The 57671-nt window shown below is 43.4% G+C and carries 56 protein-coding genes (2 of these 56 cut by a window edge); 22 read left to right on the top strand and 34 right to left on the bottom strand.

Annotation, left to right across the window (positions count from 1 at the left end):
- The 9 genes from lpxC to KVY11_RS08240 form a co-directional block, all read right to left on the bottom strand.
- Nucleotides 1-432, bottom strand: the beginning of a protein-coding gene (gene lpxC / locus KVY11_RS08200; RefSeq protein ID WP_062031958.1) for a UDP-3-O-acyl-N-acetylglucosamine deacetylase. 471 nt of this gene lie to the left of the window's left edge; 432 of the gene's 903 nt are visible here — the first part of the coding sequence; the start codon lies at nucleotides 430-432; its stop codon lies beyond the left edge, outside the window.
- Nucleotides 433-555: 123 nt separating this feature from the next.
- Nucleotides 556-1752 (bottom strand): cell division protein FtsZ, encoded by a 1197-nt coding sequence (ftsZ, locus tag KVY11_RS08205; RefSeq protein ID WP_004691726.1) that lies wholly within the window; start codon nucleotides 1750-1752, stop codon nucleotides 556-558.
- Between the two features lie 163 nt (nucleotides 1753-1915).
- On the bottom strand, nucleotides 1916-3178 hold the full coding sequence (ftsA, locus tag KVY11_RS08210; protein ID WP_004691727.1) for a cell division protein FtsA: 1263 nt from the start codon (nucleotides 3176-3178) through the stop codon (nucleotides 1916-1918).
- 66 nt (nucleotides 3179-3244) lie between these two features.
- Nucleotides 3245-4099 carry a cell division protein FtsQ/DivIB gene (locus KVY11_RS08215; RefSeq protein ID WP_218288631.1) on the bottom strand — a complete coding sequence of 285 codons (855 nt, stop codon included), beginning with the start codon at nucleotides 4097-4099 and terminating at the stop codon, nucleotides 3245-3247.
- On the bottom strand, nucleotides 4100-5029 hold the full coding sequence (locus KVY11_RS08220; RefSeq protein ID WP_218288632.1) for a D-alanine--D-alanine ligase: 930 nt from the start codon (nucleotides 5027-5029) through the stop codon (nucleotides 4100-4102).
- A 56-nt stretch (nucleotides 5030-5085) separates the two neighbouring features.
- Nucleotides 5086-6534, bottom strand: coding sequence for a UDP-N-acetylmuramate--L-alanine ligase (gene murC / locus KVY11_RS08225; RefSeq protein WP_005401502.1), 1449 nt, complete (start codon nucleotides 6532-6534; stop codon nucleotides 5086-5088).
- Nucleotides 6535-6546: 12 nt separating this feature from the next.
- Complete coding sequence (gene murG / locus KVY11_RS08230) at nucleotides 6547-7644, bottom strand: undecaprenyldiphospho-muramoylpentapeptide beta-N-acetylglucosaminyltransferase (RefSeq protein WP_218288633.1); 1098 nt, start codon at nucleotides 7642-7644, stop codon at nucleotides 6547-6549.
- A 480-nt stretch (nucleotides 7645-8124) separates the two neighbouring features.
- The gene (gshB, locus tag KVY11_RS08235) at nucleotides 8125-9069 is read right to left on the bottom strand and encodes a glutathione synthase (RefSeq protein ID WP_218288689.1); all 945 of its coding nucleotides are present in this window, start codon (nucleotides 9067-9069) and stop codon (nucleotides 8125-8127) included.
- A 215-nt stretch (nucleotides 9070-9284) separates the two neighbouring features.
- Nucleotides 9285-9767: a glutathione peroxidase gene (locus tag KVY11_RS08240; RefSeq protein ID WP_062031943.1), complete on the bottom strand. Its 483-nt coding sequence runs from the start codon at nucleotides 9765-9767 to the stop codon at nucleotides 9285-9287.
- Nucleotides 9768-9948: 181 nt separating this feature from the next.
- On the opposite strand from KVY11_RS08240, the gene KVY11_RS08245 reads away from it, so the two are divergent.
- From KVY11_RS08245 to KVY11_RS08260, 4 genes are all read left to right on the top strand, one after another.
- On the top strand, nucleotides 9949-10401 hold the full coding sequence (locus KVY11_RS08245) for a MarR family winged helix-turn-helix transcriptional regulator (RefSeq protein ID WP_218288634.1): 453 nt from the start codon (nucleotides 9949-9951) through the stop codon (nucleotides 10399-10401).
- Nucleotides 10402-10599 carry a DUF3565 domain-containing protein gene (locus KVY11_RS08250; RefSeq protein ID WP_218288635.1) on the top strand — a complete coding sequence of 66 codons (198 nt, stop codon included), beginning with the start codon at nucleotides 10402-10404 and terminating at the stop codon, nucleotides 10597-10599. It begins immediately after the preceding gene.
- A gap of 196 nt (nucleotides 10600-10795) precedes the next feature.
- Entirely contained in the window at nucleotides 10796-13042 is a 2247-nt protein-coding gene (locus tag KVY11_RS08255) for a TonB-dependent siderophore receptor (protein ID WP_218288636.1), read from the top strand.
- 188 nt (nucleotides 13043-13230) lie between these two features.
- Nucleotides 13231-14079, top strand: a complete 849-nt coding sequence (locus KVY11_RS08260) for a methylated-DNA--[protein]-cysteine S-methyltransferase (RefSeq protein WP_218288637.1) — start codon at nucleotides 13231-13233, stop codon at nucleotides 14077-14079.
- Nucleotides 14080-14128: 49 nt separating this feature from the next.
- Here KVY11_RS08260 and pyrE read toward each other — a convergent pair whose 3' ends face one another.
- Nucleotides 14129-14779, bottom strand: a complete 651-nt coding sequence (gene pyrE / locus KVY11_RS08265; RefSeq protein WP_004691742.1) for an orotate phosphoribosyltransferase — start codon at nucleotides 14777-14779, stop codon at nucleotides 14129-14131.
- A 39-nt stretch (nucleotides 14780-14818) separates the two neighbouring features.
- Here pyrE and KVY11_RS08270 point away from each other — a divergent pair, with 39 nt between their 5' ends.
- Both KVY11_RS08270 and KVY11_RS08275 read left to right on the top strand, forming a co-directional pair.
- Complete coding sequence (locus KVY11_RS08270) at nucleotides 14819-15637, top strand: exodeoxyribonuclease III (protein ID WP_062031929.1); 819 nt, start codon at nucleotides 14819-14821, stop codon at nucleotides 15635-15637.
- A 453-nt stretch (nucleotides 15638-16090) separates the two neighbouring features.
- Nucleotides 16091-16441 carry a Spx/MgsR family RNA polymerase-binding regulatory protein gene (locus KVY11_RS08275; RefSeq protein ID WP_078388305.1) on the top strand — a complete coding sequence of 117 codons (351 nt, stop codon included), beginning with the start codon at nucleotides 16091-16093 and terminating at the stop codon, nucleotides 16439-16441.
- Between the two features lie 48 nt (nucleotides 16442-16489).
- Here KVY11_RS08275 and KVY11_RS08280 read toward each other — a convergent pair whose 3' ends face one another.
- Complete coding sequence (locus KVY11_RS08280; RefSeq protein WP_005401494.1) at nucleotides 16490-16927, bottom strand: DUF2147 domain-containing protein; 438 nt, start codon at nucleotides 16925-16927, stop codon at nucleotides 16490-16492.
- A 155-nt stretch (nucleotides 16928-17082) separates the two neighbouring features.
- Between KVY11_RS08280 and KVY11_RS08285 the strand changes: the two genes are divergently transcribed.
- Nucleotides 17083-17994 (top strand): alpha/beta hydrolase, encoded by a 912-nt coding sequence (locus KVY11_RS08285; protein WP_218288638.1) that lies wholly within the window; start codon nucleotides 17083-17085, stop codon nucleotides 17992-17994.
- 72 nt (nucleotides 17995-18066) lie between these two features.
- Here the strand turns inward: KVY11_RS08285 and KVY11_RS08290 are convergent, their stop codons facing one another.
- On the bottom strand, nucleotides 18067-18633 hold the full coding sequence (locus KVY11_RS08290) for an FMN-dependent NADH-azoreductase (RefSeq protein ID WP_039890677.1): 567 nt from the start codon (nucleotides 18631-18633) through the stop codon (nucleotides 18067-18069).
- A gap of 246 nt (nucleotides 18634-18879) precedes the next feature.
- On the opposite strand from KVY11_RS08290, the gene KVY11_RS08295 reads away from it, so the two are divergent.
- Nucleotides 18880-20115 (top strand): GGDEF domain-containing protein, encoded by a 1236-nt coding sequence (locus KVY11_RS08295; protein WP_218288639.1) that lies wholly within the window; start codon nucleotides 18880-18882, stop codon nucleotides 20113-20115.
- Here KVY11_RS08295 and KVY11_RS08300 read toward each other — a convergent pair.
- The 5 genes from KVY11_RS08300 to KVY11_RS08320 form a co-directional block, all read right to left on the bottom strand.
- Nucleotides 20112-20750 (bottom strand): glutathione S-transferase family protein, encoded by a 639-nt coding sequence (locus KVY11_RS08300; RefSeq protein ID WP_218288640.1) that lies wholly within the window; start codon nucleotides 20748-20750, stop codon nucleotides 20112-20114. The two genes, KVY11_RS08295 and KVY11_RS08300, sit on opposite strands and share 4 nt — an antisense overlap.
- Nucleotides 20751-20768: 18 nt before the next feature.
- Nucleotides 20769-22595 (bottom strand): protein-disulfide reductase DsbD, encoded by a 1827-nt coding sequence (dsbD, locus tag KVY11_RS08305; RefSeq protein ID WP_218288641.1) that lies wholly within the window; start codon nucleotides 22593-22595, stop codon nucleotides 20769-20771.
- A 19-nt stretch (nucleotides 22596-22614) separates the two neighbouring features.
- Nucleotides 22615-23385, bottom strand: coding sequence for a transporter (locus tag KVY11_RS08310; RefSeq protein ID WP_218288642.1), 771 nt, complete (start codon nucleotides 23383-23385; stop codon nucleotides 22615-22617).
- Between the two features lie 14 nt (nucleotides 23386-23399).
- Nucleotides 23400-23942: a hypothetical protein gene (locus tag KVY11_RS08315; RefSeq protein WP_004978318.1), complete on the bottom strand. Its 543-nt coding sequence runs from the start codon at nucleotides 23940-23942 to the stop codon at nucleotides 23400-23402.
- 139 nt (nucleotides 23943-24081) lie between these two features.
- Nucleotides 24082-24456: an HPF/RaiA family ribosome-associated protein gene (locus KVY11_RS08320; protein WP_004691760.1), complete on the bottom strand. Its 375-nt coding sequence runs from the start codon at nucleotides 24454-24456 to the stop codon at nucleotides 24082-24084.
- A gap of 689 nt (nucleotides 24457-25145) precedes the next feature.
- Here KVY11_RS08320 and KVY11_RS08325 point away from each other — a divergent pair.
- Together KVY11_RS08325 and KVY11_RS08330 are read left to right on the top strand one after the other, a co-directional pair.
- A complete protein-coding gene (locus KVY11_RS08325; protein WP_148825311.1) occupies nucleotides 25146-25877 on the top strand; it encodes an outer membrane protein OmpK in 732 nt (243 codons plus the stop codon).
- A 96-nt stretch (nucleotides 25878-25973) separates the two neighbouring features.
- The gene (locus KVY11_RS08330) at nucleotides 25974-26480 is read left to right on the top strand and encodes a GNAT family N-acetyltransferase (protein ID WP_078425110.1); all 507 of its coding nucleotides are present in this window, start codon (nucleotides 25974-25976) and stop codon (nucleotides 26478-26480) included.
- Here KVY11_RS08330 and KVY11_RS08335 read toward each other — a convergent pair.
- Complete coding sequence (locus KVY11_RS08335; RefSeq protein WP_218288643.1) at nucleotides 26469-26975, bottom strand: DUF1877 family protein; 507 nt, start codon at nucleotides 26973-26975, stop codon at nucleotides 26469-26471. The genes KVY11_RS08330 and KVY11_RS08335 overlap by 12 nt on opposite strands.
- Before the next feature lie 196 nt (nucleotides 26976-27171).
- On the opposite strand from KVY11_RS08335, the gene KVY11_RS08340 reads away from it, so the two are divergent.
- Nucleotides 27172-27894 (top strand): hypothetical protein, encoded by a 723-nt coding sequence (locus KVY11_RS08340; protein ID WP_218288644.1) that lies wholly within the window; start codon nucleotides 27172-27174, stop codon nucleotides 27892-27894.
- 73 nt (nucleotides 27895-27967) lie between these two features.
- Here KVY11_RS08340 and urtE read toward each other — a convergent pair whose 3' ends face one another.
- From urtE to KVY11_RS08375, 7 genes are all read right to left on the bottom strand, one after another.
- Nucleotides 27968-28666: an urea ABC transporter ATP-binding subunit UrtE gene (gene urtE / locus KVY11_RS08345; protein WP_004691766.1), complete on the bottom strand. Its 699-nt coding sequence runs from the start codon at nucleotides 28664-28666 to the stop codon at nucleotides 27968-27970.
- A 10-nt stretch (nucleotides 28667-28676) separates the two neighbouring features.
- A complete protein-coding gene (gene urtD / locus KVY11_RS08350) occupies nucleotides 28677-29495 on the bottom strand; it encodes an urea ABC transporter ATP-binding protein UrtD (protein ID WP_218288645.1) in 819 nt (272 codons plus the stop codon).
- Entirely contained in the window at nucleotides 29492-30565 is a 1074-nt protein-coding gene (urtC, locus tag KVY11_RS08355; RefSeq protein ID WP_218288646.1) for an urea ABC transporter permease subunit UrtC, read from the bottom strand. The genes urtD and urtC overlap by 4 nt, the downstream gene beginning before the upstream one ends.
- A gap of 4 nt (nucleotides 30566-30569) precedes the next feature.
- Nucleotides 30570-32201 (bottom strand): urea ABC transporter permease subunit UrtB, encoded by a 1632-nt coding sequence (gene urtB / locus KVY11_RS08360; RefSeq protein ID WP_218288647.1) that lies wholly within the window; start codon nucleotides 32199-32201, stop codon nucleotides 30570-30572.
- A 96-nt stretch (nucleotides 32202-32297) separates the two neighbouring features.
- Nucleotides 32298-33581, bottom strand: a complete 1284-nt coding sequence (gene urtA, locus KVY11_RS08365; RefSeq protein WP_218288648.1) for an urea ABC transporter substrate-binding protein — start codon at nucleotides 33579-33581, stop codon at nucleotides 32298-32300.
- Nucleotides 33582-33958: 377 nt separating this feature from the next.
- Nucleotides 33959-35839, bottom strand: coding sequence for a DNA topoisomerase IV subunit B (gene parE / locus KVY11_RS08370; RefSeq protein ID WP_130235480.1), 1881 nt, complete (start codon nucleotides 35837-35839; stop codon nucleotides 33959-33961).
- Between the two features lie 14 nt (nucleotides 35840-35853).
- On the bottom strand, nucleotides 35854-36429 hold the full coding sequence (locus KVY11_RS08375) for a YqiA/YcfP family alpha/beta fold hydrolase (RefSeq protein ID WP_218288649.1): 576 nt from the start codon (nucleotides 36427-36429) through the stop codon (nucleotides 35854-35856).
- Between the two features lie 240 nt (nucleotides 36430-36669).
- Here KVY11_RS08375 and KVY11_RS08380 point away from each other — a divergent pair, with 240 nt between their 5' ends.
- On the top strand, nucleotides 36670-38001 hold the full coding sequence (locus tag KVY11_RS08380) for a hypothetical protein (RefSeq protein WP_062031880.1): 1332 nt from the start codon (nucleotides 36670-36672) through the stop codon (nucleotides 37999-38001).
- Between the two features lie 55 nt (nucleotides 38002-38056).
- Here KVY11_RS08380 and KVY11_RS08385 read toward each other — a convergent pair whose 3' ends face one another.
- On the bottom strand, nucleotides 38057-38572 hold the full coding sequence (locus KVY11_RS08385) for a disulfide bond formation protein B (protein ID WP_168158748.1): 516 nt from the start codon (nucleotides 38570-38572) through the stop codon (nucleotides 38057-38059).
- A 19-nt stretch (nucleotides 38573-38591) separates the two neighbouring features.
- Nucleotides 38592-40169: a glutamate--cysteine ligase gene (gene gshA / locus KVY11_RS08390; RefSeq protein WP_218288650.1), complete on the bottom strand. Its 1578-nt coding sequence runs from the start codon at nucleotides 40167-40169 to the stop codon at nucleotides 38592-38594.
- Between the two features lie 225 nt (nucleotides 40170-40394).
- Here gshA and KVY11_RS08395 point away from each other — a divergent pair, with 225 nt between their 5' ends.
- From KVY11_RS08395 to KVY11_RS08415, 5 genes are all read left to right on the top strand, one after another.
- Nucleotides 40395-40934, top strand: a complete 540-nt coding sequence (locus tag KVY11_RS08395; protein ID WP_159128658.1) for a DUF924 family protein — start codon at nucleotides 40395-40397, stop codon at nucleotides 40932-40934.
- A gap of 38 nt (nucleotides 40935-40972) precedes the next feature.
- Nucleotides 40973-41542 (top strand): hypothetical protein, encoded by a 570-nt coding sequence (locus KVY11_RS08400; protein WP_058951504.1) that lies wholly within the window; start codon nucleotides 40973-40975, stop codon nucleotides 41540-41542.
- Nucleotides 41543-41558: 16 nt separating this feature from the next.
- Nucleotides 41559-42866, top strand: coding sequence for a DUF445 domain-containing protein (locus KVY11_RS08405; RefSeq protein ID WP_126034794.1), 1308 nt, complete (start codon nucleotides 41559-41561; stop codon nucleotides 42864-42866).
- Between the two features lie 112 nt (nucleotides 42867-42978).
- Complete coding sequence (locus KVY11_RS08410; protein WP_168158752.1) at nucleotides 42979-44136, top strand: methionine aminotransferase; 1158 nt, start codon at nucleotides 42979-42981, stop codon at nucleotides 44134-44136.
- A 124-nt stretch (nucleotides 44137-44260) separates the two neighbouring features.
- Entirely contained in the window at nucleotides 44261-45628 is a 1368-nt protein-coding gene (locus KVY11_RS08415; protein WP_168158753.1) for an MATE family efflux transporter, read from the top strand.
- A 98-nt stretch (nucleotides 45629-45726) separates the two neighbouring features.
- Here the strand turns inward: KVY11_RS08415 and KVY11_RS08420 are convergent, their stop codons facing one another.
- Entirely contained in the window at nucleotides 45727-46566 is an 840-nt protein-coding gene (locus tag KVY11_RS08420) for an SDR family oxidoreductase (RefSeq protein WP_087011941.1), read from the bottom strand.
- A gap of 203 nt (nucleotides 46567-46769) precedes the next feature.
- On the opposite strand from KVY11_RS08420, the gene KVY11_RS08425 reads away from it, so the two are divergent.
- The 3 genes from KVY11_RS08425 to phoR all read left to right on the top strand — a co-directional run bounded on the left by KVY11_RS08425 (nucleotide 46770) and on the right by phoR (nucleotide 49761).
- Nucleotides 46770-47468 carry a TetR/AcrR family transcriptional regulator gene (locus KVY11_RS08425; protein ID WP_151835583.1) on the top strand — a complete coding sequence of 233 codons (699 nt, stop codon included), beginning with the start codon at nucleotides 46770-46772 and terminating at the stop codon, nucleotides 47466-47468.
- A 214-nt stretch (nucleotides 47469-47682) separates the two neighbouring features.
- The gene (gene phoB / locus KVY11_RS08430) at nucleotides 47683-48393 is read left to right on the top strand and encodes a phosphate regulon transcriptional regulator PhoB (RefSeq protein WP_004691794.1); all 711 of its coding nucleotides are present in this window, start codon (nucleotides 47683-47685) and stop codon (nucleotides 48391-48393) included.
- A gap of 9 nt (nucleotides 48394-48402) precedes the next feature.
- Nucleotides 48403-49761 carry a phosphate regulon sensor histidine kinase PhoR gene (phoR, locus tag KVY11_RS08435; RefSeq protein WP_004691795.1) on the top strand — a complete coding sequence of 453 codons (1359 nt, stop codon included), beginning with the start codon at nucleotides 48403-48405 and terminating at the stop codon, nucleotides 49759-49761.
- Nucleotides 49762-49857: 96 nt separating this feature from the next.
- Here phoR and asd read toward each other — a convergent pair whose 3' ends face one another.
- The 3 genes from asd to pncB form a co-directional block, all read right to left on the bottom strand.
- Complete coding sequence (asd, locus tag KVY11_RS08440) at nucleotides 49858-50709, bottom strand: archaetidylserine decarboxylase (RefSeq protein WP_058870546.1); 852 nt, start codon at nucleotides 50707-50709, stop codon at nucleotides 49858-49860.
- The gene (locus KVY11_RS08445; protein ID WP_218288651.1) at nucleotides 50706-51554 is read right to left on the bottom strand and encodes a sulfurtransferase; all 849 of its coding nucleotides are present in this window, start codon (nucleotides 51552-51554) and stop codon (nucleotides 50706-50708) included. The genes asd and KVY11_RS08445 overlap by 4 nt, the downstream gene beginning before the upstream one ends.
- Before the next feature lie 162 nt (nucleotides 51555-51716).
- Nucleotides 51717-52928, bottom strand: coding sequence for a nicotinate phosphoribosyltransferase (pncB, locus tag KVY11_RS08450; RefSeq protein ID WP_104221785.1), 1212 nt, complete (start codon nucleotides 52926-52928; stop codon nucleotides 51717-51719).
- A gap of 301 nt (nucleotides 52929-53229) precedes the next feature.
- On the opposite strand from pncB, the gene dtd reads away from it, so the two are divergent.
- The gene (gene dtd / locus KVY11_RS08455) at nucleotides 53230-53670 is read left to right on the top strand and encodes a D-aminoacyl-tRNA deacylase (protein WP_168158756.1); all 441 of its coding nucleotides are present in this window, start codon (nucleotides 53230-53232) and stop codon (nucleotides 53668-53670) included.
- 105 nt (nucleotides 53671-53775) lie between these two features.
- Here dtd and KVY11_RS08460 read toward each other — a convergent pair whose 3' ends face one another.
- From KVY11_RS08460 to serB, 3 genes are all read right to left on the bottom strand, one after another.
- Entirely contained in the window at nucleotides 53776-54255 is a 480-nt protein-coding gene (locus KVY11_RS08460; RefSeq protein ID WP_004691804.1) for an SCP2 sterol-binding domain-containing protein, read from the bottom strand.
- Nucleotides 54256-54405: 150 nt separating this feature from the next.
- Complete coding sequence (gene aciT, locus KVY11_RS08465) at nucleotides 54406-54741, bottom strand: ciprofloxacin tolerance protein AciT (RefSeq protein ID WP_004691806.1); 336 nt, start codon at nucleotides 54739-54741, stop codon at nucleotides 54406-54408.
- Between the two features lie 410 nt (nucleotides 54742-55151).
- Nucleotides 55152-56372 carry a phosphoserine phosphatase SerB gene (gene serB / locus KVY11_RS08470; RefSeq protein WP_218288652.1) on the bottom strand — a complete coding sequence of 407 codons (1221 nt, stop codon included), beginning with the start codon at nucleotides 56370-56372 and terminating at the stop codon, nucleotides 55152-55154.
- A 77-nt stretch (nucleotides 56373-56449) separates the two neighbouring features.
- Here serB and KVY11_RS08475 point away from each other — a divergent pair, with 77 nt between their 5' ends.
- Nucleotides 56450-57671, top strand: the 5' portion of a protein-coding gene (locus tag KVY11_RS08475) for a hypothetical protein (RefSeq protein WP_183173446.1). It continues 32 nt past the right edge of the window; 1222 of the gene's 1254 nt are visible here — the first part of the coding sequence; it begins with the start codon at nucleotides 56450-56452; its stop codon lies beyond the right edge, outside the window.

Raw genomic sequence — 57671 nt, forward strand, 5'->3', positions numbered from 1 at the left:
GGCGCGTTTGTCGTCGATAAGTGCTTCTACAGGTTTGAGGATTTTTATAAATTTTTTAGGGGCATCCAGTTCTTTGAGACCACCTTGCATGAGCAAGTAAATAAACGGACCTGCACTGCCATCCATAATTGGGACTTCAGAGGCAGACACTTCAATGATCAAGTTATCAATACCCAAACCTGCAATTGCACTCATAACATGTTCAATCGTACCGACTTTGGCATCTTCTTGAACTAAGTTTGAACACATGAAGGCTTCTTGGATCAACATCGCATTTGCACGAATGTCGACCGGTGGATTGAGATCGATACGACGAAACACAATTCCTCCGTCCGCATGATGTGGCACAAAGTTAATTAAGACTTTTTGACCACTATGCAAACCAATGCCGCTTGCTTTAACGACACGTTGTAGAGTTCTTTGTTTCAACATGTTTCATATCATCTCACCACTAAACCGCTATACGTTAGCATATTTAGCCATTGATAAAAAACAAAAAGGTAGTCAGAGACTACCTTTTCTTCATCACATGTGGCTTAACCACATAGATAAATATTACTTACGCTGTTGATTTTTCAAGTAATCTTGAATACTCATTGGTGTTGGGCGTGCAGCACTCACTGTCGATGCAGAACTCGCTGCAGCAGCCACGTCTTGGTTCTGACGCTGGATTGCAGGCACATCATCATCTTCAACAACCGCTTGCGTTGCATGCCCATGTTGTGCTACCTGCACATGTGCATTTGGACGCTTCACTGGCTCAGCAGAATCTGCTGAGTTTCGAGTTAAACCTGTTGCAATGACAGTGACACTGATTTCATCACGCGCGTCTGGATCAAATACGGTACCGTAGAAGACTTGGCCTTCGTCTAGATCGACAATTTGGTTCACAACGTCGGTAATTTCTTCAATTTCGCCAAACGTAACATCATCACCACCCGTTACATTAATCAGAATCCCTTTGGCATTCATAATGGTGACATTATCCAGCAATGGGCTACGGATCGCTTGTTCAGCTGCTTGACGTGCACGGTTTTCACCACGACCTAAACCCGCACCCATCATGGCATAACCACGTGTGCTCATCGCAGTTTTCAAGTCAGCAAAGTCAAGGTTAATATGACCTGGGCGCACCACCAAATCAAAGATACTACGGACCGCATTTAATAAGACATCATCCGCTTTTTTGTAAGCATCTTTCATTGAGATGTCACGGAAAACTTTTAACAAACGTTGGTTTGGAATGATGATTAAAGAATCTACATGCGCTTCTAATGCTTCAATACCTTGCTCAGCAGACTGAAGACGACGTTTACCTTCAAAGTTAAACGGTGTCGTTACTACGCCTACGGTTAAAATGCCCATTTCTTTGGCAATTTCAGCAACCACTGGCGCAGCACCTGTACCTGTACCACCGCCCATACCAGCAGTGACAAACACCATGTCAGTACCTTCAAGGTGCTGGCGAATCAAGTCACGACTTTCTTCAGCCGCTGCTTGACCTACATTTGGATTGGCGCCCGCACCCAAGCCACGGGTACTTTGCTCACCCAACTGGATTTTGAATTGTGCATTCATACGGTCTAGCGCTTGCTTGTCCGTATTGGCACATACAAATTTTACACCTTGAATATCTGACTCAAGCATGTGTTGTACGGCGTTACCACCTGCACCACCAACACCAAACACAGTAAAACGGGCTTGACCGTTGCTATCGGTTTGATCATCTTCTAAAAATTCAAATGAGGCCATGACCTATAGATTTCCTAATTCGTTATTGGCAGTCACTTAAGCCCGTATACTGCCTTGATCTTAATAAACAAAATTGCTTTTAAGCATGCTGTGCAAGCCATAGCTTGTCAAGTTTAAGCGATGCGTTGTACAACTTCTTAACAATATTCCAAAAAAATTCAACTTAAAAAACAGATTTCAGCTTTTCATTGAGTCCAGACCAAGCACGTCCAACGCGTTTAATCAGAGACAGTTTTTCTGTATCTTCTGGTTCCACTATGGTTTCTTGTGTTTCGCTCTGACTAAACATCAACAAACCTGCAGCAGTGGCATACTGAGAGCGACGCAGTGCGGCAATATTTTGCTCATCTGCTGTCACTTGCACAGGTGGATTACCCAAATGTGCAGACACACCCAACATACGACGAGTCAGCGTCACCATACCTTCGATTTGACTGGCATCACCAGTTAACACCACACCATGATACAAACCATGAATCGCACCATTACGCTCTAGCTCTTGGCGAACTTGGCCTAAGATTTCTTCATAACGCGCAATCACGATTTCAGTCAGCTCAATACGACTAATCGTTTGCGGACCATCAATCCCTTGGATCTGAATCATATGGTCCGGTTTAACCGACTTAATGTCGACACACCCATAGAGTAATTTAATTCGCTCAGCTTCTTCAGTGGTGGTTTGTAACACAGCAGCAATATCACGGGTGACATGTTCGCCACCACGCTGCAAAGTATGTGTCAACGCCAAACGACCATCCAAATACACCGCAATGTTGGTGGTACCTGCACCAATATCGACTAAACAGACGCCATACTCTTTTTCATCTTTGAGTAGGCTCGCTTCTGCCGTTGCCAGACAAGACACCACCAGTTTCTCCACCCCGATGTTCGCGCCTTTTAAGGCCCGATCAAGGTTTTGCATGGTACTAATTGGTAACATCATCAACTGATAATGACCAATCATGCTGTGTGCAGACATCCGTATTGGGTTTTGTACCCACTCAGTGGAGTCATCCAACTCAAAGCCCAGTGGAACAGCACTAACCAAATAATGATCCGAGGTCATGTGGCTGGCTTTGGCCAACTCTAATGCACGAACCACTTCACTTGTTGTAATTGTATGGTCAGTATTTTCAACTGGCGTTCGTCCAGATGCATAAAAGCTTTTTAACTCGGCACTTGGGATTGAGACCCACGCGGAATGGACACGGCATTCAGCCATATCTTCTGCTTCTTGCACGGCATTTTTTATCGCTGTAATGACTTTATCAAGACTTACAATTTTTCCTTTATTCATGCCTCGGTTACGAGCAGTTGCCATTCCTATCACTTGGATATTGTCTGGCGCATGTACCTTACCAATCAAAACTGAAACTTTGTGCGTCCCAATGTCAATCGCAACAACTGAGGGAACCGCTTCATTCATTATTTACTACTACCATCACATGTTTGTTTAATTTATGGCTTTATGCCTCTGTTTTAAAGCCAAGTATTATGGCTTTGCTGCTGCTCCACCTGCAATGCTTGTGTCATCAATCGTTACAACAAAATGACCATTTGCTATCTTTGGTGCGGCAGCATTCTTCCATTGGATGGCCAAGCCATTTCGATAACGCAAATCAATGGCAGATACTTTGGCCCAAACTGGCTTCAAATCACTTTGAGCCAAATAACTCAAACGTTGCAGCTTACTCATGGTTTGATCCTGATCTACGATAACACGTAAACCTGAATCGAACTGCATAAACCAAGTCATACGCTCCGTTAAATATAATTCTTTTAAACGGAGATTGACTGGCTGGAATAATTGATTAATTTCATTATAACGGCGCATCATCATTTTAGACTGACTGATTGGGCCGTGTAATAAAGGCAAATTCTGATTATTTTTCGGTGTCACTTCGCTAAATACGTCACCACTGTCACTTAAGAGACGCCCTGTCCCCCAACGTGCAATTGCATGCCGAGGCATGACGCGAACGCGAATCGCATTCGGCCATGCCCGCGAAACCACCACACGATCGACCCAAGCCAGCTCTAAAGTACGATCACGAATTTCTTCTAAATCTGAGGTGAAATAATTATGAGTAATGGCTGGTGAAACATGTTCCATCACCTGATTTTTTTCCGCCTCAGAACGTACACCTACCACATCAAGTTCGGCCACACGTGCATCTGTCATGACTTGATATAAGCCATAAATACCAACCAACAGCACCGCCACAGCAACGACCAACATCACCCAACCACCGAAGTTGGCAAGCTTTTCCTTACGCGTCGGTGGTTTATCATGTATCGAAGTAATCGCTGCGCGTTTACGGCGCATAGAAGCGGGTAATTGCGCCATTTAGTGAGCCGCACCTGTCAGTGTTTGCTCTAAAATTTGGACACAAAGCGCATCAAAGCTATAACCCACTGCATTTGCTGCTTTTGGTACCAAAGAGTGACTGGTCATCCCAGGTACGGTGTTCACCTCTAGCAACCAGAAATTGCCTTGCTCATCTTGCATCGCATCTATACGGCCCCAACCACTTGCACCCACCGCTTGGAATGCACGGAGGCAAAGCGCTTGCAACTTTTGCTCTTCTTCAGCGCTTAAGCCACACGGAATTCCGTATTCCACATCATTACGTTGATATTTCGCTTCATAATCATAAAAAGCCACATCTGCAGGCGGTTGTAGGCGAATCACAGGTAGCGGTTGACCATTTAAAAATGAAATCGTGAATTCACGTCCCGTAATCCATTTTTCAGCCATCACCACAGCATCGTGTTGGGTCGCTTTGGCAATTGCCGCTGCCAAATCTTCTGCTTTTTCGACTTTACTCATGCCGACACTTGAACCTTCGTGTACTGGCTTGATAATCAGTGGGAGGCCCAAATTCGCTACCACTTCAGCCAAATCTGACTCTTGGCTAATGATGCGATAAGGCGCTGTTGGTAAGTCTGAACCCTGCCAAATTTGCTTGGTTTTAACTTTATCCATACCAATGGCAGAACCCTGTACGCCTGTTCCGGTATAGGGGATGTTGAGCCACTCTAAAACCCCTTGGATTTGCCCGTCTTCTCCACCACGACCATGCAACACAATAAATGCACGGTCATAACCGACCAATTCGGTCACACTACGCTCTTTCGGGTCAAAAGCTTCTGCATTTACACCTGAACGAACCAATGCTTCAAGTACAGCTGCACCACTATCTAGAGAAACCTCACGCTCAGCAGACTTACCACCAAGCAACACCGCTACTTTGCCGAATTTTGAAGCATTTGACACGTTGATATCCTTAAACTTTATAACTGTTTTATTCATTGAGTAATCACAAAACGTGATTATTTTAAATATAAATGATTGCTTGCAAGCTCAACCGAGATAGCCCCCACATTACCTGCGCCTTGCGTCAATAACAAGTCATCCGCTTGTAACACTTTTTTCAACGCATGCTGCAAATTACCTTCGACTGGATCGATCAAAATCGGCTCTACATCGCCACGTAAACGAATACTACGTGCCAATGAACGACTATCCGCCCCCACAATCGGTTTTTCGCCCGCAGGATAGACTTCAAGTAGTAATAGCTGATCGACATGTGACAATACATCCACAAAGTCATCGAAACAGTCACGGGTACGGCTAAAACGGTGTGGCTGGAACATCATCACTAAACGGCGATCTGGATGGCTTGCACGTGCCGCTTTAATGGTCGCTTCGACTTCTTTAGGATGGTGACCATAGTCATCCACCAATTTCACGTTGCCGCCGTCGATGTCAAATTCACCTTGGACTTGGAAACGACGACCTACACCGCTGAAACTTTCTAACGCACGTGCAATCGCAGCATCAGACACACCTTCATCGGTTGCAATACCAATCGCTGCAAGCGCATTTAAAATATTATGCAAACCCGGCAAATTGATGGTTAAACGCAAAGGCTCACGATCTTTACGTAATACGGTAAAGTGCGACTGCATGCCTTCTTGTTCAATATCCACTGCACGAATGTCATTGTCTTCGTTAAAACCATACGTGATCAATGGACGACCAATGCGCGGCATGATTTCACGAATGTTGGCATCATCGCCACATACTACAGCCAAGCCGTAAAACGGTAGTTTTTGTAAGAACTGCACAAAGGTATCTTTTAAGACATCGAAACTACCACCATAGGTGTCCATGTGGTCTGCATCAATATTGGTCACGATGGTAGCCATCGGTTGCAAATGCAGGAATGATGCATCTGACTCATCTGCCTCTGCCACGATAAAACGACTCGCACCCAGCGCAGCATTCACACCGGTACGGTTCAGCAACCCACCAATCACATAAGTTGGATCGAGATTTTCTTCTGCCAACATGCACGTGACTAGACTTGTGGTCGTGGTTTTACCATGTGTTCCCGCAACTGCAATCCCATGACGGTAGCGCATCAGCTCACCCAGCATTTCTGCACGGCGCACCACAGGTGTACGCGTTTCAATAGCCGCTTTAATTTCTGGGTTTTCTGCATCAATTGCAGTCGACACCACAATCACGTTTGCCCCTTGAATATTTTCAGCCGTATGCCCGATATAGACTTTGATGCCGTTTTCTTCAAGCTGAGCCGTGGTTTTTGATGCTTTGATATCTGAACCTGAGACTTTGTAGCCTTGGTTCTTGAGCACTTCAGCAATACCACACATACCCGCACCACCAATCCCAATAAAATGGATGTGCTTAATACGGCGCATTTCTGGCACTTTAATTAACTTTTTTGCTTGATCAGCAGGCGTAGATGGCGACATAAAATACTCGGTTTACAATGCTTGAATTAAACGAACCACATGTTGGGTTGCATCGGGTTGTGCTTGCTGACGTGCTTTCACTGCCATTTCAGACAATAACTGACGGTTCATCAAGGGTAATAATAATTCTTTTAAACTCTCGGGCGTCATGCTTGCTTGCGGGCAAATTTTGGCTGCACCAATATTGGCTAAGAACTTTGCATTAGCCGTTTGGTGATCATCCACTGCGCTTGGCAGTGGAACAAACACCGCAGCCACACCCGCAGTGGCAATTTCGGTCACGGTTAACGCCCCAGCACGGCAAATAATTAAATCGGCATCGCTATAGGCTTGGGCCATATCTTCAATAAAAGGGTGGACTTCAACCTGAAGCTGTTCAGGAGCATCGGTATAACGCGCTTGGGTCGCATCTGCATGGTTTTGACCACACTGATGATAAACGCTTAACGGCACATTCAATTGCTTCAATGCTTCAGGAACACGCTCATTTAACGCTTGTGCACCCAACGAGCCACCCACAATTAAAACTCGAAGCATGGCCCCTGCTTTTTCACGTTCTTGATAACGCCAAGACGGATTTAAAATTTCCGTAATTTCTTTGCGGACGGGATTGCCCGTGGTCACAATTTTATCTTGTGCAGCAAAGGTGTTTGGAAAAGCCTGACACACTGTTTTGGCAATACGTGATAACTGCGTATTGGTAAATCCAGCAATCGCATTCTGCTCATGAATAATCACAGGAATACCCAGTGCGCGCGCAGCCAATCCACCAGGCCCAGCGACATAACCCCCAAAGCCCGCGACGGCATCGACTTTGAGCTGCTTCATGTAACGCATTGCACTTAAAGTGGCTTTTAAAATTTTAAAGGGTGCCAATACTTTGCGGACTAAGCCATTGCCGCGCACACCTTGAATATCAATTTGATAAATTGGGATATCGTGATTTTTAAGCAGGCGATTTTCCATACCTGTAGGCGTAGCAAGCCACGAGACTTGACAGCCTTGTTGCTGTAATTCCTTAGCCACAGCAAGTGCTGGAAAAACATGCCCGCCCGTTCCGGCAGCCATCATCATTACATGTTTCGGCTTTGTTGGTGTTGCTTCGGTCACAGTCTAATTCTTCAATTCTAAAAATATGGAAACAAAATTCAATTTTAAGCGATCAATTGTAATCACAAACGCATAGCCGCGAAAGATTATTTACTTTTTTTCAACAGGTATTTGATTGTTTTTTTCTACTGATTTTCAAGTTTAAACTAGATTTGTTATCAGATGTGCATTTTTACTCAAACTACAGCACACAATCAGGCTCAACAGTGCAATTGGAGATATTTAAAAATAAAACAATGAAGCTGATTTGAATCAAATATTTAACATCATTCTAAAGTGTAATTCACTTCATTTTAGCGGCTAGAAATACAATCTGAGTGCATACATTTGAACAGAATGAAAATTAGTGGTGTCTAGCAACATAATCCGCTTTATTTTCAACCAAATTTATACACTTTGCAGCAAAGTACAGCTCTATTCCAAAACCGACCACCTCCATGAAAGAAAAAAGGAACCATTTCAGGTTCCTTTTCTGTCATTTTAGCTGGCTTTGCCTGCTTCTAAAATATCAAATAAAATATCGGCAATCGAGGTACCAAATTGTGCATCAATCTCACGAATACAGGTTGGACTGGTGACATTAATCTCGGTCACATAGTTGCCAATTACATCAAGTCCGACAAAAACCAAACCTTTTTCACGTAAGAAGGGCCCCACTTTTGCAGCAATCGCCTTGTCGTTTTCAGTCAAAGGACGTGCTTGACCCAAACCACCTGCGGCCAAATTCCCACGCACTTCACCGTTTTGTGGAATACGCGCCAAGCAATACGGAATCGGTTCACCATTGACCAGCAAAATACGCTTATCCCCTTCCACAATTTCAGGAATATAACGCTGCGCCATAATCGGACGTGTGCCCATCTCCGTCAACATTTCCAAAGTTGAGCCAATGTTCACACCATCTTGATATAAACGGAAAATTCCCATCCCCCCCATACCATCAAGCGGCTTCACAATCACATCACCATGTTCTTTGATAAATTCACGAATGAGGCTTTGTTGTGAAGTCACCAATGTAGGCACTTGGAGTTCGGGGAACTGCGTGGCAAACAGTTTTTCATTACAATCACGTAAGGACTGTGGTTTGTTGATAATCCACGCACCTTCACGTTCCGCTTGTTCCAAAATATAGGTGGTGTAGACAAAGTTCATGTCGAACGGTGGATCTTTACGCATCAAGATCACATCGTAATCGGCCAAGGACTCTTTTTGCTGTTCACCCAACTCAAAATAATGATCGTAATCTTCAAACACCTTTAAGGGAGAAATCAGACCAAAGGCTTTGCCTTGATCGATATATAAATCGTGTTGTAATGCATAACCCAGTTCATGTCCGCGACGGCTTGCTGCCCATAACATAGCCATGGTGGAATCTTTTTTCAGATTCACCGTTTCAATCGGGTCCATCACTACCAGTACACGCATAATTCTCACGCTCATATTTTTTAAACTTGGCAAAAAGTATAGCGAAGTTTTCAGGTTTGGGTGCAACAAGTTGTGTAATAATTAAAGATTAAAAAATCTATTTTATTCAAATAACTACAACACACTGCAGTAACAAATCAGATACTAACTGCTCGATACAACAAAGGAAGTATGCGCCTATTACCACACGGCAGCTCCTTTCCACACTTTCTCCATTAAGTCAAAAGGCGTTGAATATCCTTGGCAATTTTTTCAGGTTTAACAATCGGCGCATAGCGTTTCACCACCTGCCCTTTTTGGTTAATGAGAAATTTGGTGAAATTCCATTTGATGCTTTGACTACCTAAAATGCCTTTAGCTTCAGTGGTTAAATACTGATACAGCGGATGCGCTGTAGGACCATTCACGTCAACTTTGGCAAACATCGGGAAAGAGACCCCATAATTACGCTGACAAAAACTGCCGATCTCTTCATTACTCGCAGGGTCTTGCTGCGCAAATTGGTTGCAGGGAAAACCTAAAATCAGCAGACCTTGCTGTTGATAGTCCTGATATAACTGTTCCAAGCCTTCAAATTGCGGGGTTAAACCACATTGGCTGGCGGTATTCACCACCAATAAAACCTTGCCCTGATAATCGGCCAGATTTTTTTGCTCGCCTTCCAACAGTTCGGCCTGAAAATCATAAATTGTGCTCATTACATCTCTTCCATTCATCAAAATGTCATTACTGAAAGTCGCTTCAAAAGCTGAACCGACTTCATCCGCAAAATAATATCGCACACAATTAACTTGCGCACAATATTATTATGCGCAATATACTTTCATCCCTATTTCATTTATACTGCTTTACAGACATTAACACCCAAGGACATGCAATATGGCGGACACCCCACTTTTAGAAAACCGCGTGTGTTTTGCCATGTATTCCGCAACCAATGCCATGGTTCGTCAATACCGTCCACGCTTACAGGTTTACGATCTGACCTATCCGCAATTTATTGTTTTGTTGGCTTTATACGAGCAGGACAATGTGACGCTGACCGAGATTGGACAAAAAACCTTTTTTGACTCAGGTACCTTGACCCCCATTATTAAAAAACTAGAAGAAAAACAGTTTTTAAAGCGTGTTGCCGTCAAAGAAGATGAACGTATGAAAAAAGTCGTTCTGCTGGAAAAAGCACTCTTAGCCAAAAATAAAATTATGGCCATTCCATTTGAGCTGGCGTGTTCTTTAGGTCTAGATCCCGATGATTTGGTAGCCATCCATCAATTGTGTCAACGTTTTTTGAATGGCTTAGAACAGCCTCAACACGATAGTCGAGATACTTAAGTGCAACAAGCGATTGTCGGTTTTCATCTCGATGAAGAACATCATTGGGTGGCGGAGCTTGCCTGTGGCCACACACAACATGTCCGCCATACTCCACCGTGGCAAAACCGTCCTTGGGTACAAACTGAGCAAGGACGCCAAGAAAAAATAGGCATTCTTTTAAGCTGTAAAAAATGCATGGAAAATGCACAAAAATAATTCTTTTACATTTTCTTCAAATTTTAATGCTTATTTATCAATTTTTTAGAAAAATTAAAAAGCCTGTACATCTGTACTTTTCAACCCAGTAAAACTATGTAGAAAAAATGAATATTACCGTAAGTCTTGTTCATTTTTGGTAAATGATTATACTTCTCATTTTTATTGGCAATTCACTCTCTCCGAGCCTTAAATCATGATGAAATTTTCACCACAGCCGCTTTGTGGTTCTAACCTATTCAAATATAGCCTTCTCAGCTTTATGATTTTAAATGCGCATGCAGCCTATGCGGATGAAGCGACACTACAAAATAATGAGAACCCCTCCTCTCAAGCGATGACAAACAAATCGGGCACAGCAGCAGTTTTGCCCACCTTAAAAATTGAGGCAATGAGTGAACTTGATCCAATCAAAAGCTATGTCGATTATGATCAGGCCAATGTCACACGGAATGGTTTAAAGAAAAAAGACATTCCTCAAACCATCGACACCATCGATGTACAGAAATATAAAATCTATGGCTCTAACGACCTCAGTGTGATGCTACAAGGCACACCAGGGGTATCCACCAGCTACGATATGCGCGGTGATGGCATCACCCTCCGTGGTTTCTCTGCCGACTCGGGTGATATTTACCGTGATGGTATCCGTGAAAGTGGTCAAGTCCGTCGTAGTACAGCCAACATTGAACGGATCGAAATTTTAAAAGGCCCTGCCTCTGTGTTATACGGGCGTAGTGCAGGCGGTGGTGTGGTCAATATGGTGAGTAAATACGCCAACTTTGACTCGAAAAGTTCCGTCGTCACTTACGTAGGCTCATATGATAACTACGGTGCAACAGCAGATATTAACCAAGTGTTGAATGACAACTGGGCTGTCCGTTTGACGGGTGAATACGGTGAAGCGGATAGTTTTCGTTCAGGCATCGACAGTAAAATTGAAATGATCTCGCCAAGTTTCACTTATAAAAATGATGATGAAACCCTTACGTGGACCACGCAATATACCTATGACAAATTAGGTCGAGTGCCAGACCGCGGACCAAGTTATAGTGTTTTACCTGCTGGAACATCGATTAAAACGGGTTTTGCTCAAGAGGGTGATTATGTCAATGACGTGCTACAGGTCATTCGCTCAGATGTAAGTTATGAATTTGCGCCAAATTGGACTTTCCATTGGGCTGCGAGCTACAGACAAGCCGAACAAAACTTTGATCATTTTTATTTAGGTGGCTACTGCGCAACTGCGACTACTGTAATCCGTAACGCAGGCACATGCCAAGGTCATGTAGGCGACATCTCTCAAATCTATTATTGGCAACAAACAGACAATAAAACCACAAGTAATACTTTTGATATTAAAGGCGAATTCAACACGGGATCAATTAAACACAACCTTGTTTTCGGCAGTGACTGGAGCTACGAACAGCGCGAACCGCGTCTAGCCAATACCAATCAAAATGGTTCTGCAATTTATGGTTATGTAGACCCAATTACAGGTGAACGCCAAGCCAGTCGAGGTACAGGTCCACTTAAAATTAGTCAGCACAATTATAATCAGGGTACAAGTTTAGGTTTCTTTGCCCAAGACTTAATCAGCCTAAATGAACAATTCAAAATCATGCTCGGTATGCGCTACGACAGCTATGATTTTTCTACCACCAACAAACTACCAAATGTTGATGCAGATAAACGTAAACGATCTGTCGATGATGATTCATTTAGCCCAAATGTCGGCGTGGTCTGGCAGCCGAATGAACATCAAAGTCTGTATGCATCATACAGTAAAAGTTTTGCTCCCTTTGGTGGCTCTATGGGTGTAAACCCAATTTCATCAGCAAACCAAGATATGAGTATCTTTAATGCTGAACCCCAATATAATGAACAGTACGAAATTGGCGTGAAAAGTGATTGGTTCGATGAACGCCTAAATACACAGTTCTCTGTTTATGACATTCGTAAAAAGAATATTCGCTACCGCCCAGACCCAGATGTTCCAGACGTATGGGCCGTAGGTGGTGAACATCAATCCAAAGGCTTAGAATTTAGTTTCATTGGTCGTGTATTAGATAATTTATTTGTCCGCGGTGGTTATGGCTATACTGATGCTGAAGTTAAAAAAGACAAAGAAAAGCCTGAAAATGTAGGAAATACCCTTTCTAATACCTCTAAAAATACAGGCAACCTGTTTGTGCGCTACTTACCTACAGAAAAACTCTATGGTGAAGTTGGCGTGACTTATGTCGGCTCTTACTATCCAAACATCAATAACTTGACCAAAATGGATGGTTTCAATCGTGTCGATGCTGCCATTGGTTATAGTGCTGATCCATGGAACGTGACTTTAGCTGTCAGTAACTTGACCAATAAAGAATACTGGCGTTCAGACTCTATGCCAGGTACACCACGTAGCTTCCTCATGCGTTTGAACTACCAGTTCTAAACCCTTTCAGTTAAAACGCCATCTCCAGCGGAACAGGTCACTGTTCCGCTTTTTTATGCTTAGCAATGGATGACTAAGCCAATCAATAAACGCTTCGAACCTTTTGTTATAAAGCGCAAGAAACGGATTTTCAGGCCTCGCTGGATTTGTTACTGTTTTCTTAAGTTAAATGATTTCCGCGAGTAATCATGACAAAACATAGCAACTATGCACGGGTAGCAAAGGCGATTGAATACATTGAACAAAACTTCAAACAGCAACCCAGTTTGGCTGAGATTGCAGAACACGTTCATTTAAGTCCTACTCATTTTCAGCGTATCTTTAGCGAATGGGCAGGTATTAGCCCGAAGAAATTTCTGCAATATATTAGTGTGGAATATGCAAAGTCGGTTTTGAAAAATCACACAGAAAATAATATTTTTGCAGCAACTTTTGACACTGGCCTTTCTAGTACCAGCCGATTGCATGATTTATTTGTCCAAATCGAAGGGATGACGCCCGCAGAATATAAACAGGGCGGTGAAGCACTCAACATTCACTATAGTTTTGCCGAAACCATTTTTGGCTCCGTCATTATTGCCTCGACCCCTAAAGGGATTTGTCATATGGCCTTTACCGAAGTAGATCGGGATGCATTGGCCTATCTGAAAAAACAGTTCCCACGTGCGACATTTATTGAAGATCAGGATGAATTACAACGCAAAGCGCTCGCAATTTTTCAGCAAGATCAAAACAGCTTATCAGAGATTAAACTGCATCTGAAAGGCACCGACTTTCAGCTCAAGGTCTGGCAAAGTCTGCTCAAAATTCCCATGGGACAGCTCAGCAGTTATGCACATATTGCTCAAGAGATTGGGCAAAAGCGTGCCTCACGAGCGGTCGGAACAGCCATTGGCAGTAATCCCGTTGCCTTTTTAATTCCCTGCCATCGGGTCATTCAGTCTTCAGGGCAACGTGGCGGCTATATGTGGGGGACGACACGTAAAACCGCGATGATTGGCTGGGAAGGTGCGCATAGCCAAACACCAACCGAGTGAGAGAGCGAATAAAAAAGGAAGCCGAAGCTTCCTTTTTTTGTTTCAACCTTTAGACGCCATATTTCACGCGGTAGGCTTCCATTTTTGCTAAAGCTTCAGTCTCACCTTTAGCCTCTAAATAATTCATCAAATCTTTCATGGTCACCAGTGCATGCACAGGAATTTCCAATTCTTTTTGGACTTCTTGAATCGCAGACAGTTCACCTTGACCTTTTTCTTGGCGGTCTAATGCCACCAACACACCTGCAATCTGCGCACCTGCATTTTTCAAAATGGTGACCACTTCACGGATCGCTGTCCCCGCAGTAATCACATCATCAATAATCCAGACTTTTTTGCCTGCAACAGATGCACCAACCAAGACCCCACCTTCACCATGATCTTTGGCTTCTTTACGGTTAAAACCCCAAGGCACACTTACCCCATGATTTTGTGACAAAGCCACTGCTGTTGCAGCAACAAAAGGAATCCCTTTGTACGCAGGACCAAACACCACTTCAACATTGTTGCATTCTGTCAGTTTGGCTGCATAGCCAGACGCCAGTAATGACAAGGCTTCACCGTCATTAAGTAGACCTGCATTAAAAAAATAAGGACTCACACGACCCGATTTTAAAGTAAACTCACCAAATTTAAGCACGCCACGTGATAATGCGAGTTCGATAAAAGCTTGAGGGTTAAATGTCGCTTGCGTTGTCATGCGGTGCTCCGTATTTTCAAATTGAGGTAAGACTTGCGCATGATACCAAAGAGTAGCTATCCAAGTGATCAAAAAATTTTACGTGTGGTTTCAATTAACGTAAATGGTCTACGTTCTGCAGAAAAAAAAGGGATTTTTGATTGGATTGCCACATCAGATGCTGATGTGATTTGCATGCAAGAATCTCGCATTACCCACGAACAATGGACCGATAAATTTAAACCTGAAGGTTGGCATACCCACCTGTTCCCTGCTGAACGTCCAGGGTATGCTGGCACTGCTATTTATAGCCGTTTACCATTTGTTTCAGTCACGGATGGACTTGGTTTTGAATTGGCCGATTCTCAAGGCCGCTTTATTTCGGCTGAGTTTGACTTAGGCTTAGACCAAAACGTGCATATTTGTTCACTGTATCTACCATCGGGTTCTTCTGGTGAAGAAGCACAAGTACGTAAAGACCACTTCTTAGAAGAATACAAACAAATTTTGAAACAATGGCGTGATGAAAATAAATCCGTGATTGTCTGTGGTGACTACAACATCGTGCATAAACGCATCGACATTAAAAACTGGTCAGGCAACCAAAAAGCCTCAGGCTGCTTACCGCACGAACGCGCTTGGCTCGATCATATTTATGATGAACTTGGCTATGTCGATACTTTCCGTGAAGTGCGTCCAGAGGCTGAGCTTTATTCTTGGTGGTCAAACCGAGGACAAGCTCGTGCGAAGAACGTAGGCTGGCGCATTGACTATCAAGCGTGCTCACCTGACTGGAAAGCCCGTACAGTCAATGCTTGGGTCTATAAAGAAACATGGTTTAGCGACCATGCACCTGTCATTATTGACTACAAAATCTAGAAAAATTTAAGTATTTAGCTCATATTAAGTGAACACTTGTTTACTGAATATGAGTTTTTAACCTACATTATCTGCCGTTTTTTGAGTCTTTTTCTGATCAATCAATCAGTGCATTATGTTCCCACGGCAAAGGGACGATGTCAGGATGACAGCACAAGGACAGGACGCCGTAGGATGAAATTAAAACGAACTATGGAAATAGTTGGTTTTCAAGGATGTGACAATGGACGTTGTAATGAGACCCGCATGATCAGGATGATTAAATGCGGGTTTTCTCTTTTTTAGTCTCTGCCTTTTTTAATGCTTCTTCTTTTTAGATTCTATTTTTCTTTGATTTGATTCTAAATCGCTTTTATGACAAGACGATGACGCTTTAAGCTTAGATCGACACACTAGAGCTCCTCTGTTTTTTCCGTTACTCTAAACCCAGCTTAAAATTCAGAAGGGTTTTCCATGTTAAACGTGTATGGCATTAAAAATTGTAATTCAATGAAAAAAGCATTCGACCTACTGAATGAGTTAGGTTTAGCGTATGAGTTTCATGATTATAAAAAACAAGGCATTGATGCTGCGACTGTCAAAACATGGCTCGATCAGATTGGGGCAGATGTGGTCCTGAATAAAAAAGGTACCACTTGGCGTAAGTTGACTGAAACAGAACAAGACACTGCTTTAGCTTCAGAGCAAGGACTAATTGATGCCCTCACCACACATAACAGTCTCATTAAGCGTCCCGTAATTGCAACCCCGAAAGGTTTTATTGTGGGTTTCAATGAAGATGCAATTCGTGCCCTAAAAGCATAACAAAACAAAAAAGCCGAGCAATTGCTCGGCTTTTTTTGTTGGATGGGATTAGTTCGCGCGAATCCAAGTTTGGTTACGGCCTAATGCAGCCACGCCAATATAACCACGAAGCTCTAGTTTTTTACCACCAGCAGCAATGTTGCCTTTTAATTTATAGGTTTTACCAGTTTGCGGATCTAAAATTGATCCACCGTCATAGCTTGTACCACCCACATTTTTCAGACCATGTACAATCGTTAAACCTTTCAAAGATTTATTTTTATACGGGCCTTCACACTTGGTACATGCATTTTCTTCACCTGGCGTCAAAATACCTTGAATACTCGCAGTTAAAGTTCCATTTTTTTGCTCAGTGAATTTAACCAAGGCTTTCGCTTGTTTAGTTTTGTCATCAATCGTTTTCCAAACAGTGCCATTCAGCGGATCTGCTGCATGAGCTAGAGCGGTTAATCCTAGTACGCTTAACGCAAGTGCAATTTTTTTCATTTTTGTCATTTCCCTAGTCTAGTAAAGACGACTATCATTATTAAAAAGTCACAACAATTTTTCAATTTTTCAATGTGACCAATTAGTGTAACCTTGTAAATTATGTTGGTAAATACACAAACTCAAGGTAAAACAAATAACAAAATGGAATAACTATGAAGATTGCCGATCCATGGAAACAAATCATTACAGAGCAGTTTTTAAAAACCACGATTCGAACCCCAAGTCGCTTTAGTATCCCACCCAGTAGTCAGCGTTTTCTTCTTGAACAAATGTGTCGTGCATTTCCGCTCAATAAGTCGATCCAGATTCGTCCTCTACGTCTTGCAGGCCTGCGTGCGGAAGAGTTAAAACCTGAAACTGAAGCCACTCAGCTCATTTTGCATATTCATGGTGGAGCTTTCTTTTTAGGTTCAATGAATACCCACCGTGCGTTTGTCTCAGACCTTGCAGCCAGTACACAAATGCAAGTCATTCACCTTGACTATCCGTTGTCACCCGAACACCCCTATCCTGAAGCCATTGATGCGCTGTTTGATGTTTATCTGCTGTTATTGGAGCAAGGGATACAAGCCAAAGATATTATTTTATCAGGGGATTCATGTGGTGCAAATTTAGCGCTAGCCTTGGCGCTGCGCATTCGTGATGAGCAACGCCCTCAAGTCAGTGGGCTGATTCTGCTTTCGCCATTTTTGGATTTAAGCTTAACCAGTGAATCTATTCGCTTTAATAGCAAGCTCGATGCACTTTTATCCATCGAGGCCCTTGAAACAGGCATCGACTATTATGTTCCAGAGCAAATCGACCCAGCGGACCCGCTCGTTTCACCCTTATTTGATGAATTGGCAGACCTCCCGCCTACCCTTGTACAAGTCGGTTCGAAAGAAATTCTCTTGGACGATGCCCAGCGGTTTAGAGATAAAGCGACCAAGGCAGGCGTAGACGTGACATTTAAACTATACACAGGCATGTGGCACAACTTCCAAATGTTTAATGCATGGTTTCCTGAAGCTAAAATGGCGTTAGATGATATCGCAACGTTTGCTCAAGCGCTCGACCAAGACTAAACACATCCCGCATAAAAAAAGGTCAGCTTAACGCTGACCAAATGAGGAATCATTGGACTACAGTTATTGTTATTAAATCGCTTGCACCTGTGCTAAAGCTGCCGCAATGGCTTTGTCTTTCAGCTCTGGCCCCATATTCACGCCTTCAGCACGAATGATTTCAACATCGGTCACACCGGTAAAATTAAAGACGGTTTTTAAGAAGCCTTCTTGGAAGTCAACAGGACTATTTTCACCATAGACACCACCGCGACTACTGGCAATATAGGCTTTCTTGTCACCAGCCAAACCGACCGGGCCATTTTCAGTATATTTGAAAGTACGACCTGCAACACTAATGCGGTCAATCCATGCTTTTAAAGTCGAAGTAATCCCGAAGTTATACATCGCTGCACCAATCACCACAACGTCCGCATCTAAGTACTGTTGAATAATACGTTCGCCCAGAGCCGATTGTTCTGCATTTTGACCCATTAAAATTTCTGCGTCTAAATGTGGAATCGGTTGCGTTGCCAAATCCAAATATTCAACCTCAACTTGCGCATGCTTTTCGCTGAGTTGCGAAACAATCGCTTGGCTCAACTGACGAGACACAGAAGCATCCGCCATAATACTTGAATCAATATGTAAAACTTTCATGGGATGTTCCAACATAATCTTTATTGAATAGTTGCATTTTAAAATAAGATTATCCTTAGAATAATAGGCCTATTCAAAACACTATGTTCTAAAAATAGAATGGTCTTTCCCTGCTGAGCTACATACTCAGTTCGTCACCTTTGATACCGTCTTTTTATAAGATTGTGATATGTTGAAAGCAATGTATAAGAAATCAATCACATTATTTAAAAAATAAAGCGGATATATCAAGGATGAAACGATTGAATGAGTTCATGGTTCTCAATATCTAAACAGCTAAGCAACAGCAAACTTTCTCATTATCTACTTGAAGAGGAAGTGATTATGAACTGGGATACCTTGAAAAAGTGTATTTTAATCCTTGTTCTCGGCTGTTGTGTCAATTTGATCTGGTTAGTTTGGGAGACTTTTGTACTGTTCAACTCAGAATATTGGCATGTCGTTAATGTTCAGCTTTTGCGCCACAAATTGGTTATTAATTCCATTTTTTTCATCACGTTATTGGGTTTGATTTACCCTTGCTATGCCCTACAAAAACAAGCTTGGGTACAACGATTCCTCCCTTATATTGCGATTGGAATTTTAATCATCTCACTTTGCTATAACGGTTATATGATTGGGGTGTTTAGCCCTGTCACTATGGTGGTCTATATTTGTCTGATCGCTGTCGGTTTGGTGTTGTTTGAGCGAAAGATCGTGTATGCGATGCTAATTCCTGCGACAGGCTTCTTAACCTTCTCAGGCTACCTCAGTTTTATTGATGTGATTCCTTATGCTCCTATTTTTCAGATTGATGGCCAACTCTTTCTCAATGGGTTTTGGCTCCTATCGATGCTGTATTTCGTTATTCCCATTCTAATCACTTGTCTAATTTTATTTGAAATTTTACTTAGCCAATGGCGACATCGTGAACGACTCATTCAACATTTAAGTCAGATCGACCCACTAACCAATACATTTAACCGTCGCCGTATTAGCCAAAGTTTGGAGTATTTGCATCAGCAAGATCCGCAGAATCCCTATGCGGTTATCCTCTTAGATCTCGATCATTTTAAAAGCATCAATGACCAATTTGGACATCATATCGGAGATAACGTGCTCATCGCTGTGAGCCAACAATTAAATAACCAGATACAAGACCATGACCTAGTGGGGCGCTTTGGCGGAGAGGAGTTTATCCTTATTTTAAAACATGCTTCACTCTCTAAAGCCCATCAAATTGCGGAACGTTGTCGTTCAGCCATCGAGGCTTTAGTCATTAACAATGATGAAGGCCAATCTATCCATGTCACAGCTAGTTTTGGTATTGCACAATCTCACCATGGACTCAGACCTCAGCAAGTTTTGAGTCAAGCAGACAAAGCACTCTATGCCGCTAAAGCCAGTGGACGTAATCAAATCAAATGCTATTTAGAAATCAATCCCGGTGAACTCAAATATAGCGCTGCATGTGGTGACACACAGCACATTTCACCTAACTAAACGGCTTCTGCCCGTGCCGCGTCGACCCATTGTATGACCGCAGGATGCTGCATAATGTGTTGCATATACTGCTGGCTGCGCTCAGATACAGGTAGTGCATAACTCTTGAAACGCATCACTACAGGGGCATAGAAGGCATCGGCTATAGAAAAATCACCAAATAAAAAGGTATACTCATCCGAACGCTGTGCCCAAATTTGTTCAATTCGTTCGACATCTGCTCTTAATTCAGCATGCTGCGCACACAAAGCTAGCCCCTCAGCTATGCTGTACTGCGCTTGAATATTCATGGGGCATAATTGGCGTAGTGCCATAAAACTACTGTGCATCTCACCACTGATACTCCGTGCTTCTGCTCTCAAATAGTCAAGCTTGGGCCACAGGGCTAAATCTGGATTTTGCTCGGCCAAATATTCACAGATGGCTAAAGAATCCCAAATTTTAAATTCACCCACATCCAATACAGGCACTTTAGCATTGGCATGAATGTGAGACAGTTGCTCTTTAAAACTGGGGTTTGTCGCATCAAAGCGAACCAGTACCTCTTCAAAATCCAGATCAAATGCAGTCAAGACCAACCACGCTCGCATCGACCAACTGGAGTAATTTTTATTGGCAATATATAAACGTTGCATCACCCTTCTCCCTCAGGTTTAAAAACGTTGTAATTGAGCTAAAAGTTCAGCCTCAGTAAATGCACCGGTTAAACGTAAACCACGAATTTCTTGTTGTGAGGCATCTAAGAATAAATAGGTCGGTGGTCCTAAAATATCCCACTGGTTTAAAAGCACTTGATGGGTTGCATCGTAATGGCTCAAATCCAATTTAATCAAATAATACGGCACAAGCGCTTGCTGTACCGTTGCAGACTTTAATATACGGTGTTCAATCGGCTGACAGGCGACACACCAATCAGCATAGACATCGATAATGATCTTTTGACCTTTTGGTGCTTGTGCCAAGAGCTGCTTAAACTCCGCTGCCGTCGCTGCCACATGCCAACGCGCAGATGCAGCCACTGGCGCTTCAAAGAAACGCTGACTCTGCTGATATTGGCTATAGGCAATGTACGTCCCGCCAATGACTAGAGCCACGATGTACAGCATACGCAACTGAGTTTTATGCCACATCAAACGATACAACACATAAATAATAAAGCTCAAGCCTAGCAGCAGACTCAGTGCTTGCATCCATGTTTCAGAAAGCAAAGGACGTACAAAATACAGCGCTAAAGCCAACATGATGAAAGCAAAGAATACCCGAACCTGATTCATCCACAGCCCAGCACGAGGCAATACCTTAGCACCCAGTACGCTTGCCAATAACAATGGTGTCCCCATACCAAAGCCTAAGGTGAACAGCAAAATGGCCCCTTGCCACTGGCTTTGTGTCTGCGAAATAAACAGTAAAGCGCCTGCCAAAGGTGCCGTCATACACGGTCCAACCAACAGCGCAGAAATCATGCCCATAATCGCAGCACTGATCAGACTTCCACCCTTTTGCATAGACTGGATATGATCAAGTTTATTCACCACGGCTTGCGGCAGTTTAAGTTCAAACAAACCAAATAGATTGAGTGCGAACAAAACAAAAAGAATGCTAAAAGCAATCAGGGTGGATGGCTGTTGTAACCAACGCTGAAAGTTCAAACCTGCAGATGAGGCCACCAAGCCCAAAATGGCATAGACCATGGCCATACTGCACACAAAGACCAAGGCAATCATCCATGCTTTGAGGCCTTTGCTATCGCGAATAATTAATGAGGTTAAAATCGGCAACATCGGTAAAGAACACGGCGTAAACGCGAGTAATATCCCGAGGCCAAAGAACAGTAATAAACCATAGGCCAACGAGCTTTTGGCTAACTCTTCAGACCAAATTTGATCTTGCGCAGCCATCGCATCGGAAGCTGTTGCGGCGGGTTCAGCAGTGACTGTTGGGTTGATAGGCTCAAATTGCGGATTCGACTGCGCGGCTAAATCTAGCAGTCGTTTTGAGCCACCTGCTTGGTCTTGTAGACTGACCAAACCGTTGACATCGGTTTTAAACTCAATACTTTGCGGTGGATAGCAAATGCGATCTTTGGCACAGCCTTGCCAAGTCACCTTATAAGTTTGTGAAGCCTGTGTGTCTAAGTCAAATTGCACTTGTTGATAATAAACTTGGGTGTGTCCATAGTTTTCATCATACAAATCATGCGCAGGCGGTAGCTCAAGCTTAAGGGGCTGACCCACCTGCTGTACTTCAAATTTGTGCTGATACAGATAATACTGTTCAGGGATATTCCAGTGCAGTTGAGCGGTATGCTCAGTCGTGGATTCCACTGTAAATGGAAAAGCATCTTCAGCTGAAAGAAGTGGAGTTTCTGCATGAACGTTTAGGATACTGGCCCAGATACACAGATTGATGATCAATACTGACAGCGCCAGATACCACGTTTTGCCGCTCATCCCCTGTTTCAGATGAAGATGCTTTTTCATAATATGTTCTTTTTTCTAATTAAAATAAGTATGAAACGCCAAGGCCTGAATAATAACTTTTATCTGCACCATTTAAGTCGACACCAACACTTGCGTCCAACTGCATCCGATTATTCACCGCATACATGACACCTGTACCGAGCGCATATTCATTGTCTTGACTTTCTGCTTTACGATAAACCAATTCAGAAAAACCGCTGAGTTTATCTGTAAATTGATATTCTAAAGTCGGAATTGCAGAAATGGCCCAATCACTATTTTGCACTTCATAACGCATAGTGATGGATGTCGACACGAGGTCGCTATAATCGTATGCAACCACAGATGACAGACTATAAATATCATCTTCATTGGTGAAACCATCATTACCTGTGGCAATAATCGCTTCAGCCAGTACCGCCATACTCAAGCGTTCATCATCCAAAGGAATCGCCGCTTTCACACCCACACTGACATCCCCCAAACCATCTGTTTCAGACTTATTGCCTGCCACTTTCATTTGTTGCCAAGAGGGCCCAGCCCAACCCAATTGCAATTCGATGTTTTCAGCTAAACCTGTGCGCAATAACATATCTGCATTTAAGCTGGTGGTTTTGACTTTTTCACCATCAGTCGTGGTCGATTCAGCATAGTGCGCATTGGCCAAGCCCTGCTCCCAAGCCAACTGCCCCACAGGCGTAATCCCTGTCCCTATACCCGAACCCGGACGGTCAAAGGAAAAATCTGCAGCCATCGCATTCATACTGAACCCAGTGGCTACACATAAACCTAAATGTTTTAATTGCATCATGATGATCTCGCTGATTAAGCTAATTCTTTTGTCATTTTTGCACCATGCTGACGAAGCAACTCTAAAGTTTGCTTTTCTTCAGCCAATGCTTCGGCCCAATTAATTTCGTCAAATTCACAATCAAAGAATAAATCGCTAATTGAAGATAAAATAGTTAAGCCATCTTCATCTTTGGTGTTTGGATCAACTTTTTCATCCAATAAACGTTTGACCGCGGGCGCACATGCAGCACTTGCCGCATCCCAAAGTGGGCCATAAATTTCTTCTGTATCCCACAAATGCAAGTTTGCTTTGCCATGAATCAGTTGTTCTAAAATGTCTAAATGTACCGCTAGAGTCTGTTGTTTTTCTTGTTCTGACAGCGGTGCGCCTGCTTCATACGCTTCGCAAATCGCTTCCCACCATTTGAATAAGCCGTCCGACCAGACAGAAATCACAGGTCCTTTTTCAGGATCGATAAAATTGAGACTTAACCCATCGGTCAATAGACGTTGAACTTGTTGAAGATCTAATTCTTCAAGTGCTTGCACGAAAGCTTGTTGTTGCGCGGTTAACATGGAGATGACGCTCTTCAATTCAGTTTATTCTATTATGCCGAATAAACGGGACATTTGTTATCCGTAATGTTGGATAAAAGTGAGTGCCCAGCATTAAAAAAGCCCCTGATTGAGGGGCTTTTTTTAAATTCGGTGAGGTTTAATCTTCCTCATCATCAACTAGGCCATCATCCTGATCTGCATATACAGGTTGGCCAGCACGTGGTTTATCATTTTTTTCAAAGGTATGTTCTAAACTACGTTTAAGGCGATCGATCGCGCCATGAATCGCAGTATCGACATTATGACCTTTATGATTTACAACCACGGGTTTTAAACCTGCTGGACGCGCTTCAATCATACATTGAATGTCGTCATCTCCGCCTTTATGGCTATTGGCATCACTTAGATGCACTGAAAAATGAGTAATGCGCTCACTGTGACGTTGAAATTCTTGATTCAGCTCTTCGCGTATATAACTAATTAAACGGTCACTATTTTGAATGTTTTTATCTGTACGGATTTCTATGTTCATAAAATAACATCCTCTCTCTTTCTTTATTCGACTCTTTTTTTGTACGAAGATTTTTATCTCTTGGCACACTTGTAACTTACTGTTTTAACAGTATTCGACCATCTTCAATTGCTTTGGAATGTAACCTCCATCGATTGAATGATGAACACTTTTGAGTCTGCAGATCTGTGTCCTTCTCCTTTGAATATCGGGCCTAACTGAAAATTATGCAAGTGATATTTTTAAAAAAATATGAAAAGGATACTTATTGTGACAAGCCCTTACTTGCATGGCTAAAAACAGATGGATTTGATTCCATCTTCTAACTATTCACGTGACCTCATTGGCTAGAATGAACAAAAAAATCTAATAATTATGACAACTTCAATTACGGCAGGAATGACTGCAAACATCGATCATTCATTCTTTGCAAACATCCCCAAATAAGTACAAACTCTGTTACATTCTAGGATTTTCCCGAGCTGTATCATGTCGATATTGCTAAATTTATTATTCAATCCCCTAACATTTTTTCCAAGAAGGCCCATATCAAATTAAGTGTCATGCCTGAAAGGCAACATTAAACCATTTGGTAAAAAAGTATAAAAAATGGCTCATTTTGATATCTATTTTCCATGACGTTCGTCAAATTTGGCTTTATTTTTGCTTAATAATCGGTATCCTGTATCCGATTTTTTGGGGAAATATTCATGAAACTGACTCAAATTGCTGCTTTCGTAGCATTATCTTCTGCTGCGGCAATCTCTCAAGCTGCGCCGATTTGGCAAGACTTTAGCTTCACTGGTTTATATGGTGAAAACTACAAATCACCATTTGTGACTCAAGACGAAAAACTTGAGCAAACAACCATTACTGCAGAATATGCAGCTGGCTTCAAATATGGCGATTTCTTCGCTTTCGCTGACCGTACCAACAACGATGCTGATGGCAATGAAACTTACTTTGAAGTTGCACCACGTTTCAGCTTAGGTGCGATGACAGGAACTAAACTTGAGCTTGGCCCAGTTAAAGATGTGTTAGTTGCAACGACATGGGAAGGCGGTGAAGGTTTCAACAACTACCTCTATGGTATTGGTTTTGCCTTAAATGTGCCATATACACAGTATGCAAACATCAACTTCTACAAAGCAGATAACGACCTGACTGATGATGATTATCAAATGACCATCACCTATGCAGTACCGTTCAAACTTGGTTCTGAAGACTTTTTAGTTGATGCCTTCCTTGACTGGTCAACTGCTGAAGATGACCATGCAAGCGAGTTAAACTGGACTAGTCAGTACAAATGGAATGTAGGTAAACACATTTCTCCAGATACACGCCTATACGTGGGTATCGAGCACTCAGTTTGGAATAACAAATACGGCTATAAAGGCGTTGACCAAAATGACGTAAGTGCGTTAATCAAATACCACTTCTAATTCACTTTTGTGAATATCCAAAAGCAAGACTTCTGTCTTGCTTTTTTTTATGCAAAAGCAGCATGATAAAGCCCCAACGCATACAACCTTGCCTTCATGTCTTTTCTCATTCGTCCAGCCACTGAACACGATCTGCCCGAGATCCAAAACATTTATAATGCAGAAGTCTTACATGGCATGGCCACTTGGAATGAACATGCCTATGATTTAGCGCATTTCCAAAAACAATTACTACACTTTCAACAAAACCAATTTCCATTTTGCGTGGTGGAAGACCAAGAAACGCAGGCCATTGCAGGCTTTGCAGACTATGCCACCTTCCGTAATTTTTCAGGCTATCGTTATACCGTTGAGCACTCAATTTATATTTCACCCAACTATGCCCGTCAGGGCTTAGGTCAACAGCTTTTAGCGTATTTGATTGAACAAGCAAAAATGCAGCACATGCATGTCATGGTTGCAGGGATTGACCACGCCAATCTGGCTTCAATTGCTTTGCATGAAAAGTTTGGCTTTGTACAAACTGGCTATATGCCCCAAGTCGGACAAAAGTTTGGGCAATGGCGTGATCTGGTGTTGATGCAACTGCTGTTAAATCAGTGAGGTCGGGACTAACTTGTCACTGGTTACGCTAATTACGGCATATGTATGCTTGGCCGCATGTTCATAAAAGTTTCTGAGCTGAGCAAAGACTAAACTCAACTCGGCAAATTGCAATTCAATCGATTCGGTCTGGATGCCATGTTCCTGTTCTAAGCGTTTCAAACAATTGGTTTGCATATGCTTTTTAAAGTCTTCGATATCCAGTTTTTCTAAAGCTTCCTGGACTTCAACCACACGCACCGCGGTGTTATAACGTACCTCTGTAAGTTGTTTTTGGCGCTCTGCCAAGTGATGCTCGGCTTGCACACTCAAAGCCAGTAAAGAAGTGCCAGACTTAAAACTGCCTTGCAATAAGGTCTGTAAGATTTTCCAGTTTTTACCTAAAAGCAGATGTGACTCGATGTGCTCCGAATTCAGCACATCGTCGACAGAAATAGATTCTAAAATCAACGTTTCCAAAGCATTGGGCGGAATACTTAATAATAATGTGTCCATATGGCTGCTCTTATTGTTGTTGCTTTGCATTAGCTTAACGCGTCTAAAAGCACACTGCTCAAACAATTTGTATGAGTAATTTTTCAGTTTCTATCATCCCGCTGTCTTGAATAATTGCGACCCCCTAAAGATTGTCCCTTTACTTCGAATAGCTCCCTATGTTTTATTCAAAGCATAACGAAAATGGAATCAAATCATGCTTAAGCATCCATTCTTGATTGGGCTTTTGACTGTAAGCACACTCGCTTCAGCAGACGATACCTTTGAACGAGAACTTCGCCAAGGTTGTGCTAAAGTCAAAACCTCTGCCAACTCTGGTAAGAAATTTTATGATCACAAACAATATCAAAAAGCGTTAGAACAATTTCAGTATCAGGCGACGTGGTCTTCTTTTTGTTTAATAAATCAACCTGAAAGTGGTGTACCCCTCACTGAGCGTGATGTCGAAATTGCCAACAACAATGTCGGTTTAAGTTATAGCAAGTTGGGAAAACCGTTTTGGGCTAGAGCATGGTTTTTGCGTGATGCTGAGTCTAAATCCAGTCAATTTAATTTAAAGCAACTGCCACCCCCTAAACAATCAGCAACACTGGCAGGTAAATATGTGCAGTATGCAGGCTTTGGGCAGTGGAATCAGATTGAGGTAAAACCGCTTAAGAATGTATATCAAATTGAATTTAATGGTCTTTATATGGGACTACGCAGTCTCATCTATGGCCCTAATATTGGCGAATTTGAAACCACAATGCCGCTTAATCGAACTCAAGCGCAATATCAGGTAGACGACTGTAAAATTAATTTAAAGTTCGCCTTTGATCCCAAAATGGGACACACCATCCGTGTCAGCGAAACCAATACCATGAGCTGTGGTTTTGGGCACAATGTTTCGGCAGACGGTTTATTTCTAAAAGTAGACTAAGATCGCGATACAATATTCAATATTTTCATCATTATTCCCCTCTCCCTTTGGAAGAGGGGGAGAATAAAAAAGCTTAAATCGCTACCAATTCTCGAATACCTTTTGCAGGCATTTCACAGCCTGCCCCTTGCGCAATCACTTGTCCACGGGCCATGACGGTATATGCATCGGCCAGCTCCTCGGCAAAATCATAAAACTGCTCGACCAAAACCACCGCCATGTCGCCGCCATCCGCCAGTTTACGAATCACTCGGCCAATGTCTTTGATAATAGAAGGTTGAATACCTTCTGTAGGCTCATCCAAAATTAACACCCGAGGCTCTGATGCTAGGGCACGCGCAATCGCCAGTTGCTGCTGCTGCCCCCCTGATAAATCCCCGCCTCGGCGGTGCTTCATTTCATCTAAAATTGGGAAAATTTCATACAAATGCTCAGGCACTTTTCGAGTTTTCGCCCCCTTAAACTTGGCCATGCCAATCAGGATATTTTCTTCGACAGTTAAGGTTGAAAAAATATCACGCCCTTGCGGCACATAAGCCAAACCTGCACGCACGCGTTGCTCGGGACTCATTTTCGAGATGTCCTGACCATCAAGTAAAATCTGTCCGGACTTGATCGGTAAAATCCCCATTAAACATTTCAGTAAGGTGGTTTTCCCAACGCCATTCCGCCCCAGTACCACGGAGCACTCTCCCACAGGTGCTTGAAATGAAACATCTCTTAAAATATGACTGCCACCGTAAAACTGATTGACGTCTTTGACTTCTAACATGGTCGGCTCCTTAACGTCCTAAATATTTCTCAATCACATCCTCATTGGCCTGTACCTCAGCCAATGTACCTTCGGCTAAGATCGCCCCTTGAGCCAGTACCGTCACCTTCTCACTGATGGTGTCGATAAAGCTCATGTCATGTTCAACCACCACCAAGGTGTGATTTTTCTTCAGCTCTAAACATAGCTCAGCGGTTCGTTCCGTTTCGGCATCAGTCATACCCGCCACAGGTTCATCGAGTAGAATCAGCTTAGGACGTTGCATAAGCAACATACCGATTTCCAACCATTGCTTTTGTCCATGTGACAACAGCCCCGCAGGTTTATGTACCCACTCTTCTAAGCGAATTTGCGCCAATGACTCATCTAAAGCCAACTGTGCGTCCGGATCTAATTTGCTAAAAAAGCTTTTCTTCACCCGCTTATCTTTTGGTGCAGCAAGCAGTAAGTTTTCCATCACGCTAAAGTTTTCAAACACCGTTGGTTTTTGAAATTTACGCCCAATGCCTGCTTCCGCAATTTGCTCGGTACTCATCTTGGCCAAATCATAGTTTTGCCCAAAAAAAGCAGAGCCTTCTGTCGGTCGGGTTTTTCCCGTAATCACATCCATTAGTGTGGTTTTACCTGCCCCATTGGGCCCAATGATGCAGCGTAACTCCCCTTCTTGGATGTATAGCGATAAATCATTTAAGGCACGAAAAGCATCAAACCAAACACTAACTTTTTCCATGTACAGTGCAATCCCATGGCTGAAGTCGGCACCTTGTTCTTTGGGACGTCCATAGCCGTCTGAAGCATGGCCACCATGAGGTTGTATTAGCTCACTCATTCGCTACGCTCCTTTTTAAAACGGTCAAACAGACCAATTACACCTTTGGGTAAAAAAATGGTGACCACAATAAATAAAGCACCCAAGATCAATAACCATGCTTCTGGATAAGCCACGGTGAAATAGGTTTTTACGCCATTAATTAATCCTGCACCCAAAATTGGGCCAATCAAAGTCCCACGCCCACCCGCAGCTACCCACACCGCCATTTCAATCGAATTAACAGGGTTCATTTCACTCGGGTTAATAATGCCTGCTTGGGGCACATACAATGCTCCTGCAATACCTGCAATCACTGCGGACAGTACCCATGCAGAAAGCTTGTACCACAGCGTACGATAGCCCAAGTACTGCAAGCGGTTTTCACTGTCCCGAATCGCCCCCAGCACACGACCGTAGGGTTTATTCATGAGATGACGCAACCCCACAAAGCACAACATCAACACCAAAGCCGTTAAGGAACATAAGGTGGCACGCATGGGAGCAGAAGTGATGTCCATGCCTAAAATAGTCTTAAAGCCTGTAAACCCATTGTTTCCGCCAAAACCTGTTTCATTGCGGAAAAATAACAGTGCCGCAGCAAATGTCATGGCCTGCGTAATAATCGAGAAATACACGCCTTTAATTTTGGAGCGAAAGGCAAAGAAACCAAAGATGAAGGCCACCATACCAGGCACCAACACCACCAAGGCCAAAGCCCATAAGAAATGATTGCTACCCACCCAATACCAAGGCAGTTCAGTCCAGCTTAAAAACCGCATAAAGTCAGGCAGGCTGTCACCCGCTGTCTGACGCATCAGATACATACCAAACGCGTAGCCACCAAGGGCAAAGTACAAGCCATGGCCTAGGCTTAAAATGCCTGCATAACCCCAAACCAAGTCTAGTGCCAAAGCCACCAGAGCCAAGCACATGATTTTACCAATCAAGGTGACCCAATACGCAGAGAGATGAAAGGCTGAATCGACTGGTAGTAAATGTAACCAAGGCAGGATCAACATCACCGCAAAGCAGACCGCAATAGCGAGCGCACTATAAGGTTTATCGGAAAATAAAGAATTGATTTTCATGCGCTTACTCCACAAAACGGCCTTTGATGGCAAACAAACCTTGTGGACGTTTTTGAATAAACAAAATCACAAGAACCAGTAGAATAATTTTTGCAAGAACAGCCCCCATCCCAATTTCAAGGACCGTACCGCTGATCCCTAAACCAAGTGCTGCCAGTACCGCCCCCCAAACTTGCCCGACACCACCTACCACAACAACCAAGAAAGCATCGATAATATAATTCTGACCCAAATCAGGCCCAACATTACCCACTTGCGCTAAGGCACAGCCCGCTAAACCAGCTAACCCAGAACCCAGCCCAAAGGCCAACATATCGATACGGCTAGAGCGAATACCGACAGCACGTGCCATTTGACGGTTTTGTGTCACTGCACGAACAAACAGACCAAAGCGGGTTTTATTGAGTAGGTAAACCAACAGCAGTAGCACCGCAACCGTAAACACAATAATGGCAATCCGGTTATACGGCAGCATTAAACTTGGACTCAGCGCAATACCGCCCGATAACCAAGAAATATTCGAGACTTCAACATTTTGTGCGCCAAAAATCATCCGCACCAATTGCATCAAAATCAGACTGACCCCAAAAGTGGCCAACAAGGTTTCAAGCTGACGACCATATAGTGGTCGAATTACCGTCCGTTCAATCAACATGCCAATTAAGGCGCTCACTAAAAAGGCTGCAGGAATAGCTGCTATTAAATACCAATCGACATAACTGCCTAAATAAGTCTTAAACAGGCTTTGCACCACATAAGTGGTATAAGCCCCAATCATAATCAACTCACCATGCGCCATATTAATCACACCAAGCAGACCATAAGTGATGGCCAACCCGAGTGCTGCTAGCAGTAAAATGCTGGCTGTACTGAAACCTGAAAACACATGCCCTGCCCATTCACTGACTTGGATGCGGGTTTTAATCTGACTTTTGGCATCCGCCAAAACAGCTTTGAGTTCTGGGTTTAAATTTGATTGAGTTAAAGCTTGCTCAACCAGTGCCAGCACCTCGGGACGGTTGGAATCGCTAAGGACTTTAGCAGCCTGAATTTGGACTAAAACATCTGGACTTTCAAAGTCGAGGCGCGCTTTGAGCTGTGCCAAGCGCTGTTTGACTTTATTATTTTGTTCATGCAGATAGAGCTGATTAATCTGCGCAACATTCAGTTCAGACAGATTATTTTCTAAAATATCAATGGCTGCTAAACGTTGGGCAGATTCTTCAGATTTTAATTTGGCCTGTGCCTGCCCAAAATTTAAGGCTTTACGTAAAGTGTTGACCAAAGTTACCTGAGACAAATCCCCCGGCCAAGTGTCAATCACTTGCTCATCGGGATAACGCAATAATTTTTCATTATTTTTTAAAATATACGTCGTGCCTGCGCTGTCCCGATACAGCTCATCACTGTCGATCAGTGCCACCAATCGATCAAATTCTTCAATCGTCCCCGGCCATTGGCTCAGCATGGCACGGCGCTCAGCAAACTCAGCTTTGACAAAACGTTGAATCGTATCGCTCGATGCTGATACGCTTTGGGTCTGAGCAGAAAGTTGAGCCTCTTCAGCCCAAATACTGCTACTCACGAACTGTGCCATTGCGCACAGCAGTGCGGCACAAAAAAATTTAAGATTCATAATATGACTTCCTTAAGCTTGCTTAAAACATCCCACATCGGGATGTGCTTACTGAAAAGCCCACAGCAATCGCAGCAGGCTCAACGCTTAAGAAAATTATTTAGGAATGTACGGACTCCAAGGTTCCGCCTTAATCACTTTTGGTGTTTTATAGACCACATCAAACTGACCATCACCACGGATTTCACCAATCATCACTGGTTTTTGTAGATGATGATTTTCAGCATCCATTTTTAAGGTATAGCCTGAAGGTGCTTTGAATTCTTGACCAGCCATCGCAACGCGAACTTTATCAACATCGGTACTGCCTGCCTTTTCAACCGCTTGCTTCCACATATTGATGCCCACATAGGTGGCTTCCATCGGGTCATTGGTCACGATTTTGTCTGCATTCGGCAGCTTATACTGCACCGCATACTGCTTCATTTTATTCACAAATTCGGTGTTGATTGGATTTTTCACCGACATGAAATAATTCCAAGCAGCCAAATGTCCAACCAATGGTTTGGTATCAATACCACGGAGTTCTTCTTCACCCACAGAGAAGGCCATGACAGGAATATCTGAAGCTTTAATGCCTTGGTTACCCAGCTCACGATAGAACGGCACATTAGAATCGCCATTGATTGTTGAAATCACCGCGGTTTTCTTACCTGCAGCAAATTTCTTCACATTACCAACAATGGTTTGATAGTTACTATGACCGAAGGGTGTGTACTCTTCCATGATGTCCGCATCGGCCACACCTTTGGACTTCAAAAACGCACGTAAAATTTTATTGGTGGTGCGTGGGTAAACATAGTCCGTACCGAGTAGAACAAAGCGCTCTGCTTTACCGCCCTCTTCGCTCATCAAATATTCCACCGCAGGAATCGCCTGTTGGTTCGGTGCGGCGCCTGTATAGAAAATATTTTTCGACTGTTCCTGCCCCTCATACTGCACTGGATAGAACAATAAACCATTCAACTCTTCTACCACAGGTAACACTGACTTACGCGATACCGATGTCCATGAACCAAAAATCACCGCGACTTTATCTTGGGTAATGAGTTGACGTGCTTTTTCAGCAAATAAAGGCCAATCAGATGCTGGATCGACCACTACAGGTTCTAATTTTTTACCCAGCACCCCACCATTGGCATTAATTTCATTGATAGTCATCAAGGCCGTATCTTTGAGTGAGGTTTCAGAAATTGCCATGGTGCCTGATAGCGAGTGCAAAATTCCGACTTTGATGGTGTCACCGCTGCTCACTGCCGCTGTTGGCTCAGACGTTGCTGTTTCCGCTTTCTCCGCAGGTTTTGAACAACCTGTCAAAGCAATAGTCCCCATCATTGCAGTTGCAAGGAATGTTTTAGTGAGTAATTTTTGTTGGAACATCTTGATTTTCTCCAAACTTGAAACTTAGGGTGCATTTTGCAATGCATGATTGTTATTCGCGCTATGAGTGCCAATTCAATTTCTATGCCAAGCAGGGTTTTATGATGTGAAAATCATTGTGAAAATTTTAATTATTTCAATATTTATCAATTATTTATTAATTTTTAAATGCACTGTATTTTAGGTAGATTTGCGCTCAAATGGCTACTTTTCTGCATACAAACTTGTATACATCATGTGTTCCAAATCAATTCATTTCGCCTAATTCAGTCGATTGATCTGGAAAATTGTGCACAGATTAGGCGCAATTTTATTGCTCATCTGCGCAGCAAAAAGCCCGCAATGTGCGGGCTTTTTGATTTTGTCCTTAGCCGTACTTAAACCACTAACTCGGCCAAGTTACCTTTCTGCTCTAACCATTCTTTACGGTCACTCGAACGTTTTTTGGCCAGCAATTTGTCCAACAAACCAGCAGTAAAATGACTGTCATCCAAATCTAATTGCACCAAACGGCGTGTGTTTGGATCCAGCGTAGTTTCACGCAGTTGGCTTGCGTTCATTTCACCCAAACCTTTAAATCGAGTAATTTGCGGGTTCTTGGTTTTGCATTTTTTCAACATGCTTTCAAGCTCGTCATCGTCCAAGGCATAGTGCACATCTTTTGCATCATCAATTCGATACAACGGAGGCATCGCCACATACAGATGTCCTTCTTCAACCAAGATCGGAAAATGTTTCACAAACAAAGCACATAGCAGAGTCGCAATGTGTAGACCATCCGAGTCAGCATCGGCCAAAATACAGATCTTGCCATAACGTAATTCGGATAGATCATCCGACCCCGGATCGACCCCAATCGCAATGGCAATGTTATGCACTTCTTGCGAAGCTAAGACTTCATCAGAAGAGACTTCCCAAGTATTTAAGATTTTCCCACGAATGGGCATGATCGCTTGGAAGTTTTTATCACGCGCCTGCTTGGCTGAACCACCAGCAGAATCACCTTCCACAATGAACAGTTCAGACTCTTCTAAGGTATGTCCAACGCAGTCTGACAGTTTTCCAGGTAAAGTTGGCCCTGCCACAATTTTCTTACGTTCGACCTTTTTCGCAGCTTTCAGACGACGACCTGCTTTTGAGATCGCCATTTCAGCCAACTGCATGGCAATATCGGAGTTTTGGTTCAACCACAGTGCAAAAGCATCTTTGGCAATGTTCTGGACAATGCCCGATGCTTCACGGCTAGATAAACGCTCTTTGGTTTGGCCTGAAAACTGTGGCTCTTGGAACTTCAACGACAAAATATAGTTCACACCATCCCAGACGTCTTCAGCTGACAGCTTCATATTGCGTGGCAGCAAGTTACGCAGTTCACAAAACTCACGCATTGCATCGGTCACACCTGAGCGTAGGCCGTTCACATGGGTTCCGCCTTGCGCCGTTGGAATCAAGTTCACATAGCTTTCTTGTACCAATTCGCCGCCATCGACATTCCAACAAATGGCAAATTCGGCACTGGCACGCTCAGCATCTCCTGTTGCCACAAAGGCTGGATGAGGCAGAATCTCACGATCTTCAATTTCATCCATCAAATAATCGACGAGGCCATTTTCAAACTGCCAAACGATTTTTTCGTCATTGATTTGGTCGACATAATTGATTTGCAAACCAGCCGCCAAAACAGCTTTGGCTTTTAAGTTGTGCTTCAGCGCTTTCAAGGCAAATTTCGGTGAATCAAAATATTTGGCTTCAGGCCAAAAGTGAACGGTGGTCCCTGTCGCACGCTTCGGAGCTTTACCTTCTAGCACCGTCAAGGGTGCAGTCGGTTCACCCTGCTCAAACGCCATTTGATAGAGGTTGCCTTGACGCTGAACTTCTACTTCGACTCGGCTAGATAAAGCATTTACCACGGAAATACCTACGCCATGCAAACCACCTGAGAACTGGTAGTTGTCGGTACTGAATTTACCACCAGCATGCAGTTTGGTCAGGATGATCTCGATCCCGCTTTGACCATATTCGGGGTGAATATCGACAGGCATGCCACGACCATTGTCTTCGACTGAGAGTGAACCATCTTTATAAACGGTGACAGTAATTTTGTTGGCATGACCAGCCAGTGCCTCATCGACGGCATTATCAATAACCTCTTGCGCCAAATGGTTTGGGCGTGTGGTATCGGTATACATGCCGGGACGACGACGTACCGGATCTAAACCAGATAATACTTCAAGCGATTGAGCCGTATATTGAGACACGTTGTACTGTTTCCTTATTTTAAGCAGTCCGATAAAAACTGTAATGCCATCGGTATTTTGTCTGCGAAATCTTCCATCGCATGATTGCCTTGCGTTTCCGAGATCACGAGCGCTGCGCCATTATAATAGCGCTGTGCTTCACGATAATCCAAAACTTCATCACCTTGTTGCAATAACACTAAAATTTTGTCTGCATCTTGCACAAATGGCAGCTCAATCTGCTCTAAATAGTCCAATTGCGCATCATCGAGCGTCCAATGTTCATTGACTCTATAGGGCAGTTGAGTCGCACCAAATAGATCTCGGAACAAATGCCATGGTTGCATAGCTGGATTGATCAGCACAGCTGGTACTGCCAACTTCGCGACCAGTTGTGTCGCATAAAACCCACCTAAACTACTGCCCACCAGCACTACCTGATCCAACTCCTGAATCAAGGCGGCCAATTTTTCTAAGGCCAAATGTGGCGGCATGTTCAAGTCTGGCAAATGCACGTGCCACTGTGGATGAGATTCGCAATAGCTTTTCAGCAATTGACCTTTAATCGATAAAGAACTGCTTTGAAAGCCATGTAAATAAATAATATTCATGCTGTACATTTACTCTTCTACATCATTTTTATTGAACTCAAAAGAGATGGCATCAGCCGACTGTATTATTTTGTATGGATATAAAAATTGTCAGACAAAAAAATAAGGTCATCTGTGTATTCATCGCTATTGTAAAAGTTGTTCGAGATGAATTAGATAAGCTAGAGTGCTAAGAATTTATACCGTGATCGTTGAAAAAAATAAAGTCCCTTTGGACACAGAAACACAAGGGTAGAAAAAATGCCAAGTCTAACGCCTCTGCACGAGACCTATTGTAAATGGGATCGTACTCCTCCCAGCCAAGCCGACCTGCTTGAAGGGATTGCTCAGTTGGTGACAACTCGCTTAGGTGACGTCGTCCACGATTTAATTCAGGCCATTCAGCGTGAAATTTTAATCAGTTTATTTGGGATGAATGAAACCAGTTCCAAGAAGTTTCTGTCGACACGGTCGATTGAAAAAATTTACCAATTTTCCTTCAATACCCTGCAAAACTACGGTAGCTATTTATTGGCGCCAAGTTTGCGTCATATCATTGAAAAATTTCCAAATTTGCATCGCAAACCCTTAACCCCAACCATGCATTATTTAGTTGGTGCAATCAACGGCGTTTTGGGCGACTATTTACTGAAATATCACAACCCTGTGGCGCTACCGATGGTGTTTTATGATCATTATGGTGCCATCCAGCAAGGCGAGTTGTCTGGTCGCGTGGTGATTATGGTCCACGGTCTATGCATGAACCATTTGTACTGGAGCACGGCGCGTTATGGCGGTATAGGGGAAAAGCTGCTGGCGCAACGCGCGCAAAATACCATGCTATATCTCAACTACAACACGGGTCGTCGTATTTCAGCCAATGGGCGTAGCTTTGCCAACTCACTACAAGATTTACTCAACCGTAACCCACGGATTAGCTCGATTGATCTGATTGGACACAGTATGGGTGGACTGGTTTCACGCAGTGCGCTGTTCTACGGCAAACAAAATATGCAAAGCTGGATTCATGTGGTGGAAAACATGGTCTGTATTGGTTCTCCGCATCATGGTGCGGCTTTAGAACGTTTTGGCTTTCATTTGCAGGACAAATTGGGACGTTTCCCTTTTGTCAAAATTATTGGGCATATCGTCAACATTCGCAGCAACGGTATTTTAGACTTACGTCATGGCAGTGTGCGGGATGATGACTGGGAACATAATGAAGCGCGTATTGGTCATGTTGATGACAACCGCAAACCAGCCCCCTTACCCTCCCATATCAATACCTTCTTGGTGGCAGGTACCATTGAGTTTGAACATCGCAAATATCGCGCTCTCAATGTGATTGGGGATTATTTGGTCAGTGTGAAAAGTGCCTTAGGCGAGCATATGAATCCACGCTTTCAACTGAAAGTTCCCGATTCACATAAAGCCATTTTCTACGGCTTAAACCATTTTGAGTTACACACCCATGCCAGTGTTGCCGAACAAATCGTCAATTGGTTCTATCCAAATCCAACTGAAACTGAATATGGTCAAGTGCATGAATACATGATCGGGTTGGATGACTTAGAAGGCATTGCACTCACCTAATCCACTGATACATCCAATAAAAAAGCCAACATGACGTTGGCTTTTTTTATCTTGATTATTTTTTCTGTGCGTGGCTTGGATATTTACGCAACAGTTGCCACAGACTAATCAACGCCAGTGCCACAAAAAACACCAAAGACCACACAGGTAAAGACTGACCCAAGAAAGTCCAGTCTACCAGCGCACATTCACCTGAACCTGTTAAGACTTGCTCAAACACAGCACGCAGCGGCAACGTATCTAACCAATAATCCAAGCCTGGGCCACAGCTCGGCACTTGATCAGGTGGTAAGCTCTGTAACCAAACGTGACGTGCTGCCACACCAGCGGACCATAAGATCGAGAGGCTGCCTAAAAATGCATAAACGCGTTTAAAACCATTCGATGCAGGGTTATGCAAAAAGGCAATCAGCGAAATAATCCCCAATCCAATCAGTCCCACACGTTGGAACACACAGAGTGGACATGGGTTTAACTGTAGCGGGCCGTGCTCTAAATACAAGGCAAAGGCCATCCCGATGATACTGGCTAAAACCAAAACACCACTCACGAAGCGATAACTCCATTGCATGGTCAATCCTCTTAATTTTTTATCTAAATTGCGCAAGATACTGTTCAAAACTCAGTTGACTGTCTTGCTCTAATTGCTGTTGTTGTTGCAGTGATTGCATGGCTAAATCGTCAAAATAAGCCCATGTCTCTGCACTCAACTGATGACGCTCATAACTCGATGCATGTTGTGCGGCCATTTGGCTACCAAAGCCCCATGTCCCACCGGCTTCCAGAGTATCTTCGATCATCTGCGCCGACAAAGTATCATCAACTTCAGCGACTCTCTGTTGCATGACTGTCATCGCTTTACTATAGAGTGTCGTGTCATAGCACTGATCTAACAACACAACCAGTTCTTGCATCGCCTCTAAATGAGACTGACTCCATGCTTCAATCGGGAATGACTGCTCACCCACAGCAATTGCAGCATTCGGTGCGCGACCACGATTGACCACTTCCGCTTGGTTTTTCTCGATTTGATCTTGCTCTTCAGCTAATAAGTCTGGGCTATCCAACAGTAAGCAATACAGCGCCAGCACCTCTAAGAAACCTGCGGTATCTTCATTGATCCCAATTGGGCTATACGGGTTCACATCCACCGCACGTAGTTCCACATAACCGACACCACGATTGCTCAGCGCTTGTGATGGTGTTTCCCCTGCTTGCGGCACTTGCTTTGGACGCACCAAACTGTAGTACTCATTTTCAATTTGCAAGACATGATCATTAATCTGAATCGGCTCGCCCTGCGCATCGTTGAGGCCTAAGCGACTAAACGGCGCATAAGCTGTTTTGACTGCTTTTTGTAGGCCTTCGAGATAACCGTCGATATTGTTGTAATGAATCCCGAGCTGCTTTTGTGCTGAGTTTTGATAACCAAAGCGTCCCATGCGTAAAGCAGTTGCATACGGTAAATACAAGGTCCCGCGCAGCAATGGCAACAGATGATGTTCACGCCCTGTCATAAAACACTGGCAGACCGATGGGCTTGCCCCGACCAAAAACATCACCAACGGCGTAAGGCGAATAAAGTTGCGGATCAAACCAAAATAGCGGTGACTACGATAGTCTTGCGCAGATAAGGCTTTTAGTGCCTCATCTGTTTCATGTTGTTGTAATTGTTCAAACAGTTGATCAGGAAAAGACAAGTTATAGTGTAACCCTGAAATGGTTTGCATACGGCGACCATAACGTACCCCTAAACCATGACGGTACAAGGTCTTGAACTTCCCGATATTTGAGCTGCCATATTGGGCTAAGCGAATTTTATCGTCATTGTCATCCAACATACATGGCATCGACAGCGGCCAGAGCTTTTCACCATGTTCCAAATGACGATGCGCCACACTATGAATGTCTTTTAAATAATGCAACGCCTCAGTAATGCTGGGCTGGGGTGGTGTAATAAATTCTAATAAAGCTTCTGAATAATCCGTCGTGATATGTGGATGAGTCAGCGCAGAACCCAAAGCTTGCGGATGATCGGCTTGTGATAAAAAACCATCACTTTGCATACGCAGACTTTCACGCTCAATCCCGCGTAACATCCCTTGCAAAAGTGATGAATTGACCCAAGTCGGTAACACAGCTGTAGATTTAGATGCGGGTTGACCCATTACAATCTCACTTTTTGGAAGAAACAATTACAACGACGAATAAAATAAAATCATCAGTTTATATCAGTATAACGTGATTTTAATTCGGCACATTACACCCAGTCCTATTTTCAAGTAAACCATCTGTTCTATTTTTTCGGAAAATATTTATCACAAAGTTACGCTTTTAGACATGTCAAAAGTGTGATTGTATTGAAGAATAAATGCTAAAGAATTGTAAACTTTATGAATTATCAAGAAATTTTAGATTTTTGGTTCGATCCCAAAAACCAAAGCTGGTGGTTTAGCCAAAATGATGCGTTCGATGCACTCATCGAAGAAAAATTTAAGACAATTCATCAACAAGCGGCGCATGCTGAGCTATGGTCTTGGCGCAGTAGTGCTGAAGGGCGTTTGGCTGAAATTATTGTGCTCGACCAACTGTCGAGAAATCTGTATCGCAACAGTCCTTTGGCCTTTGCTCAGGACGCCTTAGCCTTGGCTTTAGCACAAGAAGCCATCACGCTACAACTGGATGCAGCGCTACCACCCATACAACGCAGTTTTTTATATATGCCCTTTATGCATAGTGAATCGAAACTTATTCATCAATATGCTTTAAAATTGTTCGAAGACTTAGGCAATCCGATTAACCTCGATTTTGAACAGCGTCACAAAGTGATTATCGATCGTTTTGGACGCTATCCGCATCGGAACCAAGTCCTTGGCCGCAACTCAAGCCAAGAAGAACTGGATTTTTTGACTCAGCCCAACAGCCATTTTTAACTGTTCGGCTTCTCCCTCTGTGCTAAGGAGTCTATCTCATGAAGAAAATTTTAATCGCCTGTGCACTGGCGACGGGTCTGAGTTTAGTAGGCTGTGCCTCTACCCCCTCAAAGCCCTTAACCTTCGACCAGTTAGGTCGGTTTAGTAATACGCCATTAAACACCTCGACTTATCGCATCAGCTTCCAAGCTCGCCCAAATATGAGCTATGGCACGGCTGAAGAAATTACGCTGGTCAAAGCTGCGCAAACCACAGTGCAAAATGGTTATCGCTTCTTTAAAGTACTGAATGACCCGAGCAACCAAAACCAACCACCAAGGCAGGCCGTGGTGTATTCAAACCCAATGCCTTATTACCCATATGGTTATTATTCTCGCCATCCTGCCTTTTGGCCTGATCCGTTCTACGATGTACCACGTGTAGTCGACATTGACCCCGTGCAAGTGTCATACAGCATTCAATGCTTTAAAGACCAAAAATCGGCACCAAGCGATGCCTTTGATGCCACGCTGATTTTAAAATCGCTGGGTGGAAAATACGGTTTGAGTCCAACGGGTGAAGTGCTCCCACCGCCTGAACCGAGTAGCCCCGCGTCGACCAGCAAATAAAGCATAGAGCCTGCCTATGAATGAACCTCAAGCCGTCCCATCGAGTCTGAAACGCAGTAAACGCTTTGCCACCATTGCCTTAATCACGGCAGTGGTGACATGGCTGCTGCTGATGGTCGTGGCCAAGTTTGTCCCCACAGACAAGGTTTGGATCATTCATATTTTAATGTTATCCGCCGAAGCAGGTGTGGTCGGCGGCTTGGCTGACTGGTATGCCATTACTGTGCTGTTCCGTAATCCCTTTGGAAAAATGCCGATTCCAAAGTTTTTACGCGATCACACCGAAATTATTCCTCGTAACAAAGACCGTATTGCAGAGTCTATGGGCCGCTTTGTACAAGAGAATTTTCTTTCTCCACAAGTGGTGGAAAAAAGCCTGCAAAGTACCGACCTGTCTTTGGCGGTTGGCCAATGGCTTGCCAACCCACAAAACAATCTGCAAGTCACCCAAGTCATTCAACAAACGGTGCCTAAAGTCTTTGAGTTTGTGGGCCAAGAACAAATCGGACGCTTTATTCAAAGTAACAGTGTGCAGTGGGTGCGCAACACTCAAGTCAATCATTTGGCCAGTGAAATGCTGCGTGCAGTGCTAGAAAATGATTTCCATCAAGATGTATTACAACGCGGACTCGACTTGGCGCATGACTGGATGACCCAACATCCTGAACAAAGTCGTGAGTTGACCCGAACCTTGTTCAAAGAACTCGGGGTTTGGAAACTGGCCAAAGGGGCCAGTTGGATTGGCATCGATGTGCAGCAAAGAACCATTGACTCACTCATTCAACGAGTCGAGTCGATGTTGGCCGATCCTGAGCATCCGTGGCGTCAAAAGATTGAAGCGATAGGACACGCGCTTATGCTCGAACTGGCAGACACCAACAGTAGGGCCAGTCAGCGTTTAAACCAAACCAAAGATGCCCTGCTAGATAGCCCACAAGTGCTGAATTTTATTAGCGGTGCAGTGGTCATTTTATGTGATGCCATTAAACAAGACTTGCAAAAACTAGACTCTGGTATTGCTCACAACATCCGTGTATCTATTCAACAAATTGGGGAAAACATCATCTCCAATCAAGCCGTCAGAGACTTGCTCAATCAACGCCTCAGCGGCATTGCGGTCAATCTCAGCGACCAATACAGCGAAAAAGTCATTCGTTTTATCAGCGAACGTATTCACGAATGGGACTCCAGTGTAATGATTGACAAGATCGAAAATGAAGTCGGTGGCGACTTGCATATGATTCGGGTCAATGGTGTGGTAGTCGGTGCATTTATTGGCTTAGCACTGGGGATTATTCGCGCGGCAGTTGAACAGCTCTTATAAAAGCAATCCATAAAAAAGCATGCTTTACCCCTGTCCTACATGCAAAATTTGCATAAGTAAAAGGGGATGAATATGCTATTTTGGGCTGATATTTAGACACTTTTAAGCATTCATGATTCAGTTGCCTTCATCTAAACTGCCTGCACAAGGCGTCACTATTTTCAGCACCATGACTGCCATGGCACAGCGCTTAAATGCCCTAAATCTATCCCAAGGTTTCCCAGACTTCGAAGCCCCCGCTGAACTGCTAGATGCTTTAGCACAGGCCACTCAAAGTGGTTTCAATCAGTATGCTCCAGGCGATGGGGTCTGGTTGTTACGCGAGCAACTGGCGCAGCAATTTGCACAACGCGATCAGATTCAGCTCGACCCGATGACTGAAATTACCATCACTCCGGGCGCAACCATTGGCCTTTTTGCCACTATTCAAGCCGTAGTCCATGCGGATGATGAAGTCCTCATTTTTGACCCCAGTTATGACAGCTATGCGCCAAGTGTTGCGTTAGTTGGTGGTAAAGCCATTCATATTGCGCTCCAACCCCCACATTTTTCAGTCGATTGGGAGCAGGTCAAATCAGCCATTACGGCCAAAACCAAACTGATCATTATCAACACACCACATAACCCGAGTGGTGCCATTTGGAGCAAGCAAGATTGGTTGACGCTGATTGAACTGATTCGCGACAGCAATATTTTAGTCCTGTCTGATGAAGTCTATGAACATCTGGTATTTGATGGTCAACGTCACTATTCGGCTTTGTCTTTTCCTGAACTGCGTGAACGCAGTGTGGTGGTGGGTTCCTTTGGCAAAACCTTTCATGTGACCGGTTGGAAAACCGGATACTGCGTTGCTACACCTACGCTGATGCAACTGTTCCGACAGGTCTATCAGTTTGCCAACTTCTGCGGAGTCACCCCTGTACAACTGGCTTTGGCCAATTATATGCAGCAACATCCTGAGCATATTCAAAACTTAGCGGGCTTTTATCAAGCAAAACGCGATCGTTTTATTGAGGGTTTAACTGGTTCACACTTTCAATGGCTGCCTTCGCAAGGCACTTACTTTCAAAATGTCGACTACAGCCGCATTCGTCCCGATTTAAACGATGTTGAATTTTGCCGCTTTCTGGCAGAGCAGCATGGCATTGTTGGCATTCCTGTTTCGGTGTTTTATCAGCAGGCGCCAGAGGCTTTGCGCATGATTCGTTTTTGCTTTGCTAAGACCGATCAAACCTTGGCTCAGGCAGCAGAAATTTTGCAAAGCGTTTAAATCTTTTTCAGCTTTGCTTTTGCACAAGAACAGGCTTCGCTTACTGAAATACATCGGCTTTTCAGCACCGAACTATGCTAGGGTAAGCCTTAGAAATGTAATAAAAATAACCTCAGGATGACTTATGTCAGCACACACCCCATTGGTGCAACAGCAAAAGCTATGGAAAGCCTTTTTTATTTTCCTGATGCCTTTGATTGCCACCAATATTTTGCAAAATCTGTCGGGTACGATTAATACCATCTTTGTCGGACAGATGATGGGTGTGCAGGCGATTGCAGCGGTTGCAGTGTTCTTCCCCATCCTATTTTGCTTGATGGCCTTCGTAATTGGACTATCTGCGGGTTCTACCGTCTTGGTTGGTCAAGCATGGGGCGCACAGAATATTGAAAAAGTCCGTGCGGTGGTAGGCTCCACTATTTTTATGACTCTCATTGGTGGCAGCTTTATTGCATTTTTAGGGGTAGTTTTTGCGCGACCAATTTTATCGGCTTTGGGTATCGATGAAGACGTCATGCATCTCTCATTACCTTATGTGCAATGGATGTTGGCAGGTAGTCCCCTACTGTTTGTATATATTATTTATACCTCAATTTTACGCGGTGTCGGAGACAGTACGACACCTCTGATTGCTTCTGGCATGACCATCTTGATTGGGCTTTGTGTCACGCCAGTTCTGATTGCGGGTTATTTCGGCTTTCCAAAACTGGGGATTGTTGCGCCTGCCATTGCGACCATTTTAGGCTTTGTTTCTGTGCTGACCTTTTTGTATTTCTATTTGAACTATAAACAGCACCCACTCCGACTTGATGCACAACTGCTACGTCATATTCGCTTTGACCGCCAGCTGAGTAAAATCATTCTCCGCTTAGGAGTTCCAACAGGCATTCAAATGATCACCACCTCCGTCGCAGGCCTTGTGATTGTAGGTCTAGTCAACCGCCATGGGGCCGATGCGACCGCAGCTTATGGCGCGGTCAATCAGGTTCTGAATTATATTCAATTCCCTGCTCTATCGATTGCCATTGCTGCATCGATTTTTGGTGCACAAGCCATTGGCGCTGGCAAGTCTGAGCTGTTGGCCAAAGTCACACGTACCGCGCTCGGCATGAACATCATCATTACAGGTTCCTTGGTGGTCTTGGCTTATCTTTTCTCCAAATACCTCATGGCACTCTTTATCACGGACCATGCGGTGGTTGAGCTGGGGCAGCAGCTGTTATTTATTGTGCTGTGGTCCATTTTATTCTTTGGTGCCAGTGCCATTTTTGCCTCCATTATGCGGGCCAGTGGTACAGTCACCATGCCCATGATCATCAATATCGTTGCGATTATTGCGATTGAAGTGCCCTGTGCCTACTTATTTAGTGAATGGTGGGGACTGCAAGGGATTTGGTATGCTTATGCACTAGCCTTTGTCAGCTTATGCATCATGCAAGGGCTTTATTATCAATATGTTTGGAAGAAAAAGACCATTGAAACGCTCATTTAAAGTTAAACGGATATTTAATAAAACAGTTTTTTGATCATGACACTCATTAAAATTAAGCATAAAAGAACCCGCCAAAGCGGGTTTTTTACATCACAACATTAAGACTTTCTTTGGCTTAATTTGGTCGCAAAAGCCGTCACTTTTTGGTAGCCCGTTGGTAGGATACGCTGAATCAAATCTAACGTTTTCGCATCATTGCCAATCAATAAACGACGCTTATCTTTTTGTACCGCCTCTAAAATTTGACGCGCTGCTTCTTCAGGTGGACAGCGTAATAATTTATTAAAGGTCTGTGCAGACTTCTCAGGGTTCATCCCGATACTACGCAAGCTATCGTTCACTTTGGCTGCATTGGCAATATTGGTTCGAATCCCACCCGGATGCACGCACAATGCGCTCACGCCACAGTTTTCCATATCTAACTCTTGGCGTAATGACTCCGTAAAGCCACGCACCGCAAACTTAGTGGCATTGTAAGCAGACTGAGTCGGTTGAGCGGTTAGGCCAAATAAGCTGGAAATATTGATGATATGCCCATCGCCTGTTTTCTTAATATAAGGCAAAAACTCTTTGGTGCCATAGACCACGCCCCAGAAATTAATTCCCACGATCCATTCCAACTCTTCATAGGATGCACCTTCTACAGTTGAACCCAAAGCAACACCAGCATTATTAAAAATCATATTCACAGAACCATGATTTTGTACAGTTTCTTCAGCCCACGCTTGCATCGCTAAACGGTCCGAAACATCTAATTTTTTCGTGGTGACACGTACATTGCTGCCTTGTAGCAGTTCAACCGTTTTCGCCAACCCTTGTTCATTGACATCACTCAATGACACATGACAGCCCGCCTTGGCCAATAAAAGTGCCAATTGTTGGCCAATACCCGATCCTGCACCTGTAATTGCCGCAACTTTATTTTTAAAATTCTTCATGAGATTGTGGTTGTCCTTTATCTTTGTACATCGACTGTAGATGCTTTTTTTATAATTGACAATATCAATTGTCATAAATTTAATAGCCAAAAGTGTCAAGTCCATGAAAACCAGCTAGAGATTAAAGCCTACGCATAGGTAGAGTCGTGGTTTATTGCTAAACTATGCAAAACCTTGGCTTTAAAATAGGGCGATGAAATCTGATGACGGCATCTGAACCAGTACAACAAAACAGCGATAACAATAAAACCAAAGAAAGACAATTCAAGGGCTTATCGCTTTCTGAACGTAAACAGCTGCGTCGTGAAAAACTCATTGAAGCTGGCATTGAAGCCTACGGCACTCACGGCTTTTTTGCCGTGACGGTGAAAGATATTTGTAATGAAGCCAAACTTACTGAACGTTATTTTTATGAGTCATTTAAAAAAAGTGAGCAACTGTTTCAAACCATTTTTTTAAAGCTGATCGATGAGTTACAGCACAATGTCATGCAAGCCATCATGCAAGCCTCTTCAGATCCACATAAAATGATTGATGCTGGACTGCGTGCCCTGCTTACCACCTTAAAAGACAATCCCCGCATGGCGCGTATTATTTATATCGATGCGATGTTGGTCCAAGAATTACATAACCAAGCCACCATTCATGAAACCATGACCCGTTTTGACCGAATGATTCAAGCCTTTGTGATGCTAATGATGCCGCAAATTAATCGTTCCGAACGAGAAATTTCGCTGGTCGCCACAGGCCTCAATGGCTATGTTACGCAAATTGCGATCCGTTGGGTGGTCAGTGGGTTTAAACAATCCTTTGAAGAAGTTTTAACCTCCAGCCGTATTGTGTTTATTTCACTTCTAGAAACTTTTTCAGACCCGAATACACGGGCAAAATTGGATGTCTAAGACTTTTCATTTGGATGCAGTCAGCATTTCCGAATGCAATTTAGATTAAACTTCCATTAATTTTGAATCCCAATATGACGATTTTTTGTCACATTTTTTTGCAAATTTCATCAATCGTCTGTTTTTTGCAATGATACTGTCATAATTAATCTTTGTAATAAGCCTGTCATAAAATTAAAACGGCCTGCCGTTACCTACAATAGGATATTGCGTTGTGAAAGATGACTACATTTTAATCGTCGATGATGAACTTCCCATTCGAGAAATGATTCACACCTCGTTGGATATGGCAGGCTTTCAATGCTTACAAGCAGAAGATGCAAAACAAGCCCACCAAATGATTGTGGATCAGCGTCCTGCTTTGATCTTGCTCGACTGGATGATGCCTGGTGGCGTCAGTGGTGTAGACTTATGTCGCCGTCTCAAGCGCGATGAAAATCTCTCTGAAATTCCAGTGATTATGCTCACGGCACGTGGCGAAGAAGACCATAAAGTGCAAGGTCTAGATGCTGGTGCAGATGACTACATGACTAAACCGTTTTCGACCCGCGAATTGGTTTCAAGGATTAAAGCGGTTTTACGCCGCGCTAACGCGCTCAGTGGTGAAAAATCGATTGATGCCAATGGCTTAATCTTAGACCCTGTCAGCCAACGGGTCAGCTTTGGCAATAATTTCCTCGACATGGGGCCAACCGAGTATCGTTTACTGGCCTTCTTCATGACTCATCCTGAGCGTGCCTACACCCGTGCACAACTTCTTGACCAAGTCTGGGGCGGAAACGTGTATATTGAAGACCGTACCATCGACGTGCATATCCGCCGCTTACGTAAAGTGCTTGAGCCTTATGCTGCAGATCGCTTTGTGCAAACAGTTCGGGGTACAGGCTATCGATTCTCTACACGTGCGGATATCGCCCTAGGTTAATTTTGTTTTATGTATGAACCCTACCCGGTCCCTGAACTCGCACGCGAGCATAAAAAAACGCGATACAGCAGTTTATGGGGCTTTGCCAAACAGGACTTACGTCTCCTTGCCTTTTTCTTGCTGATTGCAAGCTTGATTGGCTTTGGCGTCGGTTATTTTTGGACGTGTATTTCCTTTGCTTTTGCCGTTTTTTTTATTCTGCAAATGCGCTCTTTGTATTTAGTCAATGACTGGATTTCCAATCGTCCCTACGAAGTTCCACCCAACCTTGGGGGCATTTGGGGGGCATTATTGTTCAATGTCTATCGGGCACAGCGCCAAGAACGGATTGTACAAGCAGAAATGGTCGGGTTGATTGATCGGGCGCAGTCATCCTTGGTCGCTTTGCAAGAAGCAGTGGTGCTGATCGATGACATGCAACAAATTGAATGGTGGAACCCTGCTGCAGAACGGTTATTAGGCATCGAACAAAATGACCGTGGCCGTAATATTTTGACTTTATTACGCCAACCGAGTTTTGTGGATTATTACAATAATATTGATGCTGCACCAGATGGCTTAAAAATGAAGTCATCCAGTTTTGATGAACATTATGTTCAAGTCAAAATGACTCGATTTGGTGGAGAAAGTCGCTTACTGGTCGCCTATGACGTGACCCGTATGCATAATCTCGAACAAATGCGTAAAGACTTTGTCGATAACATTTCACATGAACTACGCACACCACTCACAGTACTCAGTGGTTATATTGAGACCTTTACCGACCAAGAAGACCTCAACCCACGTTGGAAGCGGGCCTTTGACCAAATGCAGGCACAGGCCAAACGCATGAATGCCTTGGTGAATGATTTGCTATTACTGTCACGCCTAGAAAATGACAAGCAAATTGCTAAAAATCAAATCATTGATATGCCTAGCTTAATGAACCAACTTTATGACGATGCACATGCCTATAATATTGATTATGGGCATACGCTCAATCTCGATATCGACAGTCATTGCGACTTAATCGGTTCAGATATGGAGTTGGCCAGCGCTTTTAGTAATCTGATTACCAATGCCATCAAATACACACCGAAAGGCGGAACGGTGACCATGGGTTGGCATGACAATGGTGAACAGGCTTATTTTACTGTGGAAGATACTGGTATCGGCATTGATCCTAAACACTTGCCTCGTTTAACCGAACGCTTCTACCGTGTCGACAGCGCGCGCAGTCGACAAACAGGTGGCACAGGCTTAGGACTCGCAATTGTGAAACATGTGTTAATGCAACACCAAGCACATTTAGAAATTGAATCCAAAGAAAATCAAGGCTCTATTTTTAAAGTGATTTTTCCCAAAGAACGCACCTATAATCCTGAATAAGCCTTTCTTCAAAAGCATGAAAAAAGCACCGATATCGGTGCTTTTTTTGTCTCTCACCGTCCCTTTAACAAGGATGGAAATCGAGAACTAAAACGATTAAACTGTATGTCCCATCGCTTCACCCATCACCACAGTCGAGTTGGCTTTAAAGGCTGCATCCCACGTCATTTTGTCTTTTTCAAACAGTACCACAGCAGTTGAGCCTAAGTAAAAGCGACCCAGTTCAGCGCCTTTGTCCAAGAACAAGTCATGCTGATTTAACTCTAAACGCCCAGTAGGCTTCACTTTTCCTGTCGCAACAGTTTCAATCCCCGCCACAATCATGGCGCCAACGAGAACCACGGCCATACGGCCGATTTCTGTATCAAATAAACAGACCATACGTTCATTGCGGGCAAACAAGCCTGGAATGTTTTCAGCAGTGGTTTGATTGACCGAGAACAATTCACCTGGCACATATAAGGTTTCCGTTAATGTGCCTGCAAATGGCATATGCACACGGTGATAATCTTTAGGCGATAAATACACTGTTGCAAACTGACCATTTTTAAACGGTTCAGCCAACTGCGGATCTGCAATTAAATTATCAACGGTGAATTTTTGTCCTTTGGCTTGGAAAATATCACCTTCCACAATGGGACCCAACTGTGAAATTGCACCGTCCGCAGGCGATACAATACTGGTCGCATCGGTATCAATATCACGTACACCCTCTTTTAATGCACGGGTAAAAAACTCATTAAAGGACTTAAACTTCAGTGCATTGCTCTGCTCAGCAATCGACATATCAATGCCGTACTGCGCTTTAAACGCGGTGATGACCGCATTTTTCACAATCGGATTTTCGCTGGCTGCGACTCTGCCCACGACACGTGATAACTGATGTTGGGGTACAACACGTTGAGCTTGAATGAAAATTTGTTTTTTTAAGCGTGATGTGAGGCTCAAGACGGCATCTCTCCGGTAATGATAGGACTGTCGAGGCGGTTGCCCCATTCACTCCACGCACCGTCATACGCCTGAATATTCCAACCCAATAAACGACCTAAAATATAAGCCAGTCCTGAACGGTGATGTGACTGACAGTACACCACCACAGGTTCATTTAAGTTAAAACCCAATTGTTCTAAGCGTTGCTGCGTGCGTTCTAAAGGGTGCAATCTTAAATGATTTTCACGGTTAAGGGCAGTACTCCATTCAAAATGTAGTGCATTTGGAATGTGACCGCCGCGTCGCGCTGCAAGACGCAGCCCCGTATATTCATCTTCTGTTCGGCAGTCCCAGAGTTGGACTTGGCTGCTTTGAACTTTCTCTAATAACTCAGTATATTCAATTCGATACTGCTGTATTTTGGTTTGATCGACCTGCACCAAAGTACTGACAGGTTCAAACTGCTCCACTTCGGAAGTGGTTGGAAGTCCTGCTGCAAGCCATGCATGAATTCCACCATTCAGCAGGCTGGTATTTTCAAAACCTAAGCAGTGTAAATTCCAAATCAAACGCCCCGCCCATGCGCCACCTTCATCATCGTAAACTACGACATGATGCTCGGGTGAAATATTCAAATAACGAATCAGCTCTTGTAAACCTTCTACATCGGGAAGTAATCCCGTGGCTTGTTCATCTTGGCGCACCAAAAATTTTGGCTTTAAATGTAAAGCATGTGGAATATGCAATTGGTCATAGACTGAAGCTCGACTTAAATCGACGATGCGTAATTTGTCATTCCCTAAATGCGGAACCAATTGCTCTGCGTCTATCAACAAGCCAAAATCAAAGGCAGAATGTGTCATATTATTTCGTATGTTTTCAGATCATGCTTTGATCTTAGCACAACTCATTTTTACAATTATTCTGATTTTTTGCATTCTTTTAGCAGAATTATAGATATCACTATTCACCAGTTTTTTAATGCACAATGCCAGAACGGATTCTGGCATTGTATATATTCTGGATTAATTGACTTCTGCTTCAGCAATCTCAAAAACCTGACGTAAATACGCCAAAAAGGTATCGTTATCGGTCATGGTTTTACCCGGACTGTCTGAGATTTTCGCAACCGACTGGCCATTACATTCGACCAGTTTGAGCACAATATTTAAAGGAGTTTGTCCCATATCATTGGTCAAATTGGTACCAATTCCGAAACTGACTTGGAAACGGTCTTTGAAATAGTTGTGCAGGTCCCATGCTTTCTCTAAATTCAGTCCATCACTAAAGGTTAGCATTTTGGTTTTACTGTCAATTTTCAACTTTTTATAGTGGGCATAGGCCTTATCGCCCCATTCATACGGGTCGCCACTGTCATGGCGCAAGCCATCGAATAGTTTAGCAAAGTACAAGTCAAAATCACGCAGGAATGCATCCATCCCCACCACATCCGTCAAAGCAATACCTAAATCACCACGGTACTCTTGTACCCAGGTTTCCAGTGCTGATTTTTGGAAATTACGTAAACGTACATCCAGCGCTTGGAATGCTTGTAGGAATTCATGTGCCATGGTACCAATCGGGGTAAGACCCAATTGCTTTGCAATTAAGACATTACTGGTACCACGGAAAATATGCGGTGCAGCTTGATTAAACACTTCAATCACATGTTTTTGCCACGCCAAACTATAGCGGCGCCGTGTACCAAAGTCAGAAACTAAAAATGGGGGGTCATTTGGCGTTTGCGATGTTTCATAGTGTTTTAATAAAGCCACTTTGGCCTGTAAGCGACGTTCGCCCTCAGCCATGACCTCTTCGCTTCGAATACGGCGGAAATACAGCTCATTGACGATAGCAAGCACAAAGATTTCAAACATCATGGCTTGAACCATCGGCCCTTCAATTCGAATGTCTAAACGGCCTTGGTGATCGATACTGGCCACAATAAAACGGCGTTTGAGCTGAAACAACTCTAAATAATCGACAAAATCACTTTTGATAAAGCGCAAACCACGCAGGTATTGCAGCTCATCGTCTTGAAAACGTAATTGGCAGAGCAAATCTAATTGGTGATTTAAATCATCGAGAATGTCGACCAAAGGATAGACGGTGTCATCCAAATTGCGACAACGGAACTGGTACACACTATGCGCTTGGGGAAACTTATGCAGGACCACCTGTAGCATCGTAAATTTGTACAGATCAGTATCTAATAAGGATTGGATGATGGCAGACATATCATTTTCGGTTTTTAGCAACTTATTGCATTAAAGCACATTTTTTTAAGCTGCATAGCCATGTTTTGGTAATTCGGTCTTGCTATTCGACCAATTACTCGGGACATTTCTTATTTCTCTTGATTCAGAATCCAAGTGTTGATGTCTTTATTGTCATCGCTCTTGGCCTATGCTCTTTTCCTGAAACATTGCTATGGATATCAACGCAATTGCCTTGTTTTTTCAATCGATGTTTCTCCTGTGCTGCACTAGGTTTGCTACAATTTCAGTCTGCACAATCAAATGGTAGATAGAATCAGTCATGCGGGCCTTATTACAACGCGTTCTCGAAGCCAAAGTGGTGGTCGATGGTGAAACCACAGGTGAAATTCAACACGGTATCTTGGTTTTCTTAGGTCTTGGGAAAGAAGACACTTTAGACAAAGGCAAAAAAATGATCGATAAAATTTTAAAGTATCGTTTTTTTGACGACGAACAAGGCAAAATGGGCTGGAATGTCAGCCAAGCCGGTGGTGGGATTCTTCTGGTTTCTCAATTTACTTTGATGGCGCAAACCCAAAAAGGTTTACGCCCTGACTTTGGACCAGCCATGCCACCAAATGATGCCCAAGCCTTATACGAACAACTGGTTGAATATGCCAAGACCCAGTTTGAGCATGTGCAAACAGGTATTTTTGCTGCCGATATGAAAGTACATTTGGTCAATGATGGACCCGTGACTTTCAATTTAGAAGTCGAATAAAAACACCATGCATAAAAAAGCCCTCGATAGAGGGCTTTTTCGATTTCATCGCTCTCAATCTCCCTTTTATAAAGGAGCAGAAATCGAGAAGTTGAAAAAATCTTTTTACTTACCCGTTTTTTCTTTCAAAAATGCGCGAGCAGCTTTAATTTTTGCTTTCACAGGCTTTGGTAACTTTGGTGGAACCAATTTTGCAACTTGGTTGAACCAAACCAATAGACCAAAATCACCTTCCATTTTAATGCTGCCGTTTTGCATGCCCGTCATAAATGCGGTTGGGTCGCCTTTGATTAAAGTTTTCACACCCTGCTCACTGTCCGCAAACTGTAAAATAAAATCTGCTTTTTCGGCATCACCTGAAACGGTATCAATCTGACCATTGTTCACAATAATTTGGCGTGCCATACCCAGATCAGTACCAATTTGAATACGGAACTGACGTTCATGAACTAATTCAATAAATTTTGGACTGGTACGCGCCAGCTGTTTCATACGAAGTGCCAAACCAGTAACCATTAAATCCAGCGGATCCGTGCTGACATCAACCAATGGAAGTTTAACCACAGGAATTGAAGATAGTTTCATGACATGAAAGCCTATTGTAATTGTTGATAAATTGACTGTTTTCAATGCTACCACAAGTTGCCATTTTTACCGCTAGGCTTTGTATAACAATCATGTAAGAGCGTAAAAAAGATGCTCTAGGCATCTTCTTTTACGGTATGAGGTTATGACTTAGCGGCTAGAACACTGCTGTTGGTCATCTTCATATACAGGTGTATGTTCAATACAACGGCGCTGCGCCAGAGCACGTTCTGCGCGACGGTCTTCACGTAGAAGCAACATCGTCACAATAAGCATCGCTGAAGTTAAAGCAGTTAAGTAGCTATAAGTGATCGGCATTTCAAACACTGCTTGCACACCTAGGCGAATGACTTCCAATATTCCCCAAAACACCATACCCGCCACCATAAAACTCAACCAGCGACGATAAGGCGAAAAGAAAACAGCAATTAACGCAGCGGCGACTAAACTTAAGCCAACGATGGTTGCTAAATTCGCTGTTACCATAAAAACCTCCGTCTAAGATAAATTCAGGCGACTGATACACTATGCTGAACTCATCCCCGATACCGTTTAAAATTAATGGATTGTGTAGCTTTCAAACTCTATGCATGCATTATGAGCAGTTTTGAAAAGAAAAAAAGGCTTGTATTTTTAGAATGCGACATACCTTGTCGCCATATTATATTGTCATTACATTTTTTTAGATTTGAACTTTTCCAAAACAAAGACGCGCTCAGTCTTGGCGTGTCATTACAAAATAAAACCCGTATTTTCAGCGCTTAAAAATATTTTTTCCAATTCTGTTGATCGTTGTTTTTATCGACATTTTTCACTGACCGCTCATCATTTTTCGCTTAAATTTGCAACAAAAAAACGCAGCTCAAAGGCTGCGTTTTTAATAACACAGAGATGCTTTAAGCACGATTTAAGTCTTTATCGTGCACACCCAATAAATACAACACCCCATCTAAGCCGACACTTGAAATGGCTTGATTAGCGTTTTGTCTCACCAGCGGTTTCGCACGGAAAGCTACACCTAGGCCAGCAATCGACAACATCGGTAAATCGTTCGCACCATCTCCTACTGCAATCGCCTGCTCAAGAGAAATGCCCATCTTATCGGCTAACTCACGTAATAATAATGCCTTACGTGCACCATCGACAATGTGACCTTTAACTTCGCCCGTCACCAACCCATTGTCAACGTCTAGGACATTGGCATGAACTTCGTCAATACCAAGTTTGGCTTGTAGATACTCTGCAAAGTACTGAAAACCACCCGACAAGATAGCCGTGCGGTAGCCCAACGCTTTTAAAGTCGAAATTAAGCGTTCAGCACCTTCTGTAACGGTCAGACGTTCTGCAATTTTAGGTAGGACAGAGGCATCCATCCCTTTGAGCAGTGCGACACGTGCACGGAAGCTTTGCTGGAAATCTAGCTCACCCTGCATTGCACGTTCGGTGATTTCAGCGACTTGTGCGCCGACACCCGCTTCAATCGCCAACTCATCAATCACTTCTTGCTCGATTAAAGTCGAGTCCATGTCAAAACACACCAAACGGCGGTTACGACGGTAGGCATTGTCTTCTTGTACCGCTACATCGACATTCAGTTCATGTGACAAACGTAAACAAGCTGCACGCATGGCTGCGGCATCCAGCATTTGACCACTTAAACCGAATTGAACACAGGCGCGTTTCGGCCCATCGACTTCGCCATTTAGGACTGGACGACCAGACAGACGGGTCACGGTTTCGATGTTGAAACCTTGGTTGGACACAATATTTGTAACTGCTTGTAAGTGAGACGCTTCAAGCTCTGGCGCCAAAGCCGTGACGATATAACGCGTCCGTCCACCTTCACCCACCCACTGGTCATATTCAGTTGTAGTGATTGGTTTAAAACGTACAGTTAAACCAATATCATGTGCTAAAATTAGAATTTCCTTCATAGCCAAAGCTGTTGCAGTTTGGTCATCTGAAGAAATAACAATACCTAAGGTCAATTGGTTATGAATAACTGCTTGTCCGACATCTAAAATTTGTAATGAATGAGTGGACAATACCTGCATTAATCGAGTGAACTGATTCGGCTGGTCTGGTCCTAAAAATGAAATAAGAATGATTTCTCGCATGAATTGACTCGGGTCTGAGCTACGACTATTGTTAGAATCATAATCGAAATTGAATATATTTTCTTTGGAAGTTTACGTTGAATGCGCCTAGACAAGGGCTATTTGCTAGCCTATTAATTGTAAGTTTTGCTTTACATACCTTTTTATTGGTATTGGCAACGACTCATCAACTGAATGAAAACCGTGCCAACCAAGGCCAACTGATGACCTCTCAATTGGTCACGGACAGTCTTGCAGAGCTGGAGCCTGCCAACACGGTTTCTCTTGCGCTTTTGGTCGATCGCTATGCGACCAATCCAAGCGTAGCTTCCATTCGTATTTTGGATGCCAACAATCAAGTCTTGGCGACAGGTGGCCAAGTTCGAACTCGTGATGGCGAAGTGTTTGTCCGTGATGCGCTGCAAAATGAAAAGAAAGTGGGTAGCATTGAAATCACGCTCATTAAACCAAGTATGGGTGAGATTTTACGTACTCAGTGGTTAGCGATTTTATTGTCCTTAGCGATTCATGGTTTATTGTGGCTGGCTTATCGCGCCATTGCGCGCCCAAGCCGTACCGAATATTTGGCACGGATCAATAATGAATCCCGCTTAAAACATGAAATTCAAGTTTTAACCCAAACGCTTGAACAAGAGAAACACCATACGGCAGTCGCGATTGCCCAAGCACAACAACAAATCAAAACCAGTGCGAAACCTAAAGAACAAAAACCCGTGATCGTGGATAATCATTCGGTTGCGCTCAATATTCAATTTTATGACCCGAAACAGTTGATGGACTCGGTGAATACAACCGTGTCTATTCCATACTTTAATTTGTGTCAGATTTTCCTCAATAAAAGCACAGAACTTTGTCTAAAACACTACAAACTCAACAGCTCGGACATCAGTACAGTTCAATCCTTTAATGAGCATGGTGCCACCCTCAGCATGTCGACAGACACACCGAATGCAGTGCCATGTTTAATGATGGTCAGCAGTGTATTCCAACTGCTTTCTGAGGTTTTGTATAAACGTTACCGCGAAGAAAAGCGCTTTGTTTTGCAAACGCGCTGTGGCATTTCAACCGCAGTCGATGCGATGCAGCTGTCTGCAAATCAAGCTGCTGAGCGTTTGGTCCAACAGTTGTCTGCCAAAGAAAGTGCCATACATTTAAGCAACGAATTATTGAAAGACATTTCTGAAAGTTACCAACTGGTGAATTTACCTAATCCAACCAATGTCTTGACCCGCCATGCCTTTATGGTCAATGGCATGGGTGCGGAGTCTGCAGAGTTGGCACAAAGCTTAAGAACGGAAA

The organism is Acinetobacter sp. CWB-G5 (assembly GCF_019209785.1).
Lineage (GTDB): Bacteria > Pseudomonadota > Gammaproteobacteria > Pseudomonadales > Moraxellaceae > Acinetobacter > Acinetobacter johnsonii.

Bases quoted from the DNA above. Each gene is read 5' to 3' on its own strand.
- ftsZ (WP_004691726.1), bottom strand. From the start codon at position 1,752: ATGGCCTCATTTGAATTTTTAGAAGATGATCAAACCGATAGCAACGGT.
- ftsA (WP_004691727.1), bottom strand. From the start codon at position 3,178: ATGAATGAAGCGGTTCCCTCAGTTGTTGCGATTGACATTGGGACGCAC.
- KVY11_RS08215 (WP_218288631.1), bottom strand. From the start codon at position 4,099: ATGGCGCAATTACCCGCTTCTATGCGCCGTAAACGCGCAGCGATTACT.
- murC (WP_005401502.1), bottom strand. From the start codon at position 6,534: ATGTCGCCATCTACGCCTGCTGATCAAGCAAAAAAGTTAATTAAAGTG.
- gshB (WP_218288689.1), bottom strand. From the start codon at position 9,069: ATGCGTGTACTGGTAGTGATGGACCCGATTGAAACGGTGAATCTGAAA.
- KVY11_RS08240 (WP_062031943.1), bottom strand. From the start codon at position 9,767: ATGAGCACAATTTATGATTTTCAGGCCGAACTGTTGGAAGGCGAGCAA.
- KVY11_RS08245 (WP_218288634.1), top strand. From the start codon at position 9,949: ATGGCGGACACCCCACTTTTAGAAAACCGCGTGTGTTTTGCCATGTAT.
- KVY11_RS08255 (WP_218288636.1), top strand. From the start codon at position 10,796: ATGATGAAATTTTCACCACAGCCGCTTTGTGGTTCTAACCTATTCAAA.
- KVY11_RS08260 (WP_218288637.1), top strand. From the start codon at position 13,231: ATGACAAAACATAGCAACTATGCACGGGTAGCAAAGGCGATTGAATAC.
- pyrE (WP_004691742.1), bottom strand. From the start codon at position 14,779: ATGACAACGCAAGCGACATTTAACCCTCAAGCTTTTATCGAACTCGCA.
- KVY11_RS08270 (WP_062031929.1), top strand. From the start codon at position 14,819: ATGATACCAAAGAGTAGCTATCCAAGTGATCAAAAAATTTTACGTGTG.
- KVY11_RS08275 (WP_078388305.1), top strand. From the start codon at position 16,091: ATGTTAAACGTGTATGGCATTAAAAATTGTAATTCAATGAAAAAAGCA.
- KVY11_RS08280 (WP_005401494.1), bottom strand. From the start codon at position 16,927: ATGAAAAAAATTGCACTTGCGTTAAGCGTACTAGGATTAACCGCTCTA.
- KVY11_RS08285 (WP_218288638.1), top strand. From the start codon at position 17,083: ATGAAGATTGCCGATCCATGGAAACAAATCATTACAGAGCAGTTTTTA.
- KVY11_RS08290 (WP_039890677.1), bottom strand. From the start codon at position 18,633: ATGAAAGTTTTACATATTGATTCAAGTATTATGGCGGATGCTTCTGTG.
- KVY11_RS08295 (WP_218288639.1), top strand. From the start codon at position 18,880: ATGAGTTCATGGTTCTCAATATCTAAACAGCTAAGCAACAGCAAACTT.
- KVY11_RS08300 (WP_218288640.1), bottom strand. From the start codon at position 20,750: ATGCAACGTTTATATATTGCCAATAAAAATTACTCCAGTTGGTCGATG.
- dsbD (WP_218288641.1), bottom strand. From the start codon at position 22,595: ATGAAAAAGCATCTTCATCTGAAACAGGGGATGAGCGGCAAAACGTGG.
- KVY11_RS08310 (WP_218288642.1), bottom strand. From the start codon at position 23,385: ATGATGCAATTAAAACATTTAGGTTTATGTGTAGCCACTGGGTTCAGT.
- KVY11_RS08315 (WP_004978318.1), bottom strand. From the start codon at position 23,942: ATGTTAACCGCGCAACAACAAGCTTTCGTGCAAGCACTTGAAGAATTA.
- KVY11_RS08320 (WP_004691760.1), bottom strand. From the start codon at position 24,456: ATGAACATAGAAATCCGTACAGATAAAAACATTCAAAATAGTGACCGT.
- KVY11_RS08325 (WP_148825311.1), top strand. From the start codon at position 25,146: ATGAAACTGACTCAAATTGCTGCTTTCGTAGCATTATCTTCTGCTGCG.
- KVY11_RS08330 (WP_078425110.1), top strand. From the start codon at position 25,974: ATGTCTTTTCTCATTCGTCCAGCCACTGAACACGATCTGCCCGAGATC.
- KVY11_RS08335 (WP_218288643.1), bottom strand. From the start codon at position 26,975: ATGGACACATTATTATTAAGTATTCCGCCCAATGCTTTGGAAACGTTG.
- KVY11_RS08340 (WP_218288644.1), top strand. From the start codon at position 27,172: ATGCTTAAGCATCCATTCTTGATTGGGCTTTTGACTGTAAGCACACTC.
- urtE (WP_004691766.1), bottom strand. From the start codon at position 28,666: ATGTTAGAAGTCAAAGACGTCAATCAGTTTTACGGTGGCAGTCATATT.
- urtD (WP_218288645.1), bottom strand. From the start codon at position 29,495: ATGAGTGAGCTAATACAACCTCATGGTGGCCATGCTTCAGACGGCTAT.
- urtC (WP_218288646.1), bottom strand. From the start codon at position 30,565: ATGAAAATCAATTCTTTATTTTCCGATAAACCTTATAGTGCGCTCGCT.
- urtB (WP_218288647.1), bottom strand. From the start codon at position 32,201: ATGAATCTTAAATTTTTTTGTGCCGCACTGCTGTGCGCAATGGCACAG.
- urtA (WP_218288648.1), bottom strand. From the start codon at position 33,581: ATGTTCCAACAAAAATTACTCACTAAAACATTCCTTGCAACTGCAATG.
- KVY11_RS08375 (WP_218288649.1), bottom strand. From the start codon at position 36,429: ATGAATATTATTTATTTACATGGCTTTCAAAGCAGTTCTTTATCGATT.
- KVY11_RS08380 (WP_062031880.1), top strand. From the start codon at position 36,670: ATGCCAAGTCTAACGCCTCTGCACGAGACCTATTGTAAATGGGATCGT.
- KVY11_RS08385 (WP_168158748.1), bottom strand. From the start codon at position 38,572: ATGCAATGGAGTTATCGCTTCGTGAGTGGTGTTTTGGTTTTAGCCAGT.
- gshA (WP_218288650.1), bottom strand. From the start codon at position 40,169: ATGGGTCAACCCGCATCTAAATCTACAGCTGTGTTACCGACTTGGGTC.
- KVY11_RS08395 (WP_159128658.1), top strand. From the start codon at position 40,395: ATGAATTATCAAGAAATTTTAGATTTTTGGTTCGATCCCAAAAACCAA.
- KVY11_RS08400 (WP_058951504.1), top strand. From the start codon at position 40,973: ATGAAGAAAATTTTAATCGCCTGTGCACTGGCGACGGGTCTGAGTTTA.
- KVY11_RS08405 (WP_126034794.1), top strand. From the start codon at position 41,559: ATGAATGAACCTCAAGCCGTCCCATCGAGTCTGAAACGCAGTAAACGC.
- KVY11_RS08410 (WP_168158752.1), top strand. From the start codon at position 42,979: ATGATTCAGTTGCCTTCATCTAAACTGCCTGCACAAGGCGTCACTATT.
- KVY11_RS08415 (WP_168158753.1), top strand. From the start codon at position 44,261: ATGTCAGCACACACCCCATTGGTGCAACAGCAAAAGCTATGGAAAGCC.
- KVY11_RS08420 (WP_087011941.1), bottom strand. From the start codon at position 46,566: ATGAAGAATTTTAAAAATAAAGTTGCGGCAATTACAGGTGCAGGATCG.
- KVY11_RS08425 (WP_151835583.1), top strand. From the start codon at position 46,770: ATGACGGCATCTGAACCAGTACAACAAAACAGCGATAACAATAAAACC.
- phoR (WP_004691795.1), top strand. From the start codon at position 48,403: ATGTATGAACCCTACCCGGTCCCTGAACTCGCACGCGAGCATAAAAAA.
- KVY11_RS08445 (WP_218288651.1), bottom strand. From the start codon at position 51,554: ATGACACATTCTGCCTTTGATTTTGGCTTGTTGATAGACGCAGAGCAA.
- pncB (WP_104221785.1), bottom strand. From the start codon at position 52,928: ATGTCTGCCATCATCCAATCCTTATTAGATACTGATCTGTACAAATTT.
- dtd (WP_168158756.1), top strand. From the start codon at position 53,230: ATGCGGGCCTTATTACAACGCGTTCTCGAAGCCAAAGTGGTGGTCGAT.
- KVY11_RS08460 (WP_004691804.1), bottom strand. From the start codon at position 54,255: ATGAAACTATCTTCAATTCCTGTGGTTAAACTTCCATTGGTTGATGTC.
- aciT (WP_004691806.1), bottom strand. From the start codon at position 54,741: ATGGTAACAGCGAATTTAGCAACCATCGTTGGCTTAAGTTTAGTCGCC.
- serB (WP_218288652.1), bottom strand. From the start codon at position 56,372: ATGCGAGAAATCATTCTTATTTCATTTTTAGGACCAGACCAGCCGAAT.